We start from the raw sequence: 56,587 nt of genomic DNA, 5'->3' as shown, positions 1-56,587 counted from the left end.
AAGCTCGACAAACTCACCGCTCCACTTATCCAGTCAATTATCAATAAACTTGCTGACAAGGCTAATAGAGGGGAAAAAGGGGCTTTTCTACACTATGATATGATACACGCTTTAAACAAACGTATCTTACAGTATGGCGTAACCATGCAAGCGATACCGTCCAATCCTGCCCGTGATGTTGTTTTACCTCGTAACACTCAGAAAGCAAAACGACAAAAAGTAAAACACTTTGAAAATCCAGAATTAAAAAAGTTTCTTGTTTATCTCGATAATTTAGATAGCGATAGATATCGTTATTACTATGAGGCAACGCTCTATAAGTTCCTATTGGCTACTGGTTGTCGTATCAACGAAGCTTTAGCCCTTTCCTGGTCTGATATAGATTTAGATAATGCCATTGTACACATCACCAAAACTCTAAATCGGGATCTAGAAATCAATAGCCCAAAATCTAAGGCTAGTTATCGGGATATAGATATAGATCGAGCGACTGTTAGCATGCTGAAACAGTACAAACTACGCCAAGCTAAAGAGGCCTGGAAGATAGGACAACGTGAAAGCGTGATATTTTCGGATTTCATTCATGAATATCCTTGCAGTTCAAAACTTAAAAGAAGATTGCTAACACATTTTAAGCGCGCTGATGTTCCTAACATTGGCTTTCACGGATTCCGTCATACTCACGCTAGTTTATTGCTTAACTCTGGCATTCCTTACAAGGAACTTCAGCACCGTTTAGGTCATTCTACTTTATCCATGACTATGGACATTTATAGCCACCTCTCGAAAGAGAATGCAAAAAAAGCAGTCTCATTCTACGAAACTGCACTAAAAGCACTATAAGGGGAGCAAAAAGGGGAGCAAATTCAAAAATCAACGGTTCAAGACAAAGCAAAAAGCCAATAACAACGGTGTTTTTGTAAGATTTTATTTGAAAAAAGCCGATTTTGTAGTATAATAGTACGGTGTCAAAAATCACTGAAACACGGATTAGATTAGGAAAGGATAGGAGATATGAAACAAGTCTTTCTCTCAACAACAACTGAATTTAAAGAGATCGATACGCTCCAGCCGGGCACTTGGATCAATCTCGTCAATCCTACTCAAAGCGAATCGATGGAAATCGCCTCTGCCTTTGATATTGATATCGCAGACCTCCGTGCACCACTCGATGCGGAAGAAATGTCTCGTATCACCATCGAAGATGAGTACACCTTGATTATCGTAGACGTCCCAATCACAGAGGAAAGAAATAACCAGACCTACTACGTGACCATTCCCTTGGGGATTATCATAACAGAAGAGGCTATCATCACTACCTGCTTGGAGCCACTACCACTTCTTGATGTCTTTATCAATCGTAGGCTTCGGAATTTCTATACCTTCATGCGTTCGCGCTTCATCTTCCAAATCCTCTACCGCAATGCGGAGATTTACTTGACAGCCCTCCGTTCAATCGAACGTAAGAGTGAGCAGATCGAGAGTCAACTTCACAAATCTACTCGAAACGAAGAATTGATCGAACTCATGGAGTTGGAAAAGACCATCGTCTACTTCAAAGCTTCTCTGAAGACAAATGAGCGCGTGATTAAAAAATTGACCAGCGCAACTAGCAATATCAAGAAATACCTTGAAGACGAAGACTTACTGGAAGATACCTTGATTGAAACGCAACAGGCCATCGAGATGGCGGACATCTATGGAAACGTCCTTCACTCTATGACAGAAACCTTCGCTTCTATCATTTCAAACAACCAGAACAATATCATGAAAACCTTGGCACTTGTGACTATCGTTATGTCCATCCCGACCATGATTTTCTCAGCCTACGGAATGAACTTTAAGGATAATGAAATTCCTTTAAACGGAGAACCGCATGCTTTCTGGCTCATCGTCTTTATCGCCTTTGCTATGAGTGTTTCTCTCACTCTTTACCTCATCCATAAAAAATGGTTCTAACAGGAGTTATTATGTCACAGATTGATTTAAAAGAATTAACCAAGAAAAACCAAGAATTTATCCACATTGCAACCCAGCAATTTCTAAAGGATGGAAAAACTGACGCCGAAATCAAGGCTATCCTTGAAGAAGTCATTCCTCATATCCTTGAAGAACAACCAAAAGGTGTGACCGCTCGTTCTATCTACGGAGCACCAACTCACTGGGCTCACAGCTTTAGCGAAAAAGAGCAATACGAAAAAGAACATCCAAAGGAAAATGACGATCCAAAATTGATGATGTTGGATTCAGCCCTTTTCATTACAGGACTGTTTGCAGTAGTTAGTGCCTTGATGAGCTTCTTCTCAAACCAACCAGTGGCTTACGGTTTGGTAACACTCATCAGTGTAGGGGCCTTCGGAGGAGTTGCCTTCTACCTTCTCTACCACTTCATCTACCGCTACTACGGACCAGATACTGACCGTAGCCAACGTCCTCCATTCTGGAAATCACTTTTGGTTATGTTAGCAACCATGTTTGCCTGGGTCTTCATCCTCTTCTTGAGTAACTTCCTTCCACAAGCCATCAACATTAGTCTCCCACCTCTTGTTTTGTTGGTGATTGGAGGAGCTCTCCTTGCCCTACGTTTCTACCTCAAAAAACGTTTCAACATCAAGAGCGCAAGTGCAGGACCTGCTAGATATTAAGATAAACAATGAAAGTAGTGTGTTTTGTAGACAGACTACTTTTTTTGTAGTTCCAAATCATTTATTGATTCGTCAAAATCATAAATAGACATTTTGTCTAAATTTACTTCAATGTAAAGTCTTTCCTTAGAATCCCGAGGTTTTGTCCTTGAATCCAAGTTGTTTTTCTGTTATACTAATAAAGTAATAAGGAGAAGTATATATGACTAAACAGAGAATTAATCAAATTGTTGGTTCAATTGGTGCCTTTATCGGAATTATTGTATTTATAGCCTACATCCCCCAAATTTTTGCCAATTTACAAGGAAATAAAGCTCAACCATTCCAACCTTTATCAGCAGCTGTTTCTTGCTTAATCTGGGTCATTTATGGATGGACAAAAGAGCCTAAGAAAGACTGGATTCTAATCATTCCAAACTCGGCTGGGGTTATCCTTGGCGGACTGACCTTCCTTACTGCTCTATAAGAATGCAACTACTATAAAAAGCAACCACATCGAGCGGTTGCTTTTTTGCTTACTTTCGTGATCTAAAAGCCTTTTTCTGATTCTAATTCTTGTTGTTTCCCCTCTTCTTTTGTGATACAATAGCATCAATCTATTTCTAGGAGGATGAGATATGGTTTCTACTATTGGTATTGTTAGTTTGTCTAGTGGCATTATCGGAGAAGACTTTGTCAAACACGAAGTGGACTTGGGTGTCCAACGTCTCAAGGATCTGGGACTTAATCCTATCTTTTTGCCCCATTCGTTAAAAGGCTTAGACTTTATCAAGGACCATCCTGAAGCGCGTGCGGAGGATTTGATGCAAGCCTTTTCTGATGATAGTATCGACATGATCCTATGCGCCATCGGTGGAGATGATACCTATCGTTTGTTGCCCTACCTTTTTGAAAATGACCAACTAGAAAAAGTTATCAAACAAAAGATTTTTCTTGGTTTCTCGGATACAACCATGAACCATCTCATGTTGCATAAACTAGGTGTTAAAACTTTTTATGGTCAATCCTTTTTAGCAGACATTTGTGAATTAGACAAAGAAATGTTGCCATATAGCCGCCACTACTTTAAAGAATTGATTGAGACTGGAAAAATCTCAGAAATCCGCCCTAGCGACGTTTGGTATGAGGAACGGATTGACTTTAGTCCAAAGGCCCTGGGAACAGCTCGTATCAGTCATGTAAATACAGGTTTTGACTTATTGCAAGGAAATGCTCAGTTTGAGGGAGAAATTCTCGGTGGTTGCCTTGAATCTCTCTATGATATCTTTGACAATTCTCGATACGCAGACAGTACGGAGCTCTGCCAAAAATACAAACTTTTCCCTGACTTGTCAGACTGGGAAGGAAAAATCCTCTTGCTAGAAACCAGCGAAGAAAAGCCTAAGCCAGAAGACTTCAAAAAGATGTTGCGGACTTTGAAGGAAAATGGGATATTCGAGGTTATCAGTGGACTCTTGGTCGGAAAGCCAATGGATGAAACCTTTTATGACGACTATAAAGAGGCACTATTGGATATCATTGATAGCAATATCCCGATTGTCTATAATCTAAATGTTGGTCATGCAACTCCAAGAGCTATTGTCCCCTTTGGGGTCCACGCCCATGTAGATGCAACGGAGCAAGTCATTCGCTTTGACTATAACAAATAAAGCTGAGATAGAAATCTCAGCTTTTTTCAGTATCGTTACTAGCATTTTCATCACATACTACCGATAGCTAAAATAATAAAGGAGAGGCTATTGCCTAACATGTGAACAAGTAGGGGATAGTAGATATTCTCCTTTTCTTTCACATAAATAATAGAAAAGGCAAGGCCCCCACCTAGGTATCCGACTGCACCGACCCACTCTGATAAAGACAAACTGTGCATATGAGCAAGCGCAAAGGCAAGGCCGACCAAAAAGACACTCAGCCAAGTTGGCAGACTTTTCCTAAAATATCTCAATAAAATTTGACGGAAAAAGAGCTCTTCCACTAAAGGTCCTATGACACAGGCAAAAACCGCTATCAGTAGTGGTTGTTCTTGAAAGGTACTTTGAATATTCGACTGGTTTAGACCTTGTCCGACCAGCCCGAAAAACTGCCTCAACAACTCTGATACAAATCCAAAGGCAACAGTCATCAGAATGAGAAAGAGCCATCCTGTTAAGACGCCAAAGAAGAATTTTCTTTTAGCCTTTCTAATCTCTTCCCACTTTTGGAGCAATAGGGACTTAAATAAGAAGCAACCATACACAAACATGATGGTATAGACTAAATATGTCCCTGCAGAAGAAGGTAATGGAGCATCAAATACTCGTATACCATCAAACACAAAAAGGACTGTATAGAGAATCGCAAAAATCAGAATTCCCTTATATTTGTTAGACATCATTTAATTCCCCTTCCATTCACAATCATTCTCATGGTCATCAACTAGCCCTGCAGCTTGTAGAAAGGATAAAACAGCGACTGGTCCTGTGAACTTGAAGCCACGTTTTTTGAGTTCCTTGGATATTTTTTCGGACAAAGGCGTTTTGGCTGGTGCTTGACTGTAGTCCGGGATATCATTAACTATGATTTTCCCATCTACAAAAGACCAGAGATAAGCATCAAAAGAGCCATACTCTTTCTGAACTTGTAGAAAGGCCTGGGCATTAGCTCGCGTCGCAAAAATCTTGGCGCGATGACGAATGATAGCTGGATTTTCTAACAAAGATTCCAGTTCTTCATCCGTCATGTCTGCAACAGCTTGAATTTGGTAACCATGAAAAACTTGACGGAAGGCTTGGCGTTTATTGAGTACCGTTTCCCAAGATAAGCCTGCCTGATAAGTCTCCATACAGAGCAACTCAAAAAGCGCTCGGTCATCATGGAGGGTCTGGCCCCATTCCTCATCGTGGTAGGCTACATACAGAGGGTTGTTCATTTTAACCCAGCCACAGCGTTTTGACATAGAAATCTCCTATTTCACCAACATCTTAAGGGCCGACTTGATATAATTCTCTGCTGTATCTGTCGTTCCTTCAAAGAATTTCTTAATTTTCTTGAGCTCTGTTACCTTGTAGCCCAGTGCCAACATGGCTTCCATAGCTTCTTCCAATTCTTGGTTATCACTGCTAGATGGAACAGCAATCTTAGCAGGAAGCTCATCACCTGCCACAACCACCTTACCTTCTAGGTCCAACACCATCTGCTGGGCTGTTTTCTTACCAATCTTCGGAAACTTGGTCAAGTAGGTGATATTCTTGGTCTCGATGGCTTGAACGAGGCCTGCATTGTCATCAGCCGCGATAATAGCAAGAGCTGATACAGGACCAATGCCCGACACCGAAATCAAGCTGAGAAAGAGTTTTTTCTCGTCTTCTGAACGAAAACCGTAAAGGAGATGAGCGTCTTCGCGAACAACTTGATGCACATAGATTTGCGCTTCTTGATTGACTTGTCCTGAGTAAGCATAAGGATTGGCTACGTGTAAGATGTAGCCGATGCCGTTAGCTTCTAGAACGATGTATTTAGCAGTAATTTTGGTAATAATACCTTTTAGATATTCGTACATAATTTTCCCTTCAATTTATACTCAATGAAAATCAAAGAGTAAACTAGGAAGCTAACCGTAGGCATAACTTAAGTTAGACAAGGTAAGGCTGACGCAGTTTAAAGAGATTTTCGAAGAGTATTAGTATTTTCCTAGTTCTCGTAGACTGGTGTGATTTTCCTGAATGCGTCGGAACATTTTTTCCATATCTGACTTGGTAAAATGCACCAAAACGGGACGTCCATGAGGACAGTTATAGGGATTGTCACATTGAGAAAGCTGATAAAGAAGCTGTCTGGCTGAGTGATCATCGATACGATGGTTGGCCTTGATAGACCGCTTGCAGGACATCATGATAGCCAGCTCTGCTCGGTATTTCTTGATCGAAACTTCCTTGGTCAAGAGGAGCATATCACACATTTCATAGATGCCTGACTCAATCTCTTCTTCTGCCATCCAAATAGGATGTTCACGCAGGATGAATTGATTTTCTCCGTACTCTGCTAGAAGTACGCCCACTTCCTCCAAAAGAGGCATCCTTTCCTTAAGACGAAGGGCATCATCCGCTGGAAATTCAAAGATGTAGGGCACTAGGAGTTGTTGCTGACTCTGGTCAACATTGCCGATGCTTTCACGGTATTCCTCGTACTTGACTCGTTCCTGAGCCGCGTGCTGGTCTATGATGTAGAGTCCATCTCGCCCCTGGGCAAAGAGATAGGTCCCGTGCATCTGTCCGAAAAACTCCAACTCTGGGAAGCTGGATGATTCTTCTCTCTCCAGCTTGTCATAAGCCTTATCAAGACTGGCTAAGTCTAACTCCGGATGGTCTAATTGGTCATAGTTAGCAGGCTTTCTCTCTGCAAAATGCAGTTTTGCAGGCTTGGTCAACTGGTCCAAGGTTTCCTTGGCAAACAAGGTTAAATCCTGCCTTTCCTCAGTCAAGTCTACTTGATGGTCTGAAACCTCAACTTGACTGGGTTTTGAGAGTTCTGTTTTTTCATAGTAGAGCGTATTTTCTTTGAGTGGGAGAATGGTCTGCTCTACCTTTTGACGATTACGAACGGTCGACTTGGCAAGATTTTCTAAAGCATCAGGTATCAAGGCTTGTTCCTTGAGACTATTTGAAATAGCCTCTGAAAGCAGCGCCATCAGTTCTCTTTCCTTAGAAATCCGCACTTCTTGCTTGGTCGGATGCACATTGACATCTGCCAAATAAGGATCGATCTGGATGTGAATGACAGCCAGTGGAAAACGCCCTACCATGAGCTTGCTTCCATAACCGTCAAGAATAGCACGGTTGAGTAGAAAGTTCTTGATATAACGGCCATTGATAAAGAGGCTGATATAGTTGCGATTAGCCCGCGTCAATTCAGGCAATGAGACAAAGCCTGAAATTTCAAAATCTAGGTCAGAATTCTCAATTTCAACCATCTTTTTAGCACTAGCTAAACCATAAATCCCAGCAATAGCTTGGCGCAGTTGACCCGTACCAGCTGTTCGTGTCATCTCCTTGCCATCGCTAATCAGGCTAAAGGAAATCTCAGGATGGGCCAAGCCTAGACGATTGACGATATCGATGATATGAGACAACTCTGCCTGCTGGCTCTTCATATACTTTAGACGAGCTGGTGTGTTGAAAAAGAGATCCTCCACACAAACCTTGGTCCCCACAGGACTGGTCGCAGGCACAATTTCTTCTACTTCTCCCCCGCGAGCCACTAGCTTGGTCCCGTGACTTGCACCCTCTACTGCAGTCAAAAGAGTCAGAACACTGACAGAAGCGATAGAGGGCAGGGCTTCACCACGAAAACCGAGGGTCCGAATCCGAAAAAGATCAGCTTGATTCTTAATCTTGCTAGTCGCATGACGGCGGAGGGCCAACTCTACTTCATCGTGTGCAATCCCGTGACCATTATCGGTAATTTGGATTTTCTTAAGACCAGCTTCTTCAATCTCAACGATAATCTGGCTTGAGCCAGCATCGATAGCATTTTCAACCAACTCTTTAACTACGCTGGCAGGACGTTCGATCACTTCTCCTGCTGCAATCTGGTTTGCCAAGACTTCTGGCAATTCAATAATATGAGACATCTTTCAGCCCCTTTCTTAACTGTTTTTATCTATTTCTCTGAAAATAATACTCTTCAAAAATCAAATTCAAACCACGTCAGTCTCGCCTTGCCGTACTCGAGTACAGCCTTCGGCTAGCTTCCTAGTTTGCTCTTTGATTTTCATTGAGTATAAGCTAGTGCTATTATACCATATTTCACTCGTTTCCAAAAAAGTCCAAGCAGCAACTTTCTTCCCAATTTTACTAGGTTATTTGCCAAGTTTGTGGTAAAATAGGTAGAAACAATATTTTAAAAAGGAGAAAAGACACATGCACATTTTTGATGAGCTAAAAGAGCGTGGTTTGATTTTTCAAACGACTGATGAAGAAGCTTTGCGTAAAGCCCTAGAAGAAGGTCAAGTTTCTTATTATACTGGCTACGATCCAACTGCTGACAGCCTTCACCTAGGTCACCTTGTCGCAATCTTGACAAGTCGTCGTTTGCAGCTAGCAGGTCACAAACCTTATGCGCTCGTTGGCGGTGCTACAGGTCTCATCGGAGATCCGTCCTTCAAAGATGCTGAACGTAGTCTCCAAACAAAAGACACAGTAGATGGCTGGGTCAAGTCTATCCAAGGACAACTTTCTCGCTTTCTTGATTTTGAAAATGGTGAAAATAAAGCTGTCATGGTCAACAACTACGACTGGTTTGGCAGCATCAGCTTCATTGACTTCCTCCGTGATATCGGAAAATACTTCACTGTCAACTACATGATGAGCAAGGAGTCTGTGAAGAAACGTATTGAAACAGGGATTTCTTACACTGAGTTTGCCTACCAAATCATGCAAGGGTATGACTTCTTTGTTTTGAACCAAGAGCACAATGTCACTCTTCAAATCGGAGGTTCTGACCAATGGGGAAATATGACTGCTGGTACAGAGTTGCTTCGTCGTAAGGCTGATAAGACTGGTCACGTTATCACTGTTCCACTCATCACAGACGCAACTGGTAAGAAATTTGGTAAATCTGAAGGAAACGCTGTTTGGCTCAATCCTGAAAAGACTTCTCCATACGAAATGTACCAATTCTGGATGAATGTTATGGACGCTGACGCTGTACGCTTCTTGAAAATCTTTACTTTCTTGTCATTAGACGAGATTGAAGACATCCGCAAACAATTTGAAGCGGCGCCACACGAACGCTTGGCTCAAAAAGTCTTGGCTCGTGAAGTCGTGACTCTTGTTCACGGTGAAGAAGCCTACAAAGAAGCCCTTAACATCACTGAGCAACTCTTTGCAGGAAATATCAAAAACCTTTCTGTCAAAGAACTTAAACAAGGACTTCGTGGTGTGCCAAACTACCAAGTGCAAGCAGACGAAAACCACAACATCGTAGAACTCCTCGTGTCATCTGGTGTGGTTAACTCAAAACGCCAAGCTCGCGAAGATGTTCAAAATGGAGCTATCTACGTCAACGGCGACCGTATCCAAGACCTTGACTATGTCTTGAGCGACGCAGATAAGTTAGAAAACGAACTCACTGTTATCCGACGTGGGAAGAAAAAATATTTTGTATTGACTTACTAAACTGTTCAACATTTACCTATAAAAAAAGGAGTTAACCTCGAGAAAGGTAACTCCTTTTTGTTGTTGATAACCATATCTATCTAGCCTTAATAGACAGGCTACGCAGTACAATACGTAAGGTTGTTAGATTATGTAAGATAGAGAGATTTGAAGGACTGAGCCAATTAAACAAGCCAAAGCCAATCAAACTACTATTTACGATAACGGTATCTTGAATATTCTTCTTGATGAGTGTTTGCAAAGATGATGATAGCCAATCCAACTCTTGGAAGAAATCCAAGCGATTATCTAACAATAAGATATCGCTCATCTGCTTAGAAATGTCTGCACTCTCATTCATCACCACACCGATATCTGATAGGGTTAGAGCTGCTGAGTCATTCAATCCATCTCCAACCATCAAAATAGTGTGACCTGCTTTCTGCAGTTCCTCTACTAGCTCAAATTTCCCATCAGGTTTCAAGTCTGTATAGACCTGATCAAAGGGCAAATCTTTGACTAATTCCTCTGTTCTAACCAAGGTGTCCCCTGTTGCCAGAATCAATTTTTTCCCTTGTGCCTTAAGTTTCTCCAAGGCTGCCTTTGCTTCTTTTCTCAAAGGAGTATGAATGCAGAACATTCCAATCAATTCATTCTGGTAGGCTAAGAATAAGAGATTGTAGTGATTCTTGTACTCTTCGATCAAAGCATGTTGTTCCAAACTAATATGAATCTGCTCATCCTGCATCAAGACATAATTCCCAATAAGAACTGGTTGCCCATCTATATGAGATTTGATCCCCTTGCTTGCGATATATTGGAGTTTCCCATGCATTTCCTCATGTTCAATTCCCTCTATCTCAGCTTGCTTGACAATGGCATTAGCAATAGGATGATAGATGTGTTCCTCAAGACAGGCACTGATTCTGAGAATATCTTCCTCACTATAGTCCCCAAAAGGTAACACCTTTTCAACTATAGGATAACTAGTTGTGATTGTTCCCGTCTTATCAAACAAGAAAGTATCAACTTCCAGGTATTTCTCCAGAACATCTCCATCCTTAATCACCATTTCACGATTCAACCCCTCCTTGATAGCTGTTAAATAAGCTACAGGAGTAGAGATTTTCAAAGCGCAGGAGAAATCAACCAATAGGAATGAAATAGCCTTAGAAAAAGAACCTGTTAATAGGTAAGTCAGCCCAGCACCCAAGAAATTATATTTGACGACCTTATCCGCCATCTTGATGAAATAGCGTTGTTTCGTTTTCTTGTTTTCTTCAGATTTCTTCATCAACTCAATCAGCTGTAAAATACGGCTGTTCATCTGATTATCGGTTACACGAATGCGCAACTCTCCAGTTTCTAATACTGTATTTGCACAAACCAAATCAGACTCTCTTTTTTCAACTGGAAAACTCTCTCCCGTCAAGGAACTTTCGTTGACCATACCTAAACCTGAAACTACTTGTCCATCAAATAGAATTTCATTTCCTTGAGATAAGACCAAGACATCTCCTATTTGAACATCGGAACTCTTGATACTAACAACCGTATCGCCCTGTACTAAGAATACATCGCTCTCTTTTGCAAGAAGGCTTTGTTCTAAATCTGTTGCAGTTTTTTTCAAAGACCACTGATCTAAATGATTCCCCAAATCAAGCATAAACATGATATTACTTGCCGTCTTGGATTGGTTCATAAATAAGGACAATAAAATCGCTGAACAGTCCAAGACCTCCATCGTTAGTTCCTTACGAGCTAGAGTCTGATAGGCTTCTCTAACATAACCCAAAGCCTGATAACAAGTCCATATATAGCGAATAGGAAACGGTACAAGACTACGAAAAAGCACACGCTTAATCGCTGCACCTGAAACAATAGAATAAGCACTCTCTTCTCTACGAATGGGAAGAGTCATCAACTCAGAAACTTTCCCTTTATCAATTCTTTTTAAAAAGGCTTCTGCATTATCTAATACAGAAAAGCCTTCTTTTATACGTAGAGTAAAGTGCTGTTGATCCATGTAAAACTGGATAGACTCAATCCCCTTTTCATCTCTCGCCAAGGAACGAAGATAGTCTTGAATATCCAAGGTGAGTGAAAAAGAAGATGATAGTCGGATATGTTGGTATCCTCTATGTAGCACTTTAAAAGACATATTATTCCCCTATAAGGCTATCTAATTGCTCTTCTTTTTTCTCTTGCTCGTACAAATATTTGGCATCTTGCAAGACATCATCTCCATGTTGCTTCACAACAGAAACAGATGCATCTAGCTCGTCTTTTAACTTATAAGCCTTAGCCAAAGCTTTAGAATAACCTTTTTTAGCTTCCTTACTTGCCAATATTTTCAAACCAAGGGTACCAAATGCGACACCACCCAAAAAGAGTGATGATTTTTTCGCAACTTTTGCAACGGTTAGTACTTCTTTTAACATACTTATTTCCTCCTTATCATTATTATATAGCAATTTAGATATAAAAGCAATTTCATTCTATAAATTGGAGAATTAGTTTTATTTCTACTGAATCTCCCATCTACTTATTCCTAAAGTTGCTTTCATTTGCCTCTTTTGATACACTTAAACTATGAATACAAACCTCAAACCCAAACTCCAACGCTTTGCATCTGCTAGTGCCTTTGCCTGCCCTATCTGCCAAGAAAAACTGATCTTGGTAGAGTCTAGTCTCAAGTGTGATAATCGCCATTCTTTTGACTTGGCAAAATTCGGCTATGTTAATCTGGCACCTCAAATCAAGCAATCAACCAACTACGACAAGGAAAACTTTCAAAACCGCCAGCAAATCCTAGAAGCCGGCTTTTACCAAGCTATTCTAGAAGCTATCTCTGATTTACTTTCAATCTCAAAAACTGCCAAAACTATCTTGGATATCGGTTGTGGCGAAGGCTTCTACTCTCGTAAACTCCAAGAAGTGCACCCTGAAAAAACCTTTTATGCCTTTGACATTTCAAAAGACTCGGTTCAAATCGCTGCCAAAAGTGAACCCAACTGGGCAGTCAATTGGTTTGTTGGTGACTTAGCTCGCCTTCCTATAAAAGACGCCAGCATGGATATCCTACTTGATATTTTCTCACCTGCCAACTACGGAGAATTCCGACGAGTCTTATCAAAGGACGGCATCTTAATCAAGGTCATTCCTACTGAAAACCACCTCAAGGAAATCCGTCAAATGGTACAGGACCAGCTGACAAAGAAGGATTATTCTAATCAAGATATTAAGGAACACTTCCAAGAACACTTCAGCATCCAATCTAGTCAGATTGCTTCCCTGACCAAGTCTATCACCGTAGAGCAACGCCAAGCCTTGCTCAGCATGACGCCCCTGCTTTTTCATGTAGACCAGAGCAAGATTGATTGGAGCCAGTTAACTGAGATTACTATCGAAGCAGAGATTCTAGTCGGAAAAGCCCTGTAAACTAGTTTATGAGATAAAACCAAGACCGCACCTCTTCTTGAGATGCGGGTTTAAAACACGATTTTTCACTGTCTTTCCGAAAAGTATAAAAAATTTTGACCTCTCCATTTATTTTCGATTTGAAATGACAAATTTATCAATAAATAGCAAGTGATATAAGGCAAGTGATGCCCCATAACAACATCCATGAAAAGAGATTTCTTGATGAGTCAGTGGAAACGAAGAACTATTACCCATATAAAGGCATGACCAAATTACAAGAAGAATCCAAAATAAATCAGTCCATTTATATTTTGAAAAATATTTTTTCCACATAAGAACACCCTCTTTCTTTACTATAATACTATTATAATACTGTTTGTAAACGAATACAAGAAATTTGAGGTAACAGCTAAGAAGAACCTTAGGCTTAAAGGTAGTACAACCAACCTTCTTAGTGTTCTCTAGGTCTGATTTTTAAGTCTAGAAATTATTGACAAATTATTTTTTCTTTTGAGACTAGTCAACCTCAAGTCCATAACATTCAAAAAAGCGAATTTCAATTGAAACTCGCTTTTTTGCTAGATAGTGTAATAACTATTAAATTGTATATCTTAGTTCAAGTGCCAGATATCTTCGTTATACTGAGCGATTGTACGGTCAGATGAGAAGAATCCTGCTTTAGAAATGTTAACGATGACTTTATCCAACCATGCGTCACGGTCTTCGTAGTCAGCAAGCATTTGCTCTTTCACTTTGATGTAGTCTTCCAAGTCAAGAAGAGTCATGAACCAGTCTTTGTTGATTAATTCGTTATAAAGACGTTCCAAGCGTTCAATCTTACCAACTGCAAGAACAGCGTCGCTCACGATAAAGTCAACCAATGGTTTGATCGCTTTACGAGCGTAGAATTCGCTTGATTTGTAAGCTGATTTTGCGTAAAGGTCGATAACAGTTTCTGAATCTTCACCAAAGATGTAGATGTTTTCATCGCCAACCAACTCAGCGATTTCCACGTTAGCTCCGTCCATAGTACCAAGAGTCAAAGCTCCGTTCAACATGAATTTCATGTTACCAGTACCTGAAGCCTCCTTAGAAGCAAGTGAGATTTGTTCAGAGATATCACACGCTGGAATCAAGAAGCTTGCTGCAGTAACGTTGTAGTTTTCAACCATAACCACTTGTAAGTGTGGTGCAACTGCTGGGTCATTAGCGATTACTTCTGACAAGCAAAGGATCAAGTGGATGATGTCTTGAGCAATTGTGTAGGCAGGAGCTGCTTTACCACCAAAGAATACTGTGATTGGACGAGCAGGGATGTTACCAGCCTTGATGTCAAGATATTTGTGGATCACATACAAAGCGTTCATTTGTTGACGTTTGTACTCGTGAAGACGTTTGATTTGGATATCAAAAATAGAGTTTGTATTGATTTCCACACCTTGGTGTTCTTTCAAGTGACGAGCCAATTTACGTTTGTTGTGAGCTTTGATGCTTTCCAATTTTTCTTTGACAGCAGCCTTGTCTTCGTATGAAAGAAGGTCTTCCAATTTAGAAGCTTCATGGTGCCATTCGCGTCCAAGAATCTCATCCAAGTAGTGAGACAAGCTTGGGTTAGCATGCATGAGCCAACGACGGAATGTGATACCGTTTGTTTTGTTGTTGAATTTTTCTGGGTAGATGTCGTAGAAAGCTTTCAACTCTGAGTTCTTCAAGATTTCAGTGTGAAGAGCTGCAACCCCGTTTACGCTGTATCCATAGTGGATATCCATGTGAGCCATGTGAACACGTCCGTTCTCATCGATGATTTGAACAGCTGGGTCTTTATATTCTGCTTTAACACGGCGATCCAATTCTTTGATGATTGGTACCAAGTGAGGAACCACTTCTTCCAAGAATTCAAGAGGCCATTTTTCAAGGGCTTCAGCAAGGATTGTGTGGTTTGTGTAAGCAGTCATGCTACGAACGATAGAGATTGCTTCATCAAGTTCGATACCACGTTCAGTCAAAAGACGGATCAATTCAGGGATAACCATTGATGGGTGAGTATCGTTGATTTGTACAACTGCGTAGTCAGCAAGGTCATGCAAGTTGCTTCCTTTTTCGATTGCTTCATCGATGATCAATTGCGCACCGTTTGAAACCATGAAGTATTGTTGGAAGATACGGAGCAATTCACCTTGTTTATCGCTATCGTCTGGGTAAAGGAAAAGAGTCAAGTTGTGAGCGATGTCTGTCTTGTCAAAGTTGATACCATCTTGGATGATTGAAGAATCAACTGAATCCAAGTCAAACAAACGCAAACGGTTTTTAGTAGCTGTTTTGTATCCAGGTACATCGATATCGTAAAGAGTAGATGTCAATGTAAAGTGTGCAAATGGTACTTGGTAGCTACGGCTTGAACGAACCAACCAGTTTTGGTCAGTCAACCAAGCGTTAGGAATAGTTTCTTGTTGGTTGTTTTTAAGAACTTGTTGGAAAAGACCGAAGTGGTAGTTCAAACCAACACCATCACCATTCAAACCAAGTGTAGCGATTGAGTCGATAAAGCAAGCTGCCAAACGTCCCAAACCACCGTTACCAAGTGATGGTTCCAATTCTACTTCTTCAATTTCGATCAACTCTTTACCTGCGTCAGCAAGTTCTTTCTTAACTTCGTCATAAAGACCAAGGTTAATCAAGTTGTTTGACAAGAGTTTACCAATCAAGAACTCAGCTGAGATATAGTAAACTTTTTTCTTACCAGTGTTCACTGGTTTTTGGCTGCTAGCAAGTTTGCTGTAGTTAAGAAGAGCAAGGTAAAGCTCTTCGTTACTACATTCTGCGATAGATTTATTGTAACGGTTTTGTACAAATTCTTTTAATGGTAACATTTTTGTGTCTCCTGATAATGTCTTATTTCTTTAATTCTACCAAATTTTCATTGATACGGCGATAAATTGTAGTCAAGTCAAGCAAAGTTTCTTCGACAGCAGGAGTCAATTGTTCCTCTGTCATACGCCATGACCAGTTTCCACCAAGAGTAGATGGGAAGTTCATACGAGCTGAACCATCCAACTCTAGTAAATCTTGCATAGTAGCAATCGTCATGAAACTTACTGATGCGAAAGCTGTACGAAGCATAGCATGCACAACTGTTTCGTACTCTTTACGGTTTGTGTAACGAGCCATGTACTCACGAGTTGGATCATCAATCTCATCACGGTACCAACCAAGAACAGTGTTGTTATCGTGTGTTCCAGTGTACATAACTGAGTTTGCTGGTGCCAAGTGTGGGCTGTCGATACTTTCGTGTTCTGGATTGAAAGCAAATTGAAGGACTTTCATTCCTGGGAATCCAGTGCGCTCACGAAGCTCGATGACTTCATCAGTCATAAATCCAAGGTCTTCTGCGATGATGTTCAAGTCACCAAGTTCTTCTTTAACGGCTGCAAAGAGTTTGTAGTCAGGTCCTTTCACCCATTTACCAGGTGCCGCTGTTTCAGAACCCGCAGGGATTTCCCAGTAAGACTCAAATCCACGGAAGTGGTCGATACGCACGATATCGTAGATTTTGAAGCTTTCACGCAAGCGTTCAATCCACCATTTGTAGCCATCTTTATCCATTGCTTCCCAGTCATAGATTGGGTTCCCCCAAAGCTGACCAGTCGCAGAAAACTCATCTGGTGGGCATCCTGCGATGCAAGTTGCTTTCCCGTTTTCATCTGTTTTAAAGAGGTGTGGATTTGCCCACATATCGCTTGAATCTTCAGCAACATAGATTGGCATATCCCCCACAATTTCGATGTGGTTTTCGTTAGCGTATGCTTTCAATTTCAACCATTGTTGGAAGAAGAGATATTGGGTTACACGGTGGTAAACAAGTTTGTCTGCCAATTGTTCACGGTAGCTTTCAAGAGCAGAAGCTTTACGCGCACGAATATCTGCATCTGGCCACTCTGTCCAAGCGAGATTATCAAAATGCTCTTTGATAGCCATATACTCTGCAAAAAGTTCAAGCCATGATTGGTTCTCTTGAGCAAATTTTTCAAAATCTTGGATATCTCCAACTTCAAGGAAACGTTTAACTGCTTTTTCTAGAAGCGGACGACGTGCGTAATAAATCTTAGCGTAATCAACTTCAGTTGGGTTGCTACCGAAGTCTACTCCCTCAAGATCACTTGCTTCTAACAAGCCTTGCTCTACCAAAATATCAAGATCAATAAAATGAGTGTTCCCAGCAAAGGCTGAGAAAGATTGATAAGGAGAGTCTCCGTAGCTTGTTGTTCCTAAAGGAAGGATTTGCCAGTAACGTTGTTTGGTACGAACCAAGAAGTCAACGAAATCATAGGCGCTTTGACCAAATGATCCGATTCCGTAAGCTCCTGGAAGTGATGAGATGTGCATCAACACACCACTTTGACGTTTTTTCATAATAGCACCTCAAGTGTTTTTTAATTAATTGTTTCAAATTTGTGCGCAAACGTTTGCGCTAAGTAAAGTATAACCCATTTCAAAAAGAAATGCAAGCGTTTTTAAAAAAACTTTTATGATTTATTTTTTATTGATAAACTTTTAAGTTACTATATTCTTATTTTTAAAATCCTTTCATTAAGCATCCCAATCATGCAATCGTTTCCCTTCAATTATTTTTGAATCGAAATTTGCATGATTTCCTATTTATCTTCTATTATACAAACAATTTTAGGAATTAGCCAGCAACAAGCTTTTTAAAATTTTTTCAAAAAAACGCTTGCAACCGTTTTCTGTTTGTGCTATACTAAGGTCATAAGGGAAAACGTTTGCGTTCCCTCGAAATTAAAATTTGTTATTCTTTAGGAGGAATACACTATGTCAACTAAATTCATGAAGAGCGCTGCTGTACTTGGTACTGCTACTCTTGCTAGCTTGCTTTTGGTAGCTTGTGGAAGCAAAACTTCTGACAAAGCCGCTGACTCTTCTGCATCAGGAAGCCAAGAAATCACTTTCTATGTTGAAGACCAATATAAAGCTTTCGCAGAATCTGCTGCAAAAGCTTACGAAAAAGAAGCTGGTGTAAAAGTTACTATTAAAACTGGTGACCAATTAGGCGGACTTGACAACCTTTCACTTGATAACCAATCAGGTAAAGCTGCTGACGTTATGATGGCTCCATACGACCGTGTAGGTAGCCTTGGTACTGACGGACAACTTTCAGAAGTTACTTTGAGCGACGGTGCTAAAACAGACGATACTACTAAATCTCTTGTAACTGTTGGTGGTAAAGTTTACGGTGCTCCAGCTGTTATCGAGTCACTTGTTATGTACTACAACAAAGACTTAGTGAAAGAAGCTCCTAAGACATTTGCTGACCTAGAAGAACTTGCTAAAGATAGCAAATATGCCTTCGCTGGTGAAGACGGAAAAACAACTGCTTTCCTAGCTGACTGGACTAACTTCTACTACGCATACGGACTGCTTGCTGGTAACGGCGCTTACGTATTTGGTGACAACGGTAAAAATCCTAAAGATATCGGTCTTGCAAACGACGGTGCTATCGCAGGTATCAACTACGCTAAAACTTGGTATGACAAATGGCCTAAAGGTATGCAAGACACTGAAGGTGCTGGAAACTTGATCCAAACTCAATTCCAAGAAGGTAAAACAGCTGCTATCATCGATGGACCTTGGAAAGCTCAAGCATTCAAAGATGCTAAAGTAAACTACGGTGTTGCAACTATCCCAACTCTTCCAAACGGTAAAAACTACGCAGCCTTTGGTGGTGGTAAAGCTTGGATCATCCCATCAAGCACTAAGAACCTTGAAGGAGCTCAAAAATTCGTAGACTTCCTTGTATCAACTGAACAACAAAAAGCATTCTACGATGCAACTAACGAAATCCCTGCAAACACTGAAGCTCGTACTTACGCTGAAGGTAAAAACGATGAGTTGACTACTGCTGTTATCAAACAGTTCAAGAACGCTCAACCAATGCCAAACATCTCTCAAATGTCAACAGTTTGGGACCCAGCTAAAACAATGCTCTTTGACGCTGTAAGCGGTAAGAAAGATGCTAAAACAGCTGCTAATGATGCTGTAACATTGATCAAAGAAACAATCCAACAAAAATTTGGTAACTAATTGATTGCTTCAAGGGAGATAATTTAAACATCTCCCTTGATTTTTAGATACACTGACAATGTTTTCAGTAACTTTGCTGATTAGCATCGAGCTCAATGCTCGTATCTTATGAAAGGAGCACTCATGGAACAACAACCAAAAAAAGTAGCCTTGCTTTCATTGATTCCTGGGTTGGGGCAAATCTATAACAAACAAAAAGCTAAAGGTTTTATCTTCCTTGCAGTAACAGTAGTTTTCGTCCTCTATTTTATAGCACTTGCAGCACCTGAATTGAGCAACTTGATCACACTCGGTGAAAAACCTGGCCGTGACAACTCTCTATTTATGTTGATTCGTGGTGCATTTCACTCTATTTTTGTAATTGTTTATCTAGCATTTTATATTCTCAATATTAAAGATGCTCATACCATTGCAAAACGTATCAATAATGGCATCCCTGTCCCATTGACACTTAAGGATATGATTAAAGGTATCTATGAAAATGGATTCCCATACTTGCTCATTATCCCATCTTACGTTGCCATGACATTTGCCATCATCTTCCCAGTTATTGTAACCTTGATGATTGCCTTTACTAACTACGATTTCCAACACTTACCACCAAACAAATTATTGGATTGGGTTGGATTGACTAACTTCACAAATATCTGGAGCTTGAGTACCTTCCGTTCAGCCTTCGGTTCTGTTCTTTCTTGGACTATTATCTGGGCTTTATCTGCATCGACTTTGCAAATCGTACTCGGTATCTTTACAGCTATTATTGCTAACCAACCATTCATCAAGGGGAAACGTATCTTTGGTGTTATCTTCCTTCTACCTTGGGCGGTTCCAGCCTTCATCACTATCTTGACATTCTCAAACATGTTCAACGATAGTGTCGGTGCTATCAATACCCAAGTTATCCCTCTTTTTGCTAAGGTTCTTCCATTCCTAGATGGGGCACTCATTCCTTGGAAAACAGACCCTACTTGGACTAAGGTTGCCTTGATTATGATGCAAGGTTGGCTTGGATTCCCTTATATCTATGTCCTAACTCTCGGTATCCTACAGTCTATTCCAAATGACTTGTATGAAGCAGCTTATATCGACGGTGCAAACGCTTGGCAAAAATTCCGTAGCATCACTTTCCCAATGATTTTGGCTGTTGCGGCGCCTACTTTGATTAGCCAATACACCTTCAACTTCAACAACTTCTCTATCATGTACCTCTTTAATGGTGGTGGTCCTGGTAGTGTCGGTGGTGGAGCTGGTTCAACCGATATCTTGATCTCATGGATTTACCGTTTGACAACAGGTACAGCTCCTCAATACTCTATGGCAGCTGCCGTTACCTTGATTATTTCAATCATTGTCATCTCTATTTCTATGATTGCCTTCAAGAAACTACACGCATTTGATATGGAGGACGTCTAAGATGAATAACTCAATCAAACTAAAACGTAGACTGACTCAAACCCTCACCTACCTCTACTTGATCGGACTTTCAATCGTCATTATCTATCCTCTTTTAATCACGATTATGTCTGCCTTCAAGGCTGGTAACGTTGTGGCCTTTAAACTCGACAGCAATGTCAACTTTAGTCTTGATAACTTTAAAGGGCTCTTTACAGAAACCTTATACGGTACATGGTACCTTAATACTTTGATTATCGCCTTGATCACTATGGTTGTTCAGACAAGTATTATCGTCCTTGCTGGTTATGCCTACAGTCGTTACAACTTCTTGGCTCGTAAACAAAGTTTGGTCTTCTTCTTGATTATCCAAATGGTGCCAACAATGGCCGCTTTGACTGCCTTCTTCGTTATGGCTCTCATGTTGAATGCCCTTAACCATAGCTGGTTCCTCATCTTCCTCTACGTCGGTGGTGGTATCCCTATGAATGCTTGGTTGATGAAAGGTTACTTTGACACCGTGCCAATGTCTCTTGATGAGTCTGCAAAACTAGATGGTGCAGGACACTTCCGCCGCTTCTGGCAAATCGTTCTCCCTCTTGTTCGCCCAATGGTTGCGGTTCAAGCACTCTGGGCCTTCATGGGACCTTTCGGAGACTATATCCTCTCTAGTTTCTTGCTTCGTGAAAAAGAATACTTTACAGTTGCCGTTGGTCTACAAACCTTCGTCAGCAATGCGAAGAACTTGAAGATTGCCTACTTCTCAGCAGGTGCTATCCTCATCGCCCTTCCAATCTGTACACTTTTCTTCTTCTTGCAAAAGAACTTCGTTTCAGGACTTACAAGCGGTGGCGACAAGGGGTAATATACCCTCGCCACCCTTTTTCTTTTTTGAACTTGTGCTGATATACTCTGATGAAAAACAAGAACTTATTGAAAATCCCCTCATGGTTAGTTGATAATTTTTATTAAAAGTCTACTTTTAACAAGGATTTGTCTCCCCTGCTTGAAATAAAAACCATTTCTCTATATAATACTCGTATAGAAAAATGCCTATAGAAAGAGATTTATGTTACCATATCCATTTTCTTATTTTAATAGTATTTGGGGATTTCGTAAGCCCCTATCTCAACGTTTTGGTCTCAACTGGTTTCAACTGATTTTTACCAGTATTTTCCTGATTAGTTTGTCTATGGTCCCTATTGCCATCCAGAACAGCTCCCAGGACACCTATCCTTTAGAAACCTTCATCGATGATGTCTATACTCCTTTGACGGATAGTGTGGTTCAGGATTTAGCTGCCAATGCAAAGATTGTAGATGGTAAGTTGAGCTATACAGGTTCATCTCCTCATCAAGCTTCTGTTCAAATCGGAGACGCTTCTAGTTCAAACTTTCCTGAGGAACTACTTCTTAACTTTGAACCTGAGCAACTCGTCATCAGTAAGCAAGGAAAAGAATTGACTAGCATTCGCTATCATGCGATCACGACCGATAGTTTCCAAAGCAAGGAAAGCTTAACACAAGACATTTCTAAAGACTGGTATCAACAGAACCGTGTCTATGTTAGCCTCTTTCTTGTGTTAGGTTCTAGCTTCCTCTTTGGACTTAATTTTTTCATCGTTGCTCTAGGTTCTAGCCTCTTGCTCTACTTTACGAAAAAATCACGTCTCTTTTCATTTAAAAGCTATAAAGAGTGCTATCATTTCATCTTGAACTGTTTAGGATTACCAACCTTACTTGCCATGATTCTCGGTCTCCTAGGCCAAAATATGGCAACTTTAATTACTGTTCAAAACATTTTATTTGTTCTATACCTGGTCACTATCTTTTACAAAACGCATTTCCGTGATCCAGACTACCATAAGTAGGAGATTATTATGCCTGTTACGATTAAAGACGTGGCCAAGGCTGCAGGGGTCTCACCCTCAACCGTAACCCGTGTTATTCAAAACAAATCAACCATTAGCGATGAAACCAAAAAACGAGTTCGAAAGGCAATGAAAGAACTCAACTATCATCCTAATCTTAATGCCCGAAGCCTGGTTAGTAGTTATACGCAGGTTATCGGCCTGGTTCTTCCAGATGATTCAGACGTTTTCTATCAAAATCCTTTCTTTCCTTCTGTCCTTAGAGGAATTGCACAAGTTGCTTCAGAAAATCACTATGCTATCCAGATTGCAACTGGAAAAGACGAAAAAGAGCGCTTAAATGCAATTTCACAGATGGTCTATGGAAAGCGTGTAGACGGTCTTATCTTCTTGTATGCCCAAGAAAATGACCCCTTAGTTAAACTCGTTACTGAAGAACAATTTCCCTTCCTCATCCTTGGGAAATCACTATCACCTTTTATTCCACTTGTTGACAACGATAATATTCAAGCTGGTTTTGATGCAGCCGAATACTTCATCAAAAAAGGATGTAGCCGCATTGCTTTCATCGGTGGTACCAAGAAACTCTACGTTACGCAGGATCGTCTAAGAGGTTACGAGCAAGCCCTTCAAGAACACAATCTACCTCTTGATAGTCATCGTACTTTCTTTGCAGATGAATTTCTTGAAGAAAAGGGCTATAAATTTAGCAAACAACTTTTTGAATACGATCCAAAAACCGATGCTGTTATCACAACAGATAGCCTCTTAGCTGAAGGTGTTTGTAACTACCTCAACGAACATCAGCTTAATGTCCCTGTTCTCAGCTTTGACTCTGTTAATCCAAGATTAAACCTAGCGGCCTATGTCAATATTAATAGTCTTACTCTTGGTCGCACTTCGTTTGAGACGATTCTTCAAATCATCAACGATGTCAAAGAAAATCGTCAAATCTGCTATCGTCAAGTGATTGCACATGAAATCATTGAAAAATAAGAAAAACCAACTCTAACATCTTTTGCTTAGAGTTGGTTTTTTGTAATCTATTTTTATAATTGATTAGTTTTCGACTTCAACAAATCGGCCTAGGATATGAACGTTTTCTGAAACAGAAACAAAGGCTGTTGGATCGACTTGCTTCATGATCAATTTAAAATCATTGAACTCTGCACGAGTGATAACCGTAATCAAAACAGCCTTACGTTCGTGGTTATAGGTTCCTTCGGCATCATGAATCATTGTCGCTCCACGATGCAATTTATTATGGATCTTCTCAATGACGGCATCTGGATTGCTAGTGACAATCATAGCCTGCATGCGTTTTTGCTTGGTGAAAACTGCATCTGTCACACGACTTGATACAAAGATGGTAATCATGGAATAAAGGGCATATTTCCAACCAAAGGTCACTCCTGCAATCAACATGATTGTGCCATTGACCAAGAAAGAGATACTTCCGACGTTACGACCAGTCTTCTTACGAATGGTTAGGCTGACAATATCTGTTCCACCACTGGAGATGTTATGACGTAAAGCAAATCCGATCCCCAGTCCCATGACAACACCCCCAAAAAGGGCATTAATGATTGGATCCTCTGTTAAGACCACCACAGGCACAAACTGGATAAAGAGCGAGCTCATGGATACCGTGATAAAGGTAAAAATCGTGAACTTATGCCCAATTTGATACCAAGCCAAAATCATGAGAGGAATATTGATGGCATAAAAGGCTACCGATATCGGGAAATGAAAACCAAACCAGTGGTTACTAAGGGCAGATATAATCTGGGCCAAACCTGTCGCACCACTTGAATAAACGTGCCCTGGTTGGAAAAAGAAATTGACGGCTACTGCTGATAGAAAACCATATACCAGAGAAGCTGAGATTTTTTCATCGTATTTTTCTCGAGAAATACTTTGTAAAACACGCAAAATCTTTACTCGATAAGCAAAGCGACGAAGATAATGGTACCACTTTTTAGTTAGTTTCGTTTGTTTCATCTTGTTCTACTTGTAGATTAAGTTCCTCTAGTTGTTCAAGAGCTACTGTTGATGGTGCTTGCGTCATTGGGTCGCTAGCCTTGTTATTCTTAGGAAAGGCAATGACTTCACGGATATTTTCCTCTCCAGCAAGCAACATGACAAAACGGTCAAGACCGATAGCCAAACCACCGTGTGGTGGGAAGCCATAGTCCATAGCTTCCAAAAGGAATCCAAACTGGTCATTTGCTTCTTCTGCTGAGAATCCAAGGGCCTTGAACATACGTTCTTGAAGCTCTTTTTGATTGATACGAAGACTACCACCACCAAGTTCATAACCATTCAAGACGATATCGTAAGCAATAGCACGAACCTTAGCCAAATCACCTTCAAGCTCATGAGCAGTTTCTGCTTGAGGAAGGGTAAATGGATGGTGGGCACTCATATAACGACCTTCTTCTTCAGACCATTCAAACATTGGCCAGTCAACAACCCAAAGGAAGTTAAATTTATCCTGATCAATCAAGCCCAGTTCTTTAGCAATACGTCCACGAAGGGCACCAAGAGTTGCATTAGCTACTTCAAGCGTATCTGCTACAAAGAGAACCAAGTCCTTATCTTCAAGACTAAGTGCTGCTGTCAAGTCTGCTTGAATACCCGTCAAGAATTTAGCAACTGGACCGTTTAATTCACTGTCAACAACCTTGACCCAAGCCAGACCTTTAGCCCCATACTGCTTGGCTACTTCTGTCATCTTATCGATGTCTTTACGTGAGTAGTTATCTGCTGCGCCTTTGACGACGATGGCTTTAACGGCAGGAGCTTCTGAGAAGACTTTGAAATCAACACCCTTGACAAGATCTGTCAAGTCTTGAAGCAACATTTCAAAACGAGTATCAGGTTTATCAGAACCATAAAGAGCCATGGCATCATCATACTTCATACGAGGAAATGGCAGTGTCACTTCGATGCCTTTTGTTTCCTTCATCACGCGCGCAATCAAGCCTTCTGTGATGTCTTGGATTTCTTGCTCAGTCAAGAATGAAGTTTCCAAGTCGACCTGAGTAAATTCAGGTTGGCGGTCACCACGCAAGTCTTCGTCACGGAAACATTTGACGATTTGGTAATAACGGTCAAACCCTGCATTCATCAACAACTGTTTTGTAATCTGCGGGCTTTGAGGAAGAGCATAGAAATGCCCTTTATTAACACGAGATGGCACCAAATAGTCACGCGCCCCTTCTGGTGTTGACTTAGAAAGGAATGGTGTTTCCACATCGATAAATTCCAACTCATCCAAGTAGTTACGGATAGAATGTGTTACCTTGGCACGAAGTTTAAGGTTTTCCAACATTTCTGGACGACGAAGGTCAAGGTAACGGTAACGTAGACGTGTATCATCGTTTGCTTCAATGCCATCCTTGATTTCAAATGGTGTTGTTTTGGCTGTATTAAGTACAGTAAGAGCTGTTACATTCAGTTCAACCGCTCCAGTCGCCAACTTATCATTGGCTTGTTCACGTGCAACAACTTGACCAGTCACCTCGATGACAAATTCACTACGAAGGCTTTCAGCTGTTGCCATCACCTCTGCAGATACTTTTTCTGGGTTGATAACCAACTGCATGATTCCTTCACGATCACGAAGGTCGATAAAGATTAACCCACCAAGGTCACGACGACGGGCAACCCAGCCTTTCAAGGTAATTTCTTGTCCGATGTGCTCCTCACGAACACGACCAGCATACATACTACGTTTCATGTTTTCTCTCCTCTTTTATTCTGTTACTATTTTACCATAAAAGCGCAGGCTCTTCATGAAAATCATCAGAAAAGTTGAGAAGAATCCTGCTATAAATGAAAAAATCCAGCAAAGTCATTCGCTGGATCTTATTTTACTTGGTATTTCTTTATTTTTTACGCTTTTCAGCAATCTCTGCAGCCTTTTTAGGGAGAACAATCTCCGTTGCATAGGCTGTCGCAAATCGCATAATACCTGCAATTGGTGCAAAGATAACTGCTAGATTGTTATAAAAGAAATCCCCTTTAAAAGCATAGGCAAGCGCTCCAATGATAAAGAAGAGAACAACTGCCTGAATCACTGCTAATAATATCACTCGTTTCATGACTTCCTCCTGAGTCTATTATAGCATGAGAATCATTAAAAATCCGATTAAATTATTTAAAGCATGTAAAGCAATGCTGTAAGCCAGTCCACCCTTGCTGATATAAGCCAACCCCAAGCTCAAACCGAGGGAACCATACACTAGGAATTGTTGTGGAGTTCCAGGGAAATGAACGAGGGCAAATATGATGCTTGTTACTAGTAGAAAGAGAGCTGTCTGCTTGATGTTATCCTGTTGAGGGAAGACATAACGAGCTAGCATACCTCTAAAGGTTAACTCTTCTGTCAGGGGCGCAAAGACAACTATCATGAAGAAAGCGAAGAGAGGTTGATTATGAGTCAATTGTTCTGCCGTCTGTTGATTGACTGATGGATCATTTGGCAAAAAGAATTGAGCAACAATGACAAGGGCCCATACCAAGGCAGGCAACCAGATGTATTTGTTAAGGCCTGTTTTTTCAATCGTAACGGTTCCTGTCTTATACCACTTGTAGGTAACGAAGGTGAAAATTCCTGCTAATAAGACATAAATTGGGACAGCAACATATTCAGGCGCACCCATTTTCATGGCTTCTAAGCCTACGCCCTGAATAAAACTATAGACCATAATAAATGATAAGAAAGTAAGACTATACCAACCGATATTTTGAAGTGTTTTCATAAGATTCTCCTATTTGAAATAACGTTTTGTTTTTCGTAAATGTGCAACATTGATATAGATATGGATGACAACTAAAAGAACTAAGGCAACCACTTGTATTTCTCGTAAAACAACTGATAATACTATCAATAAAAAATAGAGTGATGGCAGTAAAATTTGATCCAGCCTAAACAGAGTTAAAAAGGCACTCTCCATCTCTGCCTGCTTTTCTCCCTCATCATAACTGTTAAGATAATCTAAAATATCTTTTGGAGTGTAATAAGCAGACAGTTTATAGTGTCGAACGATAAAAATAGTTCGCAACAAGTAATTGGCAACAATAATGTATAAGCATAATAGAATAAGAGCTGGAAGAATTAGCAAGGTATTCTTAAATATCGGAGAAATCAGTATAATCCCACTGGTCATCATTGCTATCATCAAAACATTGGAAGAAACCGAACCATAATCCAAGTAACGATAGGCTCTTACATAAGTCTGATCACTATCTTCTTCCTCTGTCCCCCTTTGATAAAGAGTATAAACTTCTCGACTCTTACCAAGATAATACATGGCTAAGATGAAGGAAAGTCCTCCAATAACGAGAGCAAGTCCATAAATAGTAGGTAAGACTTGTGACATTTGAATCTGTTCAACTATACCTCTAAGAGTGTAAGCAAAGACTCCTACAAAAGCACTTAACATACACACTCCCACTCTCCACCATCTACGATTATTATTCATTTTCTGGCCCCTATCTAAACCAACTAATAACTTTTAGTAGTTTCAGTGATTGTTCCTATTTGAAATAACGTTTCACCATAGGTATTTGCATTACATTGATATAAATATGGACTACCGCTACGGCTAAAAGAGCTAATAACTGAATTTCTCTTGTAAGCACAGAAACGATAGTAATAAAAATATACAAACCTTGTAAAATATATTGGTTTAATTGAAATAAAATCCGAAAACTCTGTTCCAAATTAGCTTGTCGCTCTCCTTCATCGTAAGAATTGACATAATCTAACACATCCTTTGGCATGGAGAAAAATGCCAAATCAAACTGACGAACAATAGAAATTGTCTTCAAAAGATGTTTTTGAACAACAAATAGCAACATCAACCCTAGAAAAGAGAGTGCTAAAGTTAGATAACTATTACCAAGTATAAGCACTTCAGTCGCCGATATAAAAAATGCTAACAAAGTCGTAACTGAAACTATGTTAGAAGCAATTGTTCCAAACTCAAGATTTCGATACATTTGCACATAATAGGTTTCATTCAGATTATCATCCATTTCCTCTTGATACAAGGAGTGAAATTCCCTACTTTTCTTTAGGAAATTGAAAGCCAAAAGGATACTAATCAATGCCAATAATAAACTAGAGACAGAAAACCAAGGAATCAAATCTGTTAGATTGAAACTGACTCCCATTGCCAAAGCACGTCCCATAAACATACCTGTAATAAATACTGATATAAACAATAATAAGAAATATAGCACTCGTTTCTTTTTCATATTCATCCTCCCTCTAAACTAAGCCAGCCAACCACTGACCAAAGGCTTTACCTGATTCAAAAATAGCTGTCAAACCTTCTGCTCCAAGCGACACCAAAAGCAAACAAACAACAAATAAGAGAATAGCTTGATTTCTTGCTTTTTTCGCTCTATCTCCCAAAGGCTCATTCCCAAGCCAACCTGCTAGATAAGCATAGAGAGCCACTGTTATAATCCCAATCTCTGTTGACGAAAGAAACAACAAAATTGCTACTAAACGAATGACGTTAGTCTTGATATTAAAATAATTTCCTAAACCTGCACAGACCCCTGCAAGTACTTTGTCTCCAGTATCTACTTGAAAACCTGCTAAAAATTCTTTCATAATTCTTCTCCTCTTACAACTTCTAAACCTTTTGATTTCTTTTCAATCCATTCAACTACCGGGATGAGGCCAAAGTAAATCCAAAAGAATTGCTCACTTTGATACAGATTAAACCAGCCTAAGTCTGTCCCAATAATTAGAAACACGCTCACCAATAAAGCTACAAGTGCTACATAATAGAGCAGTTTATATCTCAACATCATTTCTCTCCTTTTACGATCTCTTTAAACTTTATCTTTCTCTCTACCCATCTAAAGACCAATAGTAGAACTAAATTTATACAGAAGAGATATTTACTTTCAACGATAGTAAACCAACCAAATAGGATTCCAATCATGGCCAAAAGATTAACGATAAACACAACTATACATAGATAATAAATCCCTTTATACTTGTTCATCACTCATCCTCCTCCAAGCGAAAGACTGACTCGACAGGCTCATGGAATATCTGAGCAATCTTCAGGGCAATGACGATGGATGGCGTGTACTCATCTCGCTCCAGTAGACTAATGGTCTGCCTAGACACGCCAGCTAGTTTGGCCAGCTCTGTTTGATTCAGACCATCGCGAGCCCGAAGCTCTTTTAGACGATTTTTTAGTTGCATGTCACACACCTACTTTCCGTCAAATTCAACGGTTTGGATATCCTCAATGCGTTGTAGTTTGAATTTTTCTTTTTTATTTACACGGCGTAGCTTGACCCACTCCTCATCAACATCTACAACTTCCCAATTGTCTGTCCCAAAAACTTGTCCAAAGATTGTTGGTTTTTTCCCAATCAATTCTTTTAATAATCTTGACATTTCTTTATTTCCTTTCTGTTTTTGCTCAATTCTTTTGATTTTATTCTCTAGTTTCTTGACCCTTTGGGTATGATAGAGATAAAACATAAACACAAGAGGTACAAATCCTAATGCCCACATAATTGTTCCTTTCTCCTTTTCTCTTAACTTGATTATATTGTAACACATCTTTTTCTTTTTGACAAGTATATTTGTCAAAAAGTTTATGATTTTTGTCATTTTGCAAAAGAAAACGGTCAGGAGTAAGATCCTGACCAGTTTATCTGTTATTAAAATCCTAATTTTGCAAAGATTTCTGAGAAGTTTTGGCTGATTGTTTCAAGTGAAACTTGAACTTCTTCTCGAGTTTGGTTGTTCTTGACTGTCACTTGTCCGCTTTCGACTTCGCTCTCTCCAAGAGTGATAAGAGTCTTAGCAGCAAAAACATCGGCTGACTTGAATTGCGCTTTGAGTTTACGGTTGAGGTAATCACGCTCTGCTTTGAAACCTTGTAGGCGAAGAGCTTGTACCAACTCCAAGGCTTTAAGATTTGCTCCTTCACCGAGAACGGCGATATAGACATCTAGGGCGTTTTCGATAGGGAGAGACACACCTTGCTTTTCAAGGATGAGAAGCAGACGCTCTACACCAAGTCCAAAACCAAATCCAGCAGTCTCAGGACCACCAAAATAGGCAACCAAGCCATCGTAGCGACCACCTGCACAGACTGTCAAGGCATTGCCCTCAATCTCAGTGATGAATTCAAAAATCGTGTGGTTGTAGTAGTCCAAACCACGAACCATATTGGTATCGATGATGTAATCTACTCCAAGATTTTCCAGCATCTGACGGACAGCAGCAAAGTGGGCTTGGCTTTCTTCATCAAGGTAATCCAAGATAGACGGCGCATTCTCTACTGCCACCTTGTCTTCTTTTTCCTTAGAGTCCAAAACACGGAGAGGATTTTCCTCCAAGCGACGTTGGCTATCCTTAGACAAGGTCTCCTTAAGTGGTGTCAAATAGTCAATCAAGGCTTGACGGTAGGCCGCACGACTTTCGGGATTTCCAAGAGTGTTGAGGTGGAGTTTGACACCTTGAACACCGATTGCTTTCAAAAAGTGGGCTGCCATAGCGATCGTTTCCACATCTGTGGCTGGATTACTTGATCCAAAGCACTCCACACCAATCTGGTGGAACTGGCGCAAGCGACCTGCTTGTGGGCGCTCATAGCGGAACATTGGCCCCATGTAGTAGAACTTGCTTGGTTTTTGAACTTCTGGTGCGAAGAGTTTATTTTCCACATAAGAACGAACAACTGGTGCTGTTCCCTCTGGACGGAGAGTGATATGGCGGTCACCCTTGTCGTAAAAGTCATACATTTCCTTGGTTACGATATCAGTTGTGTCTCCAACCGAACGACTGATGACTTCGTAGTGCTCAAAAATAGGCGTGCGTACTTCTGCATAGTTGTAGCGTTTGAAGATTTCACGCGCAAATCCTTCAACGTACTGCCATTTGGCAGACTCAGCAGGTAAAATATCCTGCGTTCCTTTTGGCTTTTGTAATTTCATAGGGAATCCTCTTTATAACTTAATAGTCCTATTTTACCATAAATGAAGGGATTGGGACAGTCTGAAAAGAAGACGAACACCTAAATTTCATTTTTGAGATTGAGACTTGTCAGAAGAATAGCTATCAGAGAAAGACCTACGAAAAGTATCCAAGTCAACTGTATATCCCATACCGCCACCAGTGAAAAACAGGCCGTCCCCACTGGTATGGATAGAGTAAACAACAAACCTAAAAAATTACTAGTGCGAGAGAGAACCTCTGGAGCAAGATTTTTCAGCAGCATGGAACTAATTTTAGGGGAAATTTTACCAGAGATATACATGGTAAAAAAGACGAAAAGCATCCCGAGCAAGACTTGGTTTAACAAATTAGATAGACCAACTAGACTGGCTCCTAATGTGACCCACATCATCAATTTAGGCAAAGATTGCTTCCCAAAATAATCATTTCCCGTAAGACTACTGATGATAACTGCTAATAAGGTAATCAATTGTAAGATAAACAATGCATCCTTATAGGAAAAATTCAGTAAGGAATGATTTAAAAGGAAGATGTTATAGATACCACCTAAGGCACCACCCAAAGCATTGATAAGCAAGATAGCAAAGAGCATAAAACCAAAGTTTTTCTGTCCACTTTTAAGAAAAACGAGACGTAAGTTTCGATAAATCGTTAAAAATTGATCTTTGATAGAAAGTTTCTCATTTTTCAGTGATTTACTATCAACAAGTGGAGTTGATAAGCTTAATTCAGCCCTTCCTAAAAAGAGAATGAGAGCTGATACTAGGAAAAATATGGCATTGATTCCCGCTACGAGCGAAAAGTTCTGTGTTGACACCCCTAATAGCCAAACTCCAAAAGCTTGGCCGCCAATAGCAGAAATATAGGTAATAAACTGGGAAAATGAGTAAGCCTCCATCAAATCTTGCTCTGCTACCTTTTCTTTAACGAGAGGCATTCGCAAGCCACCCACAAAATCACTAGCTACATCACTAATGACATTGATGAGACAAAGGGTCGAAAAGGCAAAGAAACTAGCTTGCTGAACAACTAGGGCTGCTAGAAAAAATAAAACCGCCTGAAATAAACCGACATAGGTCATCCATTTGACCTTGTCCTTGGTATAATCTGCCCGAATTCCCACAAAAACTGTAAAAAGAGTTGGAAGCATCATCACAACATTCGCCATTGCAACGGCAACAGAAGCCTCTGGCAAAGTCGAGGCATAGACCACAAACACTAAATTAAAAATGGAAGCTCCAAAAGCATTGAAAAATCGTGATAAACTCAAAACTCTGTAAGCTTGATTTCTTAGTAATAGTTTCATATAAATTCCTCTCTTTCTCACATACTACTTTTATGGTAGCTCTAGTATAGCATCAAGAATCTTACAAGAAGACGTTTTTGAATATATGCAACAGACTAAACTGATAACGAAAACGATAGAATTTGTCTAATGCTAATAAGTATCTTCACAGTCCTATCGTTTCAAGTTATTTTATCTAGTTGCAGATATTCAACACTTCATGGCGCTTCTATAATAGTCAGCAGATCTGCTACAACCAATCATCTCAAAAATACGAACAGCGTCCTCCATTTTTCTCTGTCCTTCCTCCGCTCTTCCTTGCTTACTATCAAGCAAACCTTCTGCCCATAGGTAGACTATTCGAAAATAGGTTTCATTTTCTTCAAAGAAGTTCTTTTCAATTTGTTTTTTGAAATAGAGGGCATTGGTAAAATCATCAACTTCAATACAGGCCATAAAACCATTGAGGAGCAAGGTGTGCATCATATTTCGATTTTTCCCAACTCCTTGCAAGAAATCTGACTTCCGCAACATTTCTCGAGTGTACTTTGTAAAAAGCTGGACCGATAAAAGAGGAGAGCAGGAAGAAAAGAACAACAATTCATAGTGTCCCCAAATTTCGACAGAAAATAGATAATCATGTAGGACTCTTTCTTCCTCAGCGGTCAATGTAACCGTCTCATCAATGGCTTTCATATAAGATTTTATTAAAATCGCATTGAGAATGTGTTGCTGTCTATCTTTTGAAAAAGGAAGTTGTTGATACTCTCTCTGGTAGAGAGTGCGCAAGGATGTCAAATCTTGAGGGTCAATAGCCTCAACTATTCTGTTTCTAAATTCAGAATAGGCATCCTGATGAAAACCTCTCGCCAAAAATAACAATTCTTCCATACTCGCATGAATATTCTCCAAAGCTGTGATTAACTTTGGAGCAGATATTTCACTCTGACCATTTTCAAAACGCGACAATAAGGATGCTGAAAAGCGTCCACCTGTTGCTTTTCTCAAGGAAATTTTTCTTGATTCTCGTAACTCTTTAAAAACTTTTCCTAAATTCTTCATCCTCTTACCACTCGTCTTTTATTTTTTCCTATTTTACCACATTTCCTAATAAATACTAGTTCCAAACCAGCATTTACAATCTGAGCCAAGCATGGTACAATGAAAAACATCAGATATACGAAGGAGAATTTATGAAAAAGAATATCTTGACGACCCTTGTAGCTGCCCTTGTCTACTTTCTCTGCATCGGAATAGGGGTTCTACTAGGAAACCTTGTCGACCACACTGGAAATATGTTTTACGCCCCTGCCTTTTCTGCTCTTGTGGGCGGTAGCGTCTATATGATCCTTTTAGAAAAAGTGCCTCGTTTTGGAGCGATTACTACGATTGGGCTCGTTATCTCTCTATTTTTCCTCGGAAGCAAGCATGGTGCTGGTGCCTTTCTTCCAGGAATCATATGCGGTCTTGCAGCAGATGGCATTGCTCATCTTGGCCACTACAAAGATAAGGTCAAGAACCTTCTTTCCTTCCTAGTTTTTGCTTTTGGTACTACTGGTCCCATCCTACTCATGTGGTTGACACCTCAAGCTTACATAGCAACCCTAGTTGCTCGTGGAAAATCTCAGGACTATATTGATCGCATCATGGTCGCTCCTAATCCTGGTACTATCCTTCTCTTTGTAGCAAGTGTCCTCATTGGTGCTTTACTTGGCTCCCTTATTGGACAAGCGCTTAGTAAGAAATTCGCAGATAAAATGTGATAGAAAAAAGCCAGCCATCTCTCAGAACGCAGACAAACTCTATCTGTAATTAAAAAATTGCCCCTATAAAGGTTGGGCTACCGTATAATGAAAACTCTTAGAAATGCTGATACATGCTATTTTTAAGAGTTTTTTTATTTTCTCTAGTAAAAGAAAAAGATTGAAGAAAATTGTCCAAAATTGACTTTTTCTTCAATCTGAGAGCCACACGGCTCTTTTATTTATGGCTTAATTTCTTGGTCAAGAAGTCTCCCAAGAACTGAATTGTAAAGATAATCAGGATAATGATGAGTGTCGCAAGGACCGTTACATCATGATTGAAACGGTTAAATCCATAGGCGATAGCTACGTTACCGATACCACCTGCTCCGACCGCTCCCGCCATAGCTGTTTCACCGACAAGGGAAATCAAGGTTACAGTTGTCACACGGATCAAGTCTGGTAGACCTTCTGAAAGGTAAACACCTACAATGTCCCAGAAAGTAGCTCCACTGGCTTGAGCTGCCTCGATGACACCACCATCTAGCTCTGCCAATACCACCTGTACTTGACGGGCAAAAAAGGCAAAGACTGCAAAAGATAGGGGTACAATAGCCGCATTTGGTCCGATACTTGTCCCTACGATTAGATGAGAGAAGGGTGACAAGACAGCCAAGAGAATGATAAATGGCACCGCACGGAAGATAGAGGTAATCTTGTCCAAAATCCAGAAAACAACTTTATTTTCCAAGACACCACCTGGAGCTGTCAAGACAAGGAAAAGCCCTGCAACCAGCCCTAGGAAACCTCCGATGATGAAGGAAAGAACCGTCATATAAAGGGTCAAGTAGATTGCTGTTCCCCAGCCAGCTTGACCAGACCAACCCATCTTATAGACGTTTGGTAAGTATGCTTTAATCAATTCTGCCATCTTACTGTCCTCCCTTCAATACTTTTAGTTGCACACCAGCCTGACGGATGGCGTCTTGAGCGCTTGCCAAGGCTTCTTTTTCCCCTGACAAGACAACCACAAGTTCACCCACAGGAGTACCATCCAAAATTTCAATGTTTCCATAGAGAATATTGGCTGTTACTTGGTAATGTTTGTACAATTCATTCAAAAGCGGCTCATCTGTAGAAGCGCCTGCATACTTGAGTTGTACCAAAATGCTGTTTTCAGATAAGTGCTCTACGATTTCTTGTTTCTCAATCTTAACCATTGCTTCATCAATACCTGTCGCAGTCGAGATAAAGTCCTGAGTCAAGGGTTGCTTAGGATCAGAGAAGATTTCAAGAACGCTACCTTCTTCAATCAAGCGACCATCCTGCATCACTGCCACACGGTTAGCAATGTCTTTGACAATCTGCATCTCGTGTGTAATCAAGACAATGGTCAAACCTAGTTTACGGTTCAATTCTTGCAAGAGTGACAAGATTTGTTTCGTTGTCTTTGGATCAAGAGCTGAAGTTGACTCGTCTGAAATCAAGATTTTTGGGTCATTGGCCAAGGCACGCGCAATAGCCACACGTTGTTTTTGACCACCAGATAATTGTGAAGGATAGTTTTCGGCACGATCTGCAAGACCAACTAAGTCCAACAACTTAGCTACTTTAGCCTTCTTTTCTTCCTTGCTGAGTCCAGAGTGTTTGAGAGCAAAGGCTACATTTTCCTCTGCTGTTTTCTGGCTCATCAGGTTAAAGTGTTGAAAAATCATCCCGATATCTTGACGTTTATGTCGTAATTGCTCAGCAGTTAAGGTAACCTTGCCATCAAAAATCACATCATTATCAATAGTAATCTTACCTGCAGATGGTTTTTGCAAGAGGTTAATCACACGAACTAGGGTTGATTTCCCTGCTCCAGAATATCCAACGATTCCGTAGATATCCCCTTCTTGGATGTGAATAGTCACATCCTTGACCGCTGTGATGGTTCTTTTCTTTTGGTGAAAAGTCACATCGATCTGATCTAACTTGATAATATCTCTACTCATAGCTTCTAATCAGCTCCTCTACTAATTCAATATGGGTGTAATAATCGGCGATTCGTACATTCTCGTCTCCACCATGGTCTCGGCTATTAGCATTTCCTAGACCAAAGGCAACCATAGGTACTTCTAAGGCATCAAAGACCGTATGCATAGGTCCTGTCCCAGCTGTAGTCGGCAAGACAGATACGCCCTGTGGATAGAATTTCTTGGCTAACTCAATAACATTGAGAATAGATGATGCACTCATATCACTTCGATAACTCATCTCACCCAAGGTATAGTATAATTCTACCTTATCAAAGCCGTTTTTGTCTAGTTGTTTCCGGATTTTATCCAAAACATCATGTGGGTCCAAGCCGGGAACCAAACGAACTTCTAGCTTGGCACTAGCCTCTGCTGGTAGAATCGTTTTAACACCTTGCCCTTGATAACCTGACTGGATACCCTCGATATTGAGGGCTGGCTCAAAGAAGAAACGTTTGAGAAAGGCTGTACGTTCCTCTTGTAAAAGTGGCAATTCCAAGCCATAAATCTGGCTAATTTCCTCTGGATTGCGTTGGGCATAGGTTTCAACTAAGGCTAACTCTCGTTCATTAGGCTCTTGAACCTCATCGTACAAGCCCTCAACTAAAATACGTCCATCTGCAGCTCGCAAACTGGTCAAGGCTTGAATCAGATACCAAGGCGCTGACTCTACAATACCGCCATAGCTAGAGTGGATATCCACATCGGCACTCTTGACCTTGGCATCAAAAGTCACAATTCCCTTGTTTCCACCAGAGATTTCTAGCTGTTCCAAGGCATTTTTGGTTCCTTGTTCCCAGACCAATAAATCTGCACCACGAAGCTTGTTCGCATGTTTTTCTAGATATTTGTCCAAGTCCATAGAGGCAGACTCTTCAGCTCCTTCCATGATGAAACTGATATTGACCGGTAGATCATCATGATGCTGCATGTATTTTCTAAGAGCACTCAAGCGGGCAGTGATATGTCCCTTGTCATCATCAACCCCACGTCCATACATGATGCCATCACGGACAGAAAGCGTAAATGGATCCTCTGTCCAGACTTGGTCGCCATCCGCAGGTACTGTGTCATAGTGGTTGTAGAAAATGATAGTCTTGGCATTTGGGCGTGAACTTTTAAAATGCGCCATGACAAAGGGTGCCGTATAACTCTCATCAATCTCGACCTCTGCACCTACACGCTTGAAGATCTCGCCTAGATAACGAGCCACTTCTTTAAGGCCAACTTGTTGGGCAAAGACTGATTTTTTAGAAATCAAGGTCCGCAAAACTTCAAAGTAATGTTGCGCTACATGATCTTTTTCAAACTTTTCAATTTGTTCTTCTTGGCTAGGGAAAACCATTTTATCTCTACCTTTCTACTAGGACTTGTACCTTTGGAATCAATACAAGTGGATGTTCCTTTTCTTTAGTCTCTATATAAAAGCAAGAGGTGGAAAAAATCTCTCCCACCTCCCTATGTTTATTACCAAACTGGTTGATCCAAGCCGTCTGAAGTTTCTTCGATGACTTTTTTCACTTCATCAGTATGGTAAGCTGCGATAATTTTCTTGATTGCATCAGCTTTAGGTGATGATTCCCAATCTTTTTTCGCAACGATGATGTTGTACCATTGTTTTGAGTTTTCGTCAGCTTGCTCTTTAAAGAGTGCTTTCTTGTAGTCCAATTTTGCTTCTGTAACAAAAGTGTTGTTTACAACTGCTGCATCAACTGAAGTCAATGAACGAGCTGTTTGGCTAGCGTCCAACTCAGTGATTTTCAAGTTCTTTGGATTTTCTTTGATGTTTGCGATTGTAGCAAGTTCAGTTCCTGAAACATCCAATTTAATCAAACCAGCTGATTGAAGAAGGTAAAGGGCACGGCTTTCATTAGTAGCATCGTTTGGAATAGCAATTTCACCGTTGTTTGGGATTTCTTCCACTTTAGTGTACTTGTTTTCTTCCCCGTTTTTACCTGAGTAAAGGCGGATTGGTGAGATATAAGTATCTGCAATCGCTACAAGGTCTTTACCGTTTTCTTTGTTCCAGTTGTTCAAGAAGTTGTAGTGTTGGAAAGCGTTCAAGTCTACTTCACCATCAGCAGTTGCTTTATTTGGTTGTGAGTAGTCTGTAAACTCTGTGAATTCCAATTTAATTCCGTCTTTTTCAACCAATTCTTGGACTTTGTCCCAGCGTGCTTCTTCTGAACCACTACGGTTAACAGTTGCGATTTTAACTGTAGTTGTGTTGTCTGCTTTCTTGTCTGAATTTCCGCAAGCTGCAAGTGCAAGGCCTGCTACTGTAGCGATAGCTGCTACGCCTAACCATTTTTTAATTTTCATGATTCGTTCTCCTTTAAAAATAATACTGTAATAGTATCTCACACTTTATTTGATTTCGCAAATTGTTATTAGATAGGCAGACATATAGTTTGAAACTATATGTCTAAAAGTTGCAAAATCATCCACCTACAAGAGAATGGATGATTTAAAAGCTTATTTAATATCAGCTTCTGCTGGGAGGTAAGAACCACCAAAGAACTGTTGAGATAATTTTTCAAGAGTTCCGTCTTTGTATAGTTCTTGGATGCGTTTGTCAACAAATGATTTCAATTCATCTTGACCTTTTGCAAGAAGTGGGTAAACATAAGGTTGTTGGTCACTTGGAAGTTCGATGACTTTCAAGTTATCCAAGCCTTGGTTTTTGATAACTGTTTCTACACCGATTTTATCAAAAATCTTGTAGTCAAATTGTCCATCGCTCAAACGTCCCATGATTTGTTGGAAGTCAGCTTTTGTATAGTTAAGGACAGTTGGGTTATCTGCGTGTTGTTTGTTGTATTCTTCCAATTGTTTAGCTGATGTTGTTCCTTGAACGACTTCAGTAGATTTTCCACCGATATCATCAAGCGATTTGATGCTGTTGTCATCTTTCTTAACTACGAGAACGTTAGGGTTCTTAGCAGTTGGTGCTGCGTAAAGATATTTTTCTGCACGTTCTTTTGTATAGCTGATGTTGTTAACCGCCATTTGGTAACGATCTGCGTCAAGGCCTGCAAAGATTCCTGACCATTCTGTCTTTTCAAACTTGACATCATATTTGTCAGAGTCTTTAAAGATCGCACGAACAACCTCAATCTCAAAACCAGTCAACTCACCGTTTTCTTCATAGTTAAATGGTTTTGGTGACGCGTTAGTTGCTACAACGATTTCTTTTTTACCAGATGTTGCTTCACCAGATGCAGCATCTTTCTTTTCACCACCTGAGCAAGCTGCCAATACACCCGCGGCAACAAGTCCTAGGGCAGCAAGTGATGAATACTTAACGATTTTTTTCATGATATTTCCTCCAAAATAGAATACAATCTTATCTTAACAGAAAAAAAGGAATTACGCTATTATATGATTTCTATATTTGTGATAGGTTTTCTTTATGGCTGATTTAAAAGACCAAACGTAGGACTGCTATCAAAACCACTCCAAAGAGAACAGTCCCTACCAGATTGCGGTAACGAAAGGCTACAAAGGCCGTTGGAAAGATTGCTAAAAAATCTAACCACTTTATCTGAGGAAGGCTTCCAACTTTTCCTGTCACCACACTTGAAAGAATCAAGGCAAAGATAATAGAAACTGGTAGAAATTTCAAAAAGCGCTCTACGATAGGCGGCAAACCCTTGTACTTGGCTAGGATAAAAGGAATCATTCTTGGAATCCAAGTCACCAAGCCAGAAAAGACAATTGCTAATAAAATATACTTACTGACCATCCAAGACCACCCCCATGGTACAACCTAGCAAGGTCGCAAACAGAACAGCTAATGACTGAGACACCACCGTCAAGAGCAAAAAGAAAGATACAGCTACAACTGCTAAAATTATGAAGAGATTGCGCAAAGGAATCCGTTTTTGCATAATCTGAAACTGGGAAGTAAAAATCCCAATAAACATCCCCACTAGGGCAAAATCTAAGCCAAAAATTTCTGGATTTGGTAGAAGTCCACCTAGAGCAGTTCCGACAACAGTTCCGAAAAACCAAGCTACATAGCTGTTAAGGTTGTTCCCGTGCATCCACATGGGGTTAACCTTATCCGTATGCACCAACTCGCCCATCAAAACGCCATAGGTCTCATCGGTCAAGAGGCTGGACATGCCGATATTGTGCCAAAGACTGGTATGACGAAAATAGGTCGATGCATGCAAACTGAGCAAGAAGAGACGCAGATTAATCAAAAAGACCGTCATGGTAATGGCTGCCACAGGAGCTTGAACTGCAATCAAAGCTATCATGGCAAACTGAGCGCTCCCAGCATAAACAAAGAGACTCATCAGACCCATTTCTACTGGTGTCACATAGGGCGAACCGATAATGCCACAGGCAAGGCCGATGCTAACATAGCCCAGAGCCGTCGGCACCGCAGCCTGCACACCCTCCCAAAATCCTTTTTCTTTCATTGACTTCCTCACTAATCATTCCTTCAGCAACTGTTTTCCAAACAGTCACAGCAAACATTATTATAACATATTCGTAAAATAGAAAAAAGTCTGCTGATTGACAAGAACAGAAAAAGACTGGGACGCCAGTCTCATGATGCAACTTATAAACTATTTTAGATTTAATACCCAAATACCAATAAACTAACAACGATTAAAAATGTATTCCACAAGATATGAAGGGCCATTGGCCAATAAACTGAACGAGTATAACGAAATAGCATACAAAACAAGAGACCTGCTCCTGCATAAACAATGAAGTCTGTTAACACCCAGCCATACTGTAAAACATGGATAAGACTAAAGAGTGTGGAGGAAACGACGACATCAACATAATACTTTTTAAATTTGGACAATGCCGTCATCAGAAGCCCACGAAAAACCAACTCTTCAACGATAGGAGCAATGAGACTGCCATAGAGAATGCGCATTATAAAGTAACTAATTACTGTCAAATTAGTAGCTTCTTTCATGATTTCGCTCCCATTTTGCGTGCTAGGAAAAATCAGAGTCGTTATATTTACCCACACAAACATCAGTATAAAGAAAAGAAAGAAGACACCCAGATAAGCCCAACGGAACTGGAAGCGACCGCATTCTTCCCAACCTTGACTCTTTACAAGAACCACTGTAGCAGCAATCCCCTCAAGAGCTATCAATAAAATTTGTAAGCCATAAAATCCAAAATCTGATAATTGGTTAACAAATTCTAACCTTGCTACAAAATTAAAAATCAAGTAATAGGTGACTATTATCAAAACAGTTGACAAGTAGAATTTCTTATCTTTCTTTTTCATCGTTGATCCTTTTAAGTTTTAGTTACACCGTCTTCCAGCTAAACTTACCCAAATCCCTTTTATCCAATCAGAAGCACCACGATGAGGACTTTTCCCTTGATTTACAATTCTCAAAATCCACTAAAATAACAAAGGCAGAATTTGACCAATGGCATTATCAACTATATGCAGTCCAATAGACCAATAAATAGACTTTGTCACTCTAAAAAAGACTGCCATTATTAGACCACCACCCATATATACGAAAAAGTCTGTCAAGACCCAACCATGACTACTGATATGCAAGATTCCAAATAAAGCAGCCGAACCAAGAACATCCAGTCCCCATTTCTTCCCTTTTTCCAAAGCGGTCATCACCAATCCACGATAGATCATCTCTTCAAAAATGGGACCTGCAATCACTGGATAGAAAAAATACATCAAAAATGCAGTAGGACCTGTAAAAGTAGGAAGATCCAGTTGATAAGAAATTTCATTTTGGGTGGACGGGAAAATAAAAAATGTAACGAAATTCCAAACAAAAAAAGCTAGAAGAGCTAAAAAGAAATAGAAAAGATAGGACACTTTAAATTTTCTGCTATTGATTTGTTGCCATTTTCCTGACCAAATCATGGCAACAAGAGCAAGCAAAACCACAAGAAAATTCAACATCATATCCGAAAAGTAATAGCCAAAATCAGATAGACCAGCAGCCAAGTCGCTGTGTAAAACCAGACGGATGAAGAACTGGTCCGCAATGATAAGTAGAATAGCTACAAACAAGTAGTAACGTGAGATTATCTTTTTCATATATCACCCTTCTAAAATCCAAACACCAATAAGCTAACAATAAGCAAGAAGGTATTCCATGAAGCATGTAAAGCTATGGTCCAATAAATAGAGCTTGTACAGCGAAACATCATGCAAAATATCAAGCCCATTACAAAGTATAGTATGAAATCTGTCGTTATCCAACCATGCTGTAAAACATGCATAGCGCCAAATATGCCAGCAGAAACAAGAACATCAATATAGTAGTTTTTAAATTTAGACAAGCTTGTCATCAAAAAACCACGACACACTATTTCTTCTGCTATAGGTGCGATAAGGCTACCGTAAAGTACACGCGTAATAAAATAGCTAATTCCTGTCAAACTGGTGGCTACTTCCACTACTGTACTTCCGTTTTGCGTACGAGGAAAGATACGAGTTGCTAGATTTGCCCACAAAAATAATAAGAAAAAAGAAAGAATGAAAACACCCAGGTAAGACCAACGAAACTGGAAACGACCATACTCTTTCCAATGTTCACTTTTGACAAAAATAATTGTAGCTACAGTTCCCAGAATAAGTACCAATAAAACCTGGAACACATAGTAGATCTCATCAGACAAAGCTACAGTAATATCTAAGTCTGGTATGACATTAAAAATGAGGTAATAGGTCAAAAGCAACAAGCCAGTTGCTAGATGAAATTTCATTTCTTTCATTTTCTTCATTTAATTACTTCCTATACTATTTTATCGACGACGTCTTAACCACTCACCTGTTGGCTCTACAGCCCAATCAAAAGCACCACGATGAGGACTCTTCACTTGATTTATGATTCTCAAAATCCTCTAAAATAACAAAGGAAGTATATGCCCGATACCGTTATAGACTATATGCAGTCCAATAGGCCAATAAATAGACTTTGTCACTCTAAACAAGACCGCAAATATGATACCGCCACCCATATATACGAAAAAGTCTGTCAAGACCCAACCATAATCACTAATATGCAGAATTCCAAATAAAGCAGCAGAACCAAGCACATCCAGTCCCCATTTTTCCCCTTTTTCCAAAGCGGTCATCACCAATCCACGATAAATCATCTCTTCAAAAATGGGACCTGCAATCACAGGATAGAAAAAATACATCAAAAATGCTGTAGCGCCTGTAAATGTTGGAGCAGCGAGTTGGTAAGCAAGTCCATTTTGGGTAGGTGGGAATAGGAAAAATTTGATGAAATTCCAAATAAATAAAGCAAGAAAAGCTAAAAAAGAATAGAAAAGATAGGGCCCTTTAAATTTTCTACTGTTGATTTGTTGCCATTTTCCTGCTCCTACCATAAAAATAAAAACAAGCAGAATCACAAGAAAGTTCAACATCATATCCGAAAAATAATAGCCAAATTTAGATAGACCAGCAGCAAAATCGTTGTTTAAAACCAGACCACTGAAGTACTGGTAAACAATGACAAGTAGAATGGCTATAAAAAAGTAGTAGCGTGAGATGATCTTTTTCATTCTATTTTCTCCTATACTATGGAATGAAGACAGTATAACACGAAAAATTCCATATTTTAAAAAATCGCATATTTGACATTTTTTCTGATAGGAATTTCACATTTGCGATTTCTAACTAATCGATAAGTGCTTTGTATTGCTGTAAGCGTAGTTCAAAAAGAGCTGTTAATTGTGGATTTTCTAATATTTTCAGAGATTGGATAAAGTGTTCAATCTCTTTTTGATTGCTTCCCTTGGTCTGAAGGAAAACACTCATTTTCTTTAAAAACTGCCACAGTAATTTCTCAAAAACATCGTACGGGCGAAGTATGCTCTCCAACTCGGCTTCAAATATTGGGATGTAGGAGAAAAGCTTACGCTCCATGAGCTCTGAGATGATATTTAGAAAGCAACTTTTCATATACAGTCTATTGTGTGCCAATTCTTTAAATTCCTTGGATTTTTCGAGTAAAGAGGTGGATAAAAAGATCAAATCTTGATTGCTCAAGAAAGGCATGGTATTGCAAAAGATATAGAGTTCAAACCAGGTCCAAGACTCGATAGCATAGAGATAGGTGGTTAAAAACTCACTATCCTCCTCTGCTAGTGGGTAGCTTTTATCCAGTGAATGGATAGCATCTTTAATCACAATAGAGTTCAAACGACGATAGGTCTGCGCCATCTGTTCTTGCTCAATTTCTTTCAACAATTGCTCTAAGCCAGCTATATCTTGATGGGCAAAGCGATCCACAATCCTTCTACCAAATCGCATATGTGGAGATTCTTGGTAGTTGTTGAGCTTGTGCCCAAACTCATCAAAGGTCACATTTATCCCTTGGATAGCTAGGATCAACTTATCCGCAGACAGCATGGACTGCCCTAGTTCAAACTTGGATAGCTGAGAGGCTGTTAGTCCAGCACAAGCCACATCTGACTGCTTAAGCTTTCTAGCCAGGCGCAATTCCTTGTAAAATTCTCCTAATTCCTGTTTTTCAATCATGACCAAACTCCCTTTTTAAGATACTCTTTACTATTCTATTCGTAAAAACTTTTTACTTTTTTAACATATTATAAAATATTTTAGCAAAAAAGCCAGCTTCAAGCTGACTTTTTATTCCATAGTATCAAAAGCAAGACTTGGTTTGGCGTTTAGCTCCAAGCCTGCGAAGTTTTCTTTGTTCCACTCGCTAACGCTAGCATAGGCAATCATTCCCGCATTGTCTCCGCAAAGACGCAGAGGTGGAATGATAACCTTGACGTCAGTGATTTCAGCTGCCAAGCGTTCTCTTAATCCTTTGTTAGCTGCTACACCACCAGCCACGACAAGGGTTTTAACAGGGTATTTCTCCAGAGCTTTCTTGGTTTTAGCCATGAGAATATCCATGACTGCTGCTTGGAAGGAAGCCGACAGGTCTTCCTTGGACAAGCTTTCTCCCTTTTGCTCGGCATTGTGGTGAAGATTGATAAAGGCAGATTTCAAACCTGAGAATGAGAACTCCAGATTATCCTCCTTAATCATGGCACGAGGGAAATCATACACATCCTGCCCCTGATGAGCAAGTTCATCGATCTCACGACCTGCTGGATAGGTCAAGCCCATGACACGTCCGACCTTATCATAGGCTTCACCAACCGCATCATCACGTGTTTCCCCAACAATCTTATAATCACCAGCCTCAGAAACATAGACCAACTCTGTGTGCCCACCACTAACCAACAGAGCTAGCAAGGGAAACTCCAAGGGCTCAACACTTTGAGCCGCCATGAGGTGACCAGCCATGTGGTTCACAGGAATCAAAGGAAGGCCATGAGCCCAAGCAAAGGCCTTAGCAGCTGACAAGCCAACTAGCAAGGCTCCGACCAAGCCTGGTCCATAGGTAACGGCAACAGCTGTCACGTCCTCTTCGGCAATCCCTGCTTCTGCCAATGCCTCCTCGATACAGGCTGTAATGACCTCGACATGGTGACGACTAGCCACTTCAGGAACTACGCCACCAAAACGTTTGTGACTCTCAATTTGACTAGCAATGACATTGGACAAGAGCTCGTTATCGTTTTTCAATACGGCGACACTAGTCTCATCACAAGATGTCTCAAATGCTAAAATATATCTATCCTTCATCTATTTCTCTCTTCATGATAATGGCGTCCTCAACTGGATCATGGTAGTAGGCCTTTCTCTCAGCGATGACCGCCATTTTTTCTTTCTTGTAAAATGCTTGTGCTCGTTGATTCGACTTTCTGACTTCGAGAAAAATCTCCTTGTCTGTCGGTAATTGAGCAAATAAGGCTGACGCGATTCCCTGACCTTGATAGGCTTTTTTGACAGCAATTTGCAGGACTTCTGCTTCAAATAGATTCTCCTGCACAGCTAGAAAGCCAATCACTTCTTCCCCATCATAAGCTAGAGCATACCAGGTCTGGTCTTGGGACAGGTCTGCTTGGATTTGTTCCAGAGTCCAAGGACTGACTGGGTATACATCTACCATGACAGCATAGATGGATTGAGCCAAGTCAGGTTGCTGTTGGATTCGTTTGATTTCTATCATAGGCGTTTGATGTAAGATTCTCCAGACTCGGTGTGATTCTTAAGCCAGTTTTCCTCAGCTTCTACACGCTTGAGGTAATTTGGCACAAAGTCATGCAAGGAGTCTGCTTCCTTGTCCCAGGCCCAGAGGGCTAGGTTAGCTGCATTTGGCAAGGTTTCTTGATAATTAGCCTGTGGTAGTTGTTCTTGAATCTGCTCCACAAATGCTCCTACTTCACCGACAAAGGTTACCCGTTCAGCATCTTTGACTTGTTCCAAAACTTCTGCAAAGGACAGATGCGCCTCTGGAAAGACAGGTTGAGCATTTTCATAAAATCCTGCATAAACATTGTTGCGACGCGCATCCATTAAAGGGACAACCAAACCCTCCTGCTGACTCGGTACCAGAGCTAAAAGGCTAGACATCCCCACTAACTCGATGTTCAGAGTATGAGCCAAGGTCTTGGCAGTTGCTACCGCGATTCGCAAACCTGTGTAGCTACCTGGCCCCTCTGCTACAACGATTCGATCCAAATCCTTTGGCGTCAAATCTAGACTAGCCATCAAAAAATCGATGGCTGGCATAAGGGTAATACTGTGATTCTTTTTGATATTGATTGTCGTCTCGGCAAGAAGCTGCTTGTCCTCTAAAATAGCAAGAGAAAGAGCCTTGCTGGACGTATCAAATGCTAATACTTTCATAACATATTCCTATCTTTTTGTCTGTTTACTATTATACTACAAAAGAAGACACATGGGAATTTTCTTTGTTTTGAAACAAAAATCATGGTGAAAAGAAATTTTCAAAAACATTGCAACTTTTTACCTTCATTTCCGAATATAAAAGTGAACAAGAAAAAAGGAGGAAAGTTCAATGACAAATTTCGAAAATATTGACAATCAATTTGTATCGCTATCTGAAAATGAATTATCAGATATTGATGGTGGTCTCGCTCCCTTGGTTGTCTTTGGAGTAGCAGTATCTTGGAAAGCTATTGCTGGCGGAACAGCACTTGTAGGCTCTGGCTTGGCAGCTGGTTATTTTTTAGGAGGTTAGTATGATTAAAGATTTAGACAAATATCGTGAAATTTCTAATAAAGAATTGCAAGAAATCAAGGGTGGTTTTGGTGTAGGTGTTGGTATAGCTTTATTTATGGCAGGTTACACCATTGGAAAAGATCTCCGTAAAAAGTTTGGATAAGTCATGCTAGATAAAAGACACATTTTTAGAAGGATGAATTTTATTTTCTTCATATCTTACAGTTTGATCAGTATTCTCAACGATTTAAACATTACAACTATACCGTTGCCAATTGATTTATCTGTTTGTATTGTTTTATTTTTATGCTTCAACTCTATTTTTGAACAGAACAATCAGTACTGTAAAAATAAGGATAGGGCCTGAAAATATAATCTCTGTTTGAGGGAAAAATGGACACCGAATTTGAAAAATCCACCCTATCTTAATAGTTGGGGTGGATTTTTTGTGTGCTGATTTCACTATCCTTTTATAACCTATTTAAAAGATAGGCATTCGTTCAATCAGCAGATATAAATAAACAACTGAAGCTAAGCATTCAAACCAAAGTAAAATACAAGCCAAACCACATAGGTTACAAGAAGGAGGAAAATGGAATACAGTGTTACAAAGAGAATTTTCCAGTGTATAGCTGTTTTTCTATGTTCCAACCGAACAAATAGTAGATTGCCACCGTAAACACAAGCAACAAAAACAGCAAATATCAAGAGACGAATCGCGATAGCTAGTTGAAACATAGAGAGCCTCCTTTCTCCAATTCTAAAGGCAAATATTTCAAAATCATCATCTAACGAAAAGGAGCAAATAGCCTCGAAAGGAGTCCAAGCAGTTGTAGCAATATGTAGAATTTCCATCCAAATAGGTGAAACACAAAATCAAGCATAGCTAGTCCTCCTTAATCAAGAAAAACCTCTTTTCTAACTTTATTATAGCACTTGCATCTGATGGCTTCAAATACTTATACAAGGTAAAATGAAACCCATTTCAAGCTCCTTACTTTCATGTTTCCTGCTTTTACTAATTCCCCTTTTTATGTTATAATTGAGGTAATTGTAACGAATCAAGGTCAATAAAGACAAAAAATGAACTGGAATCAAACCAGCTTCAAACTGAGCATTTTTGAATATAGCTGACCTGAAAGCAGAAAGGAAACATATGATTTACAAAGTTTTTTATCAAGAAACAAAAGACCGTAGCCCACGTCGTGAAACAACACGCTCACTATACTTAGACATCGATGCTAGTTCAGAACTTGAAGGACGTATCGCTGCTCGCCAACTTGTCGAAGAAAATCGTCCAGAATATAATATCGAGTATATCGAGCTCTTGTCTGACAAATTGCTAGACTACGAAAAAGAAACTGGCGCATTCGAAATTACGGAGTTCTAATATGGCCTACACTCTTAAACCAGAAGAAGTCGGCGTTTTTGCCATTGGTGGTCTAGGAGAAATCGGAAAAAACACATATGGTATCGAATACCAAGACGAAATCATCATCGTGGATGCAGGGATTAAATTCCCTGAGGATGACCTACTTGGTATCGACTACGTTATCCCTGATTACTCCTACATTGTAGAAAATATCGACCGCGTCAAGGCTCTCTTGATTACACACGGACACGAGGACCATATCGGAGGGATTCCTTTCTTGCTCAAGCAAGCAAACATCCCTATCTATGCTGGTCCACTGGCCCTTGCCTTAATCCGTGGAAAACTCGAAGAGCATGGACTTTTGCGCAATGCTACACTTCACGAAATCAACCACAACACGGAGTTGACCTTTAAAAACCTTAAAGCAACTTTCTTTAGAACAACCCACTCGATTCCAGAGCCATTGGGAATCGTCATCCATACACCTCAAGGGAAAATCGTTTGTACGGGAGACTTCAAGTTTGACTTTACACCAGTTGGTGAACCTGCAGACTTACACCGTATGGCAGCCCTAGGTGAAGACGGAGTGCTTTGCCTACTCTCTGACTCGACCAATGCTGAAGTACCAACCTTTACAAACTCTGAAAAGGTTGTCGGCCAGTCGATCATGAAGATTATCCAAGGTATCGAAGGACGTATCATCTTTGCATCCTTTGCCTCAAATATCTTCCGTCTCCAGCAAGCAACGGAAGCTGCTGTTAAGACCGGGCGTAAGATTGCTGTCTTTGGGCGCTCTATGGAAAAGGCCATTGTTAACGGGATTGAACTTGGTTACATCAAGGCTCCTAAGGGAACCTTCATCGAGCCAAATGAAATCAAAGACTATCCTGCGGGTGAGATTCTTATCCTCTGTACAGGTAGTCAGGGCGAGCCTATGGCCGCTCTCTCTCGTATCGCTAACGGAACCCACCGTCAGGTGCAACTCCAACCTGGTGATACCGTTATCTTCTCATCTAGCCCAATTCCAGGAAATACCACTAGCGTCAACAAATTGATTAACATCATTTCTGAAGCTGGTGTTGAAGTTATCCATGGTAAGATTAACAATATCCATACTTCTGGACACGGTGGTCAACAAGAGCAAAAACTCATGCTCCGCCTCATCAAACCAAAATACTTCATGCCTGTTCACGGTGAATATCGTATGCAAAAAGTCCACGCTGGACTTGCCGTAGATACTGGAGTTGAGAAGGACAATATCTTTATTATGAGCAATGGTGATGTGCTTGCCCTTACTGCAAATTCTGCTCGTATCGCTGGTCATTTTAATGCTCAAGATATCTACGTCGATGGAAATCGTATCGGTGAAATCGGTGCAGCTGTACTTAAAGATCGTCGCGATCTATCTGAAGATGGCGTTGTACTGGCTGTCGCAACCGTTGACTTCAAGTCTCAGATGATCCTATCTGGACCAGATATTCTCAGCCGTGGATTTGTCTACATGAGAGAGTCCGGCGACTTGATTCGCCAAAGCCAACGCATCCTTTTCAATGCTATTCGTATCGCTTTGAAAAACAAAGATGCTAGCGTCCAGTCTGTCAATGGCGCTATCGTAAACGCCATTCGACCATTCCTTTACGAAAATACTGAGCGTGAACCAATCATCATTCCGATGATTCTCACACCAGATGAAGAATAAGAAAAAATTCTCTGAAGTCATAAGACTTCAGAGAATTTTTATTATTTCACGACAAGTTATGTCAAGTATTTTTCTTTAATCAACTATTCTATAAGACTTATAACTCTTACCGCTGCTTACTCTCAATAGCTTTTTTCACCAAAATCTGTTGATAAGCTTCCATATCTCCACGTTTCAATGATTCTTCTTCATGAATGGATAATCGCCATTTATAAGCCTGAATTTCCTTATCCAACAACTGCTGAGGTGCCCCAATCAGATTCAAAATAGTCAGACGCTCTTCAATACTCTTTAAAGGATAAACATCTGCAAGATTAACTGTTCTCGTCACACTTGTAGAGCGTTTTCTATGAATATAAATGGCTTTATTCATATAGGCAATCTTATCTGCTTGAAGGTAAACCTTATAGGTCGTATAATCGTCCTCTACCTTCTGATCCGTTGGATAGACAATATCCTTGAAAAGCTCTGCTTTATAGAGTTTTGCCCATGGAACTGTAAAACACTGGCTAAGATTATACTTGCTATCATATTGATGATGGAACCAGTCAAAAGGACTGTACACTTGTTCAAAATAGTTGTCTGCACCTACATGAATTAAAAAACTTCCCTGATCTTCAATAAACTGAGTAAAATTACCAATTGCAATATCTGCATCCGTTTTTTTCAATAAATCATAAAGGCTTTGGATATGGTCTAACTCTAGCCAATCATCATTATCCACAAAGACAATGTAATCACCTGTCACAGCTTCCAAAGCACGATTGCGACTGGAAGCAACTCCTCCATTTGGCTTATGGTAAACTTTAACACGCGCATCTTGATTTTTATATCGCTGACAAATAGCTGCCGAACCATCAGTTGAGCCATCATTGATTAAAATAACTTCAAGATTTTGATAAGTTTGTTGAAGAATGCTATCTAAACATTTTTCAAGATAGGCTTCTGACATATAAACAGGGACGATAACACTTATTTTTTCCATTTTTGTTTCTCTCTTTATTCAATTTTTAGTCTAGTTTCTTCAAATATTGCTGGATTGAGGCAATCATATCCTCAACTTTATCTACACTGAAGCAAGTAGTTCGAAGCAGTAAACCGACGAGTTCAAGGATAAGCCTCACTAACACGAATCTCAAATGATTCGACTCAGTACAAACATGTAATCATATCTCCCCATACTAAGTTAATGATTGAAATACAAATTGTCACCAAGTGAAATACTAAGCTAAACGCTATATAGTTTTTGATATCTTTATCTAGGAAGATCTATTCTAAAGCTTTCACGATACTTCCCTTATTTATCCGTTATTTAAAAAAGTAACTTCAACTCTTCCCTGGTCACTAAGTACGGATTCATCTTTTGTTTATCATAAGCAGATTGATATTTTTCTGGATTTACAAGTTGAGATAATTCGTCAATCATCTCTGCTACACCATCCCTTGGAAACACATGGTCAGTAGCATAAAACTCTGGTTGGTGACACGTGTCCTTAAAAGCATAAAGGACCATGCCATTTTCAAGAGCTGTACGGCTACCATCAAGTATTTCCTGCGCATGAGAAATATCCAGATAAATGCTACACGTTTGTAAAAGTTTCTCATATATCTCTCTAGACAGGCCTGGGTAGAGATGAACATTTGCATGACAATCCAAATCTAATAAACGCCCTCCCATTACTGTTAGCGCAGCAATATGAAATTCAAAATTCGGTAGGGCAGATACAAGGACTTCAATTTGCTCTAGTTCTTGCGTATCTGTCAAAATTAAAATATGCGGACGAAACTCCCTAAAGGCCCCAAGAAACGTTGGTAGATAAATTAGGGGAAGATTCATATTGTCTGTCTTTAATTTCAAATCTCGAGTCAGTAGTTTCCCACAACGATCTTTTAGATACGAAATATCTTCGACAGATAACTCTTCTCTTATATAAAACATTATCTGATTAGATGAGAGGTTAGGCATATCCCTAAGCAAGCTTATATCCGATAACACTAAACAATCACCTGTAGACAATTGTTTATCTAAAATCAGTTTTCTTGCTTCATCAATTGAAGAAAAGCCTTGTTCCCGACCATTTGCTTCTTGAAAAAGTGCACGATTATGAGATGAAAAAAGATAGAGTTGCTCTTGATTTTCCTGACCATAAATGTCTATCTCTTTTTTTCCACCACTCCAAATCTCTCTATGAAAACAAGTTCCCGATAAATCATAATGATCTCTTGCACAACAAACACCTTTGTTATCATACCATTCGACCAACTCCACCATTTGTGGCCACTGAGGATAGCAGTAAATCTTCCCTTTTTTATTTCCTTCCGCTATGATATCTCCTGAAGAAAGAACCTCCCAAAATCGAGGTAAGGGAAGTTGAGTCATGTGTAAGGGACTCGAATTTTCATGATTAGAAAAAAAACTAGTAAAAATATTGTTAATCGTTAATAGTTTCAGATCCATCCCCATGAGTTCTAAATCTTTTTTTAGGCGATCGTCATCTGAAGACCATTCCCTCGTCAGATAATAATACATCATTTCTTTTTTATTCCCATTCTCTAGTCAAAAATTCATACCATTGTTTTGTTATGCAGTCTGATAAATATTCTTCAGCCAAGCGGTAAGAGCCCTCCCTCAGCTGTTTGATCTGTTTAAAGGCTTTCTCTAAAGCTTTTGTTAAATCAACCACAATTTCCTCATCCGAACAAGCATCAAAAGGAACTAAATAACCATTTTTACCCTCTTGAATAAAGGTCTGATTTCCATAAGGTACATCTAAACCAACAAGAGCTTGTCCAGAACCAATTGCTTCTAACAAAGTTATACCAAAAGTTTCCCATTCCGAGGTAGCCAGGTAAAGTTCATACTCTTTGAAACGGTTTGAAATTGTCTGATGCCCCTTAAGATGGATATAATTTTGTGCTCCTAGATTGGCAATCTCTGCTTCAATATCCTGCCATAGCATCCCTTGACCATATATGTCTAAGTTGACGTCTGGACAAATTTCATGAAAAGCAACGATTGCTTTAATTGCTAGGTCTAATCGTTTTAGACGTACAAATCGAGCGGCGAGCATCACAGAATATGGTTTTCGTTCATCAGCTAGTTGCAACTGGTATAGGGCAGCTACTGGAAGAACGCGAACTTGACCAGTTTTTCCTAGTAATGCTAAATGTTTTTCCAATTCATCCTTCTGTGCTTGCGTTGATACTAAAATACCATCAAATTCTTCGGCATATTGAAAGAGGTAATAATATTCAGAATTAATCTGATCTCCCCAATAATGGATAGAGTGCACAACACAGGATACTTTCGCTTCACCTTTTAAACGTAAAAGAGGGGATGTAAAGGGAAGACCCCCTATACGATCAAGAAATACATGATCCTCTTTACTAAACTGCAACTCTGATAAGACTCGCTCTAAAAATTCAGACTCACTATAGAACCATTCTGCTCCGCACCGATAAACTGCTTCAGTATCCTCACCTGGTTCTTTCTTAATCTCTTCAAAGGCTACTGAACCATCTCTATTATGAAACAGTCGGCGAACAACTCTAGCTACTAGACCAAATCCAGCATCCACTGCTGTGAAAAATTCTGTGAACAGCTTTTTCTTACCATAATGTTCTCTACGAAGTAAACGACCAAATGCATAATAATCTACATAATCCACATAATCCGGTTTTAGACTATTTTTATGCAGAATGGTAATGATACCATCTTGTTCCTGAAAAATCAATTCACAATTATTTTCCTTATATTCAGCAGTCAAATGTAAGAGCTGTTTCATATCATCTATACGGATCCCCAAGCTCATATCACGCTGATCTGTCAACAACATATGTGCTAACAGGATTTCTTCCTCAAGATGACCCAAAGATAGGTAATAGTCCCATTTAAATCGAGGAGGGACTTGTGTAAAAACAAAACAGGCAGGGAGGCCCAAGTCGCGAAAAACCTTCCCACGATATGCTTGAGCAACATCTACACCATTTGGTTCTAAACCAACCATAAGATTAAAAGTGTAAAGCATTCTTTAACTCCAAACTAAACTCTAATCACAAGCATCAAAGCATGGACTCCATAAAAGAAGTGAACTAGCGGATGATTAGATTATCTACTAAAAATCTCTCATTTATCTAACGAATTGAGATAAGCTTTAATCGCCACTACCATCGCTTCAGGAGTTTGTAAAGAAAAAATCTGACTTCCTCCTGTTTGGTCCTTACTAGTATTATCAAAAACTCCAAGTGTTCCAACTCGCAAGCAAGAGAGTTTTTTTCCAAAAATCTTTATAAAAATCTAGTATTTTTTAGTCAAAAGCCTAGATTTATTCCATTTTAATTATACCTTATTTTTATCAAAAGAGCTATCATATAAATAAATCTATTAGATATTATTGTCGCATTCAACTATCAATATAAGTCAATCCTCTTTATTCAGTAAAAATATTTGATATATAGAATTATCTTCTAAACTTTAGATTATTTCCTTATTTTTCAAGAATCAAAAAACCTAAACTCTAACAGCTAGTAAATAACTAACGATTAAAGTCTAGGTTTACTCAAAGAATAATCATTATTTCACGACAAGCTCATAACGTGTTTTGCTGGTGAATGTTTCACCTGCTTTGAGGATGACTTGGTCTTTAAGATCGCTATGAATAGCATCTGGTAAAGCTTGTGCTTCAAGAGCAATTCCATTGTGCTGAATCATTGGCTGACCAGCGATGATAACACTCTCATCCACAAAGTTTGCTGTGTAGACCACAAAGCAAGGAGCTTCTGTCTTGAAGAGCAAGAAGCGACCTGAACCTTGGTCATAGAGGAATCCAGCATTGTCATGTCCTGCAGGAAGAGCAAATGGATGATCCAAACCAGATACGAGTTTGATTTGTTCATCTTCGTCTGCAAAAATATCCTTAAGCAAAGCTCCATTGTAGATATGCTTGACCACATCTCGATTAGCATCTGGGGTTTTAGCTGGGACACCATCAGGAGCAATTGGATAGATGCCTTCAGTGTTCAATTGGAAAACATGACGGTCAATCGTCTGCGTGAAATCACCTGACAAGTTAAAGTAGCTATGGTTAGTTGGATTGACCAAGGTATCCTGGTCTGTCGTTACCTTGTAACTAACTTCGTAGGCACCACTTTCTTCCAAGTTGTAGCTAATCCAGATCTTAAGATTTCCAGGGAAACCTCCAGTCCCGTCTGCTCTTTCTGTGTAAAGAGTCAAGCCATGGTCACTCACCTCAACTAGCTCAAACAAGCTAGAATCCCAACCAGTTGAGCCACTGTGGTTACAGTTGCTAGCGTTGTTGACTTCGAGTCCATAGGTCTTCCCATTGAGTTCAAATGTCGCACCTGCGATACGACCTGCTACTGGACCTACACTTGCTCCATGTTTAGGGCTATTTCCCACATAGCTTTCGAAATCGTCAAAACCTAGGATAACATTGGCAAAATTTCCAGCCTTATCTGGAGTTACATAGCGTAAAATTGTTGCTCCATAGGTCATAATTTCCAGTTGGTAGCCTACCTCCGTTTCAAAACGGTAAGCGAGGACATCCTTGCCATCAACTTTCCCAAATACACGTTCTGTGTATGCTTTCATCCTTCTCTCCTTTTTCTATTTCAATTAAGTAAACAAACCATAGAAAGCGCATTCACGTTCTATGGTTTTATTGTATGATTTACAGATACCTTTGTCAAGAAACCATAAATATTTTCTTAACAAAAGTAGTTCCTTCTATTTCTATCCTATGCTTCTACACGTTCAGTCCATGAAGTAGCTGTTGTTTGAAGTACTTTATTGAGTTCATCAATGTTTTCA

At 39.9% G+C, this 56,587-nt stretch carries 60 protein-coding genes (1 of these 60 cut by a window edge); 17 read left to right on the top strand and 43 right to left on the bottom strand.

The window, feature by feature from the left end:
- The 5 genes from ADH81_RS03165 to ADH81_RS03145 all read left to right on the top strand — a co-directional run.
- Positions 1–843, top strand: the 3' portion of a protein-coding gene (locus ADH81_RS03165) for a tyrosine-type recombinase/integrase (protein WP_049526450.1). Its footprint begins 324 nt before the window's first position; 843 of the gene's 1,167 nt are visible here — the last part of the coding sequence; its start codon lies off the left edge, out of view; its stop codon occupies positions 841–843.
- A 171-nt stretch (positions 844–1,014) separates the two neighbouring features.
- On the top strand, positions 1,015–1,959 hold the full coding sequence (locus ADH81_RS03160; protein ID WP_000815631.1) for a magnesium transporter CorA family protein: 945 nt from the start codon (positions 1,015–1,017) through the stop codon (positions 1,957–1,959).
- Positions 1,960–1,970: 11 nt separating this feature from the next.
- Positions 1,971–2,645 (top strand): DUF1129 domain-containing protein, encoded by a 675-nt coding sequence (locus ADH81_RS03155; RefSeq protein ID WP_006146142.1) that lies wholly within the window; start codon positions 1,971–1,973, stop codon positions 2,643–2,645.
- Positions 2,646–2,847: 202 nt separating this feature from the next.
- Positions 2,848–3,111, top strand: coding sequence for a SemiSWEET family transporter (locus tag ADH81_RS03150; RefSeq protein ID WP_004250486.1), 264 nt, complete (start codon positions 2,848–2,850; stop codon positions 3,109–3,111).
- A gap of 151 nt (positions 3,112–3,262) precedes the next feature.
- On the top strand, positions 3,263–4,294 hold the full coding sequence (locus tag ADH81_RS03145; RefSeq protein WP_049526447.1) for a S66 family peptidase: 1,032 nt from the start codon (positions 3,263–3,265) through the stop codon (positions 4,292–4,294).
- Between the two features lie 50 nt (positions 4,295–4,344).
- On the opposite strand, the gene ADH81_RS03140 is transcribed toward ADH81_RS03145, so the two are convergent.
- The 4 genes from ADH81_RS03140 to mutL all read right to left on the bottom strand — a co-directional run bounded on the left by ADH81_RS03140 (position 4,345) and on the right by mutL (position 8,253).
- Positions 4,345–5,019, bottom strand: a complete 675-nt coding sequence (locus ADH81_RS03140) for a CPBP family intramembrane glutamic endopeptidase (RefSeq protein ID WP_049526445.1) — start codon at positions 5,017–5,019, stop codon at positions 4,345–4,347.
- A complete protein-coding gene (locus tag ADH81_RS03135; RefSeq protein ID WP_049526443.1) occupies positions 5,020–5,580 on the bottom strand; it encodes a DNA-3-methyladenine glycosylase I in 561 nt (186 codons plus the stop codon). It lies immediately after the preceding gene.
- Between the two features lie 9 nt (positions 5,581–5,589).
- Positions 5,590–6,183, bottom strand: a complete 594-nt coding sequence (gene ruvA, locus ADH81_RS03130; RefSeq protein ID WP_049526441.1) for a Holliday junction branch migration protein RuvA — start codon at positions 6,181–6,183, stop codon at positions 5,590–5,592.
- A 120-nt stretch (positions 6,184–6,303) separates the two neighbouring features.
- Positions 6,304–8,253, bottom strand: a complete 1,950-nt coding sequence (gene mutL, locus ADH81_RS03125) for a DNA mismatch repair endonuclease MutL (RefSeq protein ID WP_049526439.1) — start codon at positions 8,251–8,253, stop codon at positions 6,304–6,306.
- A gap of 289 nt (positions 8,254–8,542) precedes the next feature.
- On the opposite strand from mutL, the gene tyrS reads away from it, so the two are divergent.
- Entirely contained in the window at positions 8,543–9,799 is a 1,257-nt protein-coding gene (tyrS, locus tag ADH81_RS03120; RefSeq protein ID WP_036758166.1) for a tyrosine--tRNA ligase, read from the top strand.
- A gap of 76 nt (positions 9,800–9,875) precedes the next feature.
- On the opposite strand, the gene ADH81_RS03115 is transcribed toward tyrS, so the two are convergent.
- Both ADH81_RS03115 and ADH81_RS03110 read right to left on the bottom strand, forming a co-directional pair.
- Entirely contained in the window at positions 9,876–11,939 is a 2,064-nt protein-coding gene (locus tag ADH81_RS03115) for a heavy metal translocating P-type ATPase (protein ID WP_049526437.1), read from the bottom strand.
- Position 11,940: 1 nt separating this feature from the next.
- Positions 11,941–12,219, bottom strand: coding sequence for a DUF6110 family protein (locus ADH81_RS03110; protein WP_000910909.1), 279 nt, complete (start codon positions 12,217–12,219; stop codon positions 11,941–11,943).
- Between the two features lie 151 nt (positions 12,220–12,370).
- On the opposite strand from ADH81_RS03110, the gene ADH81_RS03105 reads away from it, so the two are divergent.
- Complete coding sequence (locus tag ADH81_RS03105) at positions 12,371–13,219, top strand: putative RNA methyltransferase (RefSeq protein ID WP_049526434.1); 849 nt, start codon at positions 12,371–12,373, stop codon at positions 13,217–13,219.
- Positions 13,220–13,327: 108 nt separating this feature from the next.
- Here the strand turns inward: ADH81_RS03105 and ADH81_RS11570 are convergent, their stop codons facing one another.
- The 3 genes from ADH81_RS11570 to malQ all read right to left on the bottom strand — a co-directional run bounded on the left by ADH81_RS11570 (position 13,328) and on the right by malQ (position 17,611).
- Positions 13,328–13,534 (bottom strand): hypothetical protein, encoded by a 207-nt coding sequence (locus tag ADH81_RS11570; RefSeq protein WP_033586337.1) that lies wholly within the window; start codon positions 13,532–13,534, stop codon positions 13,328–13,330.
- A 278-nt stretch (positions 13,535–13,812) separates the two neighbouring features.
- Complete coding sequence (gene glgP, locus ADH81_RS03095) at positions 13,813–16,071, bottom strand: glycogen/starch/alpha-glucan family phosphorylase (protein WP_049526433.1); 2,259 nt, start codon at positions 16,069–16,071, stop codon at positions 13,813–13,815.
- Positions 16,072–16,093: 22 nt separating this feature from the next.
- Positions 16,094–17,611 (bottom strand): 4-alpha-glucanotransferase, encoded by a 1,518-nt coding sequence (malQ, locus tag ADH81_RS03090; RefSeq protein ID WP_049526432.1) that lies wholly within the window; start codon positions 17,609–17,611, stop codon positions 16,094–16,096.
- Positions 17,612–18,028: 417 nt separating this feature from the next.
- Here malQ and ADH81_RS03085 point away from each other — a divergent pair, with 417 nt between their 5' ends.
- From ADH81_RS03085 to ADH81_RS03065, 5 genes are all read left to right on the top strand, one after another.
- A complete protein-coding gene (locus ADH81_RS03085; protein WP_049526431.1) occupies positions 18,029–19,297 on the top strand; it encodes an extracellular solute-binding protein in 1,269 nt (422 codons plus the stop codon).
- Between the two features lie 123 nt (positions 19,298–19,420).
- Positions 19,421–20,710, top strand: a complete 1,290-nt coding sequence (locus ADH81_RS03080; protein ID WP_342625583.1) for a sugar ABC transporter permease — start codon at positions 19,421–19,423, stop codon at positions 20,708–20,710.
- Between the two features lies 1 nt (position 20,711).
- The gene (locus tag ADH81_RS03075; RefSeq protein ID WP_006149616.1) at positions 20,712–21,554 is read left to right on the top strand and encodes a sugar ABC transporter permease; all 843 of its coding nucleotides are present in this window, start codon (positions 20,712–20,714) and stop codon (positions 21,552–21,554) included.
- A gap of 204 nt (positions 21,555–21,758) precedes the next feature.
- Positions 21,759–22,559 (top strand): DUF1189 domain-containing protein, encoded by an 801-nt coding sequence (locus ADH81_RS03070; protein ID WP_049526427.1) that lies wholly within the window; start codon positions 21,759–21,761, stop codon positions 22,557–22,559.
- Between the two features lie 9 nt (positions 22,560–22,568).
- Entirely contained in the window at positions 22,569–23,555 is a 987-nt protein-coding gene (locus tag ADH81_RS03065) for a LacI family DNA-binding transcriptional regulator (protein WP_049526424.1), read from the top strand.
- Positions 23,556–23,618: 63 nt separating this feature from the next.
- On the opposite strand, the gene ADH81_RS03060 is transcribed toward ADH81_RS03065, so the two are convergent.
- The 14 genes from ADH81_RS03060 to ADH81_RS02995 all read right to left on the bottom strand — a co-directional run bounded on the left by ADH81_RS03060 (position 23,619) and on the right by ADH81_RS02995 (position 33,913).
- On the bottom strand, positions 23,619–24,560 hold the full coding sequence (locus tag ADH81_RS03060; RefSeq protein ID WP_000814911.1) for a YitT family protein: 942 nt from the start codon (positions 24,558–24,560) through the stop codon (positions 23,619–23,621).
- On the bottom strand, positions 24,538–26,301 hold the full coding sequence (gene aspS, locus ADH81_RS03055) for an aspartate--tRNA ligase (RefSeq protein ID WP_049526422.1): 1,764 nt from the start codon (positions 26,299–26,301) through the stop codon (positions 24,538–24,540). Before aspS ends, ADH81_RS03060 begins: the two co-directional genes overlap by 23 nt.
- A gap of 148 nt (positions 26,302–26,449) precedes the next feature.
- Complete coding sequence (locus tag ADH81_RS03050) at positions 26,450–26,665, bottom strand: hypothetical protein (RefSeq protein ID WP_000832173.1); 216 nt, start codon at positions 26,663–26,665, stop codon at positions 26,450–26,452.
- A gap of 18 nt (positions 26,666–26,683) precedes the next feature.
- Positions 26,684–27,325 (bottom strand): CPBP family intramembrane glutamic endopeptidase, encoded by a 642-nt coding sequence (locus ADH81_RS03045; protein WP_049526420.1) that lies wholly within the window; start codon positions 27,323–27,325, stop codon positions 26,684–26,686.
- A gap of 9 nt (positions 27,326–27,334) precedes the next feature.
- Positions 27,335–28,009 carry a DUF3169 family protein gene (locus ADH81_RS03040; protein ID WP_049526418.1) on the bottom strand — a complete coding sequence of 225 codons (675 nt, stop codon included), beginning with the start codon at positions 28,007–28,009 and terminating at the stop codon, positions 27,335–27,337.
- 94 nt (positions 28,010–28,103) lie between these two features.
- Entirely contained in the window at positions 28,104–28,832 is a 729-nt protein-coding gene (locus ADH81_RS03035) for a DUF3169 family protein (RefSeq protein WP_414716802.1), read from the bottom strand.
- Between the two features lie 7 nt (positions 28,833–28,839).
- A complete protein-coding gene (locus tag ADH81_RS03030; protein WP_049526414.1) occupies positions 28,840–29,190 on the bottom strand; it encodes a PspC domain-containing protein in 351 nt (116 codons plus the stop codon).
- Positions 29,187–29,390 carry a hypothetical protein gene (locus ADH81_RS03025; protein ID WP_049526412.1) on the bottom strand — a complete coding sequence of 68 codons (204 nt, stop codon included), beginning with the start codon at positions 29,388–29,390 and terminating at the stop codon, positions 29,187–29,189. The genes ADH81_RS03030 and ADH81_RS03025 overlap by 4 nt, the downstream gene beginning before the upstream one ends.
- Positions 29,390–29,590, bottom strand: coding sequence for a hypothetical protein (locus tag ADH81_RS11415; RefSeq protein WP_049526411.1), 201 nt, complete (start codon positions 29,588–29,590; stop codon positions 29,390–29,392). The genes ADH81_RS03025 and ADH81_RS11415 overlap by 1 nt, the downstream gene beginning before the upstream one ends.
- Positions 29,590–29,796, bottom strand: a complete 207-nt coding sequence (locus tag ADH81_RS03015; protein WP_049508780.1) for a helix-turn-helix transcriptional regulator — start codon at positions 29,794–29,796, stop codon at positions 29,590–29,592. The genes ADH81_RS11415 and ADH81_RS03015 overlap by 1 nt, the downstream gene beginning before the upstream one ends.
- A 9-nt stretch (positions 29,797–29,805) precedes the next feature.
- Positions 29,806–30,264 carry a hypothetical protein gene (locus ADH81_RS03010; protein WP_065427769.1) on the bottom strand — a complete coding sequence of 153 codons (459 nt, stop codon included), beginning with the start codon at positions 30,262–30,264 and terminating at the stop codon, positions 29,806–29,808.
- A complete protein-coding gene (gene hisS / locus ADH81_RS03005) occupies positions 30,264–31,544 on the bottom strand; it encodes a histidine--tRNA ligase (RefSeq protein WP_049526407.1) in 1,281 nt (426 codons plus the stop codon). The genes ADH81_RS03010 and hisS overlap by 1 nt, the downstream gene beginning before the upstream one ends.
- A gap of 80 nt (positions 31,545–31,624) precedes the next feature.
- Entirely contained in the window at positions 31,625–32,872 is a 1,248-nt protein-coding gene (locus ADH81_RS03000) for a transporter (RefSeq protein ID WP_049526405.1), read from the bottom strand.
- A 189-nt stretch (positions 32,873–33,061) separates the two neighbouring features.
- Positions 33,062–33,913 carry an Rgg/GadR/MutR family transcriptional regulator gene (locus ADH81_RS02995; protein ID WP_049526404.1) on the bottom strand — a complete coding sequence of 284 codons (852 nt, stop codon included), beginning with the start codon at positions 33,911–33,913 and terminating at the stop codon, positions 33,062–33,064.
- A 131-nt stretch (positions 33,914–34,044) separates the two neighbouring features.
- Here ADH81_RS02995 and ADH81_RS02990 point away from each other — a divergent pair, with 131 nt between their 5' ends.
- Positions 34,045–34,614, top strand: a complete 570-nt coding sequence (locus tag ADH81_RS02990; protein ID WP_049526402.1) for an MptD family putative ECF transporter S component — start codon at positions 34,045–34,047, stop codon at positions 34,612–34,614.
- Positions 34,615–34,831: 217 nt separating this feature from the next.
- On the opposite strand, the gene ADH81_RS02985 is transcribed toward ADH81_RS02990, so the two are convergent.
- The 15 genes from ADH81_RS02985 to tsaB form a co-directional block, all read right to left on the bottom strand.
- Positions 34,832–35,524, bottom strand: coding sequence for a methionine ABC transporter permease (locus ADH81_RS02985; RefSeq protein WP_004250431.1), 693 nt, complete (start codon positions 35,522–35,524; stop codon positions 34,832–34,834).
- Between the two features lies 1 nt (position 35,525).
- A complete protein-coding gene (locus ADH81_RS02980) occupies positions 35,526–36,587 on the bottom strand; it encodes a methionine ABC transporter ATP-binding protein (protein ID WP_045762541.1) in 1,062 nt (353 codons plus the stop codon).
- Positions 36,580–37,953: a M20 family metallopeptidase gene (locus ADH81_RS02975; protein ID WP_049526400.1), complete on the bottom strand. Its 1,374-nt coding sequence runs from the start codon at positions 37,951–37,953 to the stop codon at positions 36,580–36,582. Before ADH81_RS02975 ends, ADH81_RS02980 begins: the two co-directional genes overlap by 8 nt.
- A gap of 122 nt (positions 37,954–38,075) precedes the next feature.
- Complete coding sequence (locus tag ADH81_RS02970) at positions 38,076–38,930, bottom strand: MetQ/NlpA family ABC transporter substrate-binding protein (protein WP_000694516.1); 855 nt, start codon at positions 38,928–38,930, stop codon at positions 38,076–38,078.
- A gap of 153 nt (positions 38,931–39,083) precedes the next feature.
- Entirely contained in the window at positions 39,084–39,926 is an 843-nt protein-coding gene (locus tag ADH81_RS02965; protein WP_045762539.1) for an amino acid ABC transporter substrate-binding protein, read from the bottom strand.
- Between the two features lie 103 nt (positions 39,927–40,029).
- Entirely contained in the window at positions 40,030–40,353 is a 324-nt protein-coding gene (locus ADH81_RS02960) for an AzlD domain-containing protein (RefSeq protein ID WP_049526398.1), read from the bottom strand.
- A complete protein-coding gene (locus tag ADH81_RS02955; RefSeq protein ID WP_049526396.1) occupies positions 40,343–41,038 on the bottom strand; it encodes an AzlC family ABC transporter permease in 696 nt (231 codons plus the stop codon). The genes ADH81_RS02960 and ADH81_RS02955 overlap by 11 nt, the downstream gene beginning before the upstream one ends.
- 161 nt (positions 41,039–41,199) lie before the next feature.
- On the bottom strand, positions 41,200–41,874 hold the full coding sequence (locus ADH81_RS02950) for a CPBP family intramembrane glutamic endopeptidase (protein ID WP_049526394.1): 675 nt from the start codon (positions 41,872–41,874) through the stop codon (positions 41,200–41,202).
- Positions 41,875–41,994: 120 nt separating this feature from the next.
- A complete protein-coding gene (locus ADH81_RS02945) occupies positions 41,995–42,663 on the bottom strand; it encodes a CPBP family intramembrane glutamic endopeptidase (protein ID WP_049526392.1) in 669 nt (222 codons plus the stop codon).
- 11 nt (positions 42,664–42,674) lie between these two features.
- Positions 42,675–43,352, bottom strand: a complete 678-nt coding sequence (locus tag ADH81_RS02940) for a CPBP family intramembrane glutamic endopeptidase (protein WP_049526391.1) — start codon at positions 43,350–43,352, stop codon at positions 42,675–42,677.
- Between the two features lie 120 nt (positions 43,353–43,472).
- Positions 43,473–44,141 (bottom strand): CPBP family intramembrane glutamic endopeptidase, encoded by a 669-nt coding sequence (locus ADH81_RS02935; protein WP_049526389.1) that lies wholly within the window; start codon positions 44,139–44,141, stop codon positions 43,473–43,475.
- Between the two features lie 115 nt (positions 44,142–44,256).
- Positions 44,257–45,120: an XRE/MutR family transcriptional regulator gene (locus ADH81_RS02930; RefSeq protein ID WP_049526387.1), complete on the bottom strand. Its 864-nt coding sequence runs from the start codon at positions 45,118–45,120 to the stop codon at positions 44,257–44,259.
- A 111-nt stretch (positions 45,121–45,231) separates the two neighbouring features.
- Positions 45,232–46,242 carry a tRNA (adenosine(37)-N6)-threonylcarbamoyltransferase complex transferase subunit TsaD gene (tsaD, locus tag ADH81_RS02925; RefSeq protein ID WP_049526385.1) on the bottom strand — a complete coding sequence of 337 codons (1,011 nt, stop codon included), beginning with the start codon at positions 46,240–46,242 and terminating at the stop codon, positions 45,232–45,234.
- Positions 46,232–46,669 carry a ribosomal protein S18-alanine N-acetyltransferase gene (gene rimI / locus ADH81_RS02920; protein WP_049526384.1) on the bottom strand — a complete coding sequence of 146 codons (438 nt, stop codon included), beginning with the start codon at positions 46,667–46,669 and terminating at the stop codon, positions 46,232–46,234. Before rimI ends, tsaD begins: the two co-directional genes overlap by 11 nt.
- Entirely contained in the window at positions 46,666–47,349 is a 684-nt protein-coding gene (gene tsaB / locus ADH81_RS02915; protein ID WP_049526382.1) for a tRNA (adenosine(37)-N6)-threonylcarbamoyltransferase complex dimerization subunit type 1 TsaB, read from the bottom strand. Before tsaB ends, rimI begins: the two co-directional genes overlap by 4 nt.
- 172 nt (positions 47,350–47,521) lie before the next feature.
- Here tsaB and cibA point away from each other — a divergent pair, with 172 nt between their 5' ends.
- Together cibA and cibB are read left to right on the top strand one after the other, a co-directional pair.
- Complete coding sequence (gene cibA / locus ADH81_RS02910) at positions 47,522–47,704, top strand: fratricide two-peptide bacteriocin subunit CibA (protein WP_045762528.1); 183 nt, start codon at positions 47,522–47,524, stop codon at positions 47,702–47,704.
- A 1-nt stretch (position 47,705) separates the two neighbouring features.
- Entirely contained in the window at positions 47,706–47,849 is a 144-nt protein-coding gene (gene cibB, locus ADH81_RS02905; protein WP_049526380.1) for a fratricide two-peptide bacteriocin subunit CibB, read from the top strand.
- 368 nt (positions 47,850–48,217) lie between these two features.
- Here the strand turns inward: cibB and ADH81_RS02900 are convergent, their stop codons facing one another.
- A complete protein-coding gene (locus tag ADH81_RS02900) occupies positions 48,218–48,424 on the bottom strand; it encodes a hypothetical protein (protein WP_000487063.1) in 207 nt (68 codons plus the stop codon).
- A 418-nt stretch (positions 48,425–48,842) separates the two neighbouring features.
- On the opposite strand from ADH81_RS02900, the gene ADH81_RS02895 reads away from it, so the two are divergent.
- Entirely contained in the window at positions 48,843–49,076 is a 234-nt protein-coding gene (locus tag ADH81_RS02895) for a DNA-dependent RNA polymerase subunit epsilon (protein ID WP_000639568.1), read from the top strand.
- 1 nt (position 49,077) lies between these two features.
- A complete protein-coding gene (gene rnjA, locus ADH81_RS02890) occupies positions 49,078–50,757 on the top strand; it encodes a ribonuclease J1 (protein ID WP_045762525.1) in 1,680 nt (559 codons plus the stop codon).
- A gap of 106 nt (positions 50,758–50,863) precedes the next feature.
- On the opposite strand, the gene ADH81_RS02885 is transcribed toward rnjA, so the two are convergent.
- From ADH81_RS02885 to ADH81_RS02870, 4 genes are all read right to left on the bottom strand, one after another.
- Positions 50,864–51,742 carry a glycosyltransferase family 2 protein gene (locus ADH81_RS02885; protein WP_049526376.1) on the bottom strand — a complete coding sequence of 293 codons (879 nt, stop codon included), beginning with the start codon at positions 51,740–51,742 and terminating at the stop codon, positions 50,864–50,866.
- 327 nt (positions 51,743–52,069) lie between these two features.
- Positions 52,070–53,290 (bottom strand): hypothetical protein, encoded by a 1,221-nt coding sequence (locus ADH81_RS02880; protein ID WP_049526375.1) that lies wholly within the window; start codon positions 53,288–53,290, stop codon positions 52,070–52,072.
- A 7-nt stretch (positions 53,291–53,297) separates the two neighbouring features.
- Positions 53,298–54,785, bottom strand: coding sequence for a glycosyltransferase (locus tag ADH81_RS02875; protein ID WP_049526373.1), 1,488 nt, complete (start codon positions 54,783–54,785; stop codon positions 53,298–53,300).
- Between the two features lie 545 nt (positions 54,786–55,330).
- Entirely contained in the window at positions 55,331–56,368 is a 1,038-nt protein-coding gene (locus ADH81_RS02870) for an aldose epimerase family protein (protein ID WP_049526372.1), read from the bottom strand.
- Positions 56,369–56,587: the final 219 nt, after the last annotated feature.

The sequence above is a fragment of the Streptococcus pseudopneumoniae genome, from assembly GCF_001072925.1.
GTDB lineage: Bacteria > Bacillota > Bacilli > Lactobacillales > Streptococcaceae > Streptococcus > Streptococcus pseudopneumoniae_Q.
Note: the sequence above shows the minus strand (reverse complement) of the source record. Positions and strands in the feature narration are given on the sequence as shown.

Excerpts from the sequence above, each read along its gene's own strand:
- hisS (WP_049526407.1), bottom strand. The coding sequence starts at position 31,544 with ATGAAATTACAAAAGCCAAAAGGAACGCAGGATATTTTACCTGCTGAG.
- cibA (WP_045762528.1), top strand. The coding sequence starts at position 47,522 with ATGACAAATTTCGAAAATATTGACAATCAATTTGTATCGCTATCTGAA.
- tsaD (WP_049526385.1), bottom strand. The coding sequence starts at position 46,242 with ATGAAGGATAGATATATTTTAGCATTTGAGACATCTTGTGATGAGACT.
- mutL (WP_049526439.1), bottom strand. The coding sequence starts at position 8,253 with ATGTCTCATATTATTGAATTGCCAGAAGTCTTGGCAAACCAGATTGCA.
- ADH81_RS02960 (WP_049526398.1), bottom strand. The coding sequence starts at position 40,353 with ATGGTCAGTAAGTATATTTTATTAGCAATTGTCTTTTCTGGCTTGGTG.
- ADH81_RS02990 (WP_049526402.1), top strand. The coding sequence starts at position 34,045 with ATGAAAAAGAATATCTTGACGACCCTTGTAGCTGCCCTTGTCTACTTT.
- ADH81_RS03140 (WP_049526445.1), bottom strand. The coding sequence starts at position 5,019 with ATGATGTCTAACAAATATAAGGGAATTCTGATTTTTGCGATTCTCTAT.
- ADH81_RS03075 (WP_006149616.1), top strand. The coding sequence starts at position 20,712 with ATGAATAACTCAATCAAACTAAAACGTAGACTGACTCAAACCCTCACC.
- rnjA (WP_045762525.1), top strand. The coding sequence starts at position 49,078 with ATGGCCTACACTCTTAAACCAGAAGAAGTCGGCGTTTTTGCCATTGGT.
- ADH81_RS02965 (WP_045762539.1), bottom strand. The coding sequence starts at position 39,926 with ATGAAAAAAATCGTTAAGTATTCATCACTTGCTGCCCTAGGACTTGTT.
- ADH81_RS03000 (WP_049526405.1), bottom strand. The coding sequence starts at position 32,872 with ATGAAACTATTACTAAGAAATCAAGCTTACAGAGTTTTGAGTTTATCA.
- ADH81_RS03115 (WP_049526437.1), bottom strand. The coding sequence starts at position 11,939 with ATGTCTTTTAAAGTGCTACATAGAGGATACCAACATATCCGACTATCA.
- ADH81_RS03085 (WP_049526431.1), top strand. The coding sequence starts at position 18,029 with ATGTCAACTAAATTCATGAAGAGCGCTGCTGTACTTGGTACTGCTACT.
- aspS (WP_049526422.1), bottom strand. The coding sequence starts at position 26,301 with ATGAAACGTAGTATGTATGCTGGTCGTGTTCGTGAGGAGCACATCGGA.
- ADH81_RS02995 (WP_049526404.1), bottom strand. The coding sequence starts at position 33,913 with ATGAAGAATTTAGGAAAAGTTTTTAAAGAGTTACGAGAATCAAGAAAA.
- ADH81_RS02875 (WP_049526373.1), bottom strand. The coding sequence starts at position 54,785 with ATGCTTTACACTTTTAATCTTATGGTTGGTTTAGAACCAAATGGTGTA.
- ADH81_RS03155 (WP_006146142.1), top strand. The coding sequence starts at position 1,971 with ATGTCACAGATTGATTTAAAAGAATTAACCAAGAAAAACCAAGAATTT.
- ADH81_RS02975 (WP_049526400.1), bottom strand. The coding sequence starts at position 37,953 with ATGGTTTTCCCTAGCCAAGAAGAACAAATTGAAAAGTTTGAAAAAGAT.
- ADH81_RS02985 (WP_004250431.1), bottom strand. The coding sequence starts at position 35,524 with ATGGCAGAATTGATTAAAGCATACTTACCAAACGTCTATAAGATGGGT.
- ADH81_RS03045 (WP_049526420.1), bottom strand. The coding sequence starts at position 27,325 with ATGAAAACACTTCAAAATATCGGTTGGTATAGTCTTACTTTCTTATCA.
- tsaB (WP_049526382.1), bottom strand. The coding sequence starts at position 47,349 with ATGAAAGTATTAGCATTTGATACGTCCAGCAAGGCTCTTTCTCTTGCT.
- ADH81_RS02880 (WP_049526375.1), bottom strand. The coding sequence starts at position 53,290 with ATGATGTATTATTATCTGACGAGGGAATGGTCTTCAGATGACGATCGC.
- tyrS (WP_036758166.1), top strand. The coding sequence starts at position 8,543 with ATGCACATTTTTGATGAGCTAAAAGAGCGTGGTTTGATTTTTCAAACG.
- ADH81_RS02870 (WP_049526372.1), bottom strand. The coding sequence starts at position 56,368 with ATGAAAGCATACACAGAACGTGTATTTGGGAAAGTTGATGGCAAGGAT.
- ADH81_RS03065 (WP_049526424.1), top strand. The coding sequence starts at position 22,569 with ATGCCTGTTACGATTAAAGACGTGGCCAAGGCTGCAGGGGTCTCACCC.
- ADH81_RS03040 (WP_049526418.1), bottom strand. The coding sequence starts at position 28,009 with ATGTTAAGTGCTTTTGTAGGAGTCTTTGCTTACACTCTTAGAGGTATA.
- ADH81_RS03025 (WP_049526412.1), bottom strand. The coding sequence starts at position 29,390 with ATGTTGAGATATAAACTGCTCTATTATGTAGCACTTGTAGCTTTATTG.
- ADH81_RS02955 (WP_049526396.1), bottom strand. The coding sequence starts at position 41,038 with ATGAAAGAAAAAGGATTTTGGGAGGGTGTGCAGGCTGCGGTGCCGACG.
- ADH81_RS03035 (WP_414716802.1), bottom strand. The coding sequence starts at position 28,832 with ATGAATATGAAAAAGAAACGAGTGCTATATTTCTTATTATTGTTTATA.
- ADH81_RS11415 (WP_049526411.1), bottom strand. The coding sequence starts at position 29,590 with ATGAACAAGTATAAAGGGATTTATTATCTATGTATAGTTGTGTTTATC.
- ADH81_RS03135 (WP_049526443.1), bottom strand. The coding sequence starts at position 5,580 with ATGTCAAAACGCTGTGGCTGGGTTAAAATGAACAACCCTCTGTATGTA.
- ADH81_RS03105 (WP_049526434.1), top strand. The coding sequence starts at position 12,371 with ATGAATACAAACCTCAAACCCAAACTCCAACGCTTTGCATCTGCTAGT.
- ADH81_RS03150 (WP_004250486.1), top strand. The coding sequence starts at position 2,848 with ATGACTAAACAGAGAATTAATCAAATTGTTGGTTCAATTGGTGCCTTT.
- ADH81_RS02950 (WP_049526394.1), bottom strand. The coding sequence starts at position 41,874 with ATGAAAAAGAAAGATAAGAAATTCTACTTGTCAACTGTTTTGATAATA.
- ADH81_RS03110 (WP_000910909.1), bottom strand. The coding sequence starts at position 12,219 with ATGTTAAAAGAAGTACTAACCGTTGCAAAAGTTGCGAAAAAATCATCA.
- ADH81_RS03015 (WP_049508780.1), bottom strand. The coding sequence starts at position 29,796 with ATGCAACTAAAAAATCGTCTAAAAGAGCTTCGGGCTCGCGATGGTCTG.
- ADH81_RS02980 (WP_045762541.1), bottom strand. The coding sequence starts at position 36,587 with ATGAGTAGAGATATTATCAAGTTAGATCAGATCGATGTGACTTTTCAC.
- ADH81_RS02895 (WP_000639568.1), top strand. The coding sequence starts at position 48,843 with ATGATTTACAAAGTTTTTTATCAAGAAACAAAAGACCGTAGCCCACGT.
- ADH81_RS02970 (WP_000694516.1), bottom strand. The coding sequence starts at position 38,930 with ATGAAAATTAAAAAATGGTTAGGCGTAGCAGCTATCGCTACAGTAGCA.
- ADH81_RS03145 (WP_049526447.1), top strand. The coding sequence starts at position 3,263 with ATGGTTTCTACTATTGGTATTGTTAGTTTGTCTAGTGGCATTATCGGA.
- ADH81_RS03050 (WP_000832173.1), bottom strand. The coding sequence starts at position 26,665 with ATGAAACGAGTGATATTATTAGCAGTGATTCAGGCAGTTGTTCTCTTC.
- ADH81_RS11570 (WP_033586337.1), bottom strand. The coding sequence starts at position 13,534 with ATGTGGAAAAAATATTTTTCAAAATATAAATGGACTGATTTATTTTGG.
- ADH81_RS02930 (WP_049526387.1), bottom strand. The coding sequence starts at position 45,120 with ATGATTGAAAAACAGGAATTAGGAGAATTTTACAAGGAATTGCGCCTG.
- cibB (WP_049526380.1), top strand. The coding sequence starts at position 47,706 with ATGATTAAAGATTTAGACAAATATCGTGAAATTTCTAATAAAGAATTG.
- rimI (WP_049526384.1), bottom strand. The coding sequence starts at position 46,669 with ATGATAGAAATCAAACGAATCCAACAGCAACCTGACTTGGCTCAATCC.
- ADH81_RS02900 (WP_000487063.1), bottom strand. The coding sequence starts at position 48,424 with ATGTTTCAACTAGCTATCGCGATTCGTCTCTTGATATTTGCTGTTTTT.
- ADH81_RS02945 (WP_049526392.1), bottom strand. The coding sequence starts at position 42,663 with ATGAAAAAGATAATCTCACGTTACTACTTGTTTGTAGCTATTCTACTT.
- ADH81_RS03080 (WP_342625583.1), top strand. The coding sequence starts at position 19,421 with ATGGAACAACAACCAAAAAAAGTAGCCTTGCTTTCATTGATTCCTGGG.
- ADH81_RS02885 (WP_049526376.1), bottom strand. The coding sequence starts at position 51,742 with ATGGAAAAAATAAGTGTTATCGTCCCTGTTTATATGTCAGAAGCCTAT.
- ruvA (WP_049526441.1), bottom strand. The coding sequence starts at position 6,183 with ATGTACGAATATCTAAAAGGTATTATTACCAAAATTACTGCTAAATAC.
- malQ (WP_049526432.1), bottom strand. The coding sequence starts at position 17,611 with ATGAAAAAACGTCAAAGTGGTGTGTTGATGCACATCTCATCACTTCCA.
- ADH81_RS03160 (WP_000815631.1), top strand. The coding sequence starts at position 1,015 with ATGAAACAAGTCTTTCTCTCAACAACAACTGAATTTAAAGAGATCGAT.
- ADH81_RS03030 (WP_049526414.1), bottom strand. The coding sequence starts at position 29,190 with ATGAAAGAATTTTTAGCAGGTTTTCAAGTAGATACTGGAGACAAAGTA.
- ADH81_RS02935 (WP_049526389.1), bottom strand. The coding sequence starts at position 44,141 with ATGAAAAAGATCATCTCACGCTACTACTTTTTTATAGCCATTCTACTT.
- ADH81_RS03060 (WP_000814911.1), bottom strand. The coding sequence starts at position 24,560 with ATGAAACAAACGAAACTAACTAAAAAGTGGTACCATTATCTTCGTCGC.
- ADH81_RS02940 (WP_049526391.1), bottom strand. The coding sequence starts at position 43,352 with ATGAAGAAAATGAAAGAAATGAAATTTCATCTAGCAACTGGCTTGTTG.
- ADH81_RS03070 (WP_049526427.1), top strand. The coding sequence starts at position 21,759 with ATGTTACCATATCCATTTTCTTATTTTAATAGTATTTGGGGATTTCGT.
- glgP (WP_049526433.1), bottom strand. The coding sequence starts at position 16,071 with ATGTTACCATTAAAAGAATTTGTACAAAACCGTTACAATAAATCTATC.